Here is a 54,934-nt window from a genome sequence, read left to right on the forward strand (position 1 = left end):
CCGTCGATGATGGCCTGGCGCAGCCGCAGCATCACCCGCTGCGACAGCGATTTCGGCGTATCGAGCTTGAGCGATCGCATGGTGCGTTCAGATCACCTTGCCGGGATTGAGCAGGTGATCGGGGTCGAGCGCCGCCTTGAGCGTGCGCATCAGCGCGATCTCGGCCTCGCCCCTCGCATGGCCCAGCCATTGCTTCTTCAAGGTGCCGATGCCGTGCTCGGCGGAGACGCTGCCGCCGAGCTCGCGGACCAGACCGTAGATGATCGCGTCCATCTCCTCCTTCGGCTGCTGCGCGACGGAAAGGCCGGTGACCCAGGCGACGAGATGCAGATTGCCGTCGCCGATATGGCCGTAATAGACACTCTCGCAACCCTTGATGCCTGAAGTGAGCGCGGCCTTGCAGCGTGTGACGAACTCGTCCATCCGTGCCACCGCAAGGCCGATGTCGTAGGAGATGTGCGGCCCCAGCACCTGGCCGAACTCGGCGCAGATGTCGCGCACGCGCCAGAAGCTCTGCGTCTGCGCCAGCGATTGCGCCACCGCGGCATCCGCCAGCAGCCCGCGCTCCATCAGCTCCTCGAGCCAGTTCTGGAAGCGCGGCGCATCCACGCTCTCGTCGGTGCCCTGCGCTTCCACCAGCACGTAGAGACCGTGGCCTGGGGCGACCGGCGGCTCCACGCCGGCGCGATTCGTGATCACGTCCCAATAATCCGGCCACATCACCTCGAAGGCGGACAGCAGCGGGCCGAGCCCTGAGCGCGCGGCGTCGAGCAGCGCGATCACCGCGGCATAATCCTTCAGCGCGCACAGCGCGGCCATGGTCGAGCGCGGCTTCGGGAACAGTTTTAGCACCACGCGGGTGATGATGCCGAGGGTGCCTTCCGAGCCGATGAACAGATGCTTCAGATCATAGCCTGCATTGTTCTTCATCAGCTTGTTGAGGCTGGTGATGATGGTGCCGTCCGGCAGCACCACTTCGAGACCAAGCACCAGCTCGCGCGTCATGCCGTAACGGATCACGCGGTTGCCGCCGGCGTTGGTCGAGAGATTGCCGCCGATCGCGCAGGAGCCGCGCGAGCCGAGATCGAGCGGAAAGAAGAAGCCGGCTTCGTCGGCCGTCTTCTGGATCGTCTCCAGCGGCGTGCCGGCTTTCACCGTCATCGTCATCGAGGCGCGATCGATCTCCTCGATGCCGGTCATGCGCTCCAGCGAGATCGCGACCCAGCCCGCTTCGGGCGAAGCGCCGCGGCACAGTCCGGTCAGTCCGCCCTGCGGCACGAACGGCAAATGCGCCTGCCGGCAAGTCGTAATCGCGTCGGCAACGCCCTGCGCATCGACGGGGCGGATCACCGCGCGCGGCTTCTGCGGCAGGCTCGCGCTCCAGTCCTTGCAATTGCGCGCCGGCACATCTGTGCCAACAAGCACCGCCGCCGCGCCGAGCCTGTCGCGCAACGCGCCGAGCAATTGGTCGGGGCGTCCGGTGGGGGTCACCATGTCCATGCGAGACCTCCTCAAGATCTGGCCGCGCACATGGCGCGGAGGATTTGCATGAACGTTGTATGTAAGGTACAAGAGCAAAAGTAAAGTGAAAACAAGGTCTCGGCCAGCGCGAAAGATCGTTGGAGACCAGCGGCTTGGCCGGGTGCGGCAGCAAAGGGTGGTGTGATGGCCGAGGCAATTTGCGGGTTCTGGGTGGCGTCGGCGACGCCGCTGGCGACGGACGGCAGTGTCGACGCCGCCAAGCTCGCCTCTCACGCCAAGCACCTCTTCGGCAAGGGCGTCGACGGCGTCGTGCTGTTCGGCACCACCGGCGAGGGGACCTCATTCAACGCCGCCGAACGGATTGCGACGATCGAAGCGATGCTCAAGGCCGGGGTCGCGGCGGAGCGCATCGGAATCGGCGGCGGCTTTCCGGCCATCACCGACAGCATTGCGCTGACGCGCGCCGTGCTCGGCCTCGGCCTGCGCCACGTGTTGCTGCTGCCGCCCTATTTCGATCGGAGTGTCACGCATGAAGGCATCGAGGACGCCTTTGCCGCCATCATCGACGGTGTTGCCGACGATCGCCTGCGCGCCTCGCTCTACCACATTCCGCAAGTCTCGGGCGTTGCGATCCCGACGACAGTCGCCGCAAGCCTGCGCAAGCGCTACGGCCAAGTGGTTGCCGGTCTGAAGGACTCCAGCGGCGACTTCAAGCAGTTCCAGGCATTCCGTGCCGCCGCGCCCGAGCTCGCCATCACCGTCGGCAACGAAGCCGATATCACTCGCGCGATCGCCGCCGGCGGCGCCGGCACCATCTGCGGCATGGCCAACATTGCGCCGGAGCTGGTCAAGGCGATGGTTGACGGCAAGAACGTCGAAGCGCGCATGCAGGCGGCGGTCGACGTCGTGCTGAAGACGCCCTCCCTTGTCGCAACGCTGAAGGCGATCCTCGCGGCGCAGACCGGCGATGCAGGTTGGCTGCGCGTGCGTCCGCCGCTCCGCGCTTTGTCGGACGGCAGTGCGTTCAAGCGGAAGCTTGATGAGTTGATCGCTCCCGCCATCGCGTGATCGTGAAATCTCGGGCCGCGATTTCGCGTGCAGCGTGTCATGCGCGGTGGACCGGCAATTCATGATTGCTGTCCAGCATCCGCCTCCTCTTAGAACAATTCAACACTAGAGCGATTCAAGCCCGGCTACGGTTCTCCTTGATCGCGGCGGCTGTTACAGGCGCACACTTCAATGCTCCTGACTTGAAGTGGAATGAAAGTGCATGCCTTCGTGGATGGCCAACGTGACAACGGCCATCGAACTCGTGCCGGCAAGAGCCGTGCAGGTCTTCTCATGGGAGCAGCGGTGCTGCTCATCGAATATCCCTCCATCACGACGAGCGCACAGGCGCAATCGGCTCTGCCGCCGGTGACGGTGGAGGCGCCGGCGCCACGACCGAAGCCGGCACGTGCATCGGAGCAGTCGTCACGCCGCGCGCAAACGGCGGCGCGCCGCCAGCCCAGCCGCAATCCCGCACCCGCGGCGCCGACGCTGTCGGAGCGCGCCGCTGCCGTAGCCGCCGCACAGCAAGCCGCAAAGCTCGGCTACCGCGCGATGCCGAGCGCGACCACGCTGCGCAGCGGCGCCTCGCCGCTCGACACCTCGCAGGCCGTCAACGTCGTGCCCGCGCAGGTGCTGAAGGACCAGCTCCCGCGCAACATCGACGACGCGCTGAGCAACGTCTCCGGCGTCACCCAGACCAACACGCTCGCCGGCAGCCAGGACGCGGTGATCCGCCGTGGCTTCGGCGACAACCGCGACGGCTCGATCATGCGCAACGGCATGCCGCTGGTGCAGGGCCGCAGTCTCAATCCTGCGGTCGAAAGCGTCGAGGTGCTGAAAGGTCCGGCTTCGCTGCTCTACGGCATCATGGATCCCGGCGGCATCGTCAACACCATCAGCAAGCGGCCCGAGCTCTATCAGCACGGCTCGGTCACGCTGCTCGGCTCGGCCTTCAGTGCCTCCAAGACCGGTGCCGACGGCCTGCTCGACGTCACCGGTCCGATCGGCGACCAGGGGCTCGCCTATCGTTTCATCGGCTACGGCGTCAGCGAGGATTATTGGCGGAATTTCGGTCGTCACCGCGAGATGCTGGTTGCGCCCTCGCTCGCGTGGTACGGCCAGGACACCACGGTGCAGCTGAACTACGAGCACCGCGAGTTCATCTATCCGTTCGACCGCGGCACCGCGTTCAATCCGGTGACGAAGGCGCCGCTGGCCGTGCCCGCTACGCGCCGACTGGATGAGCCTTTCAACAACACCTGGGGCACGTCCGATCTGATCCAGGCTTCGGTCGAGCACCGCTTCAACCAGGATTGGAAGCTCTACGCAGGCTACAGCTACAACACCGAAACCTTCAGCGCCAACCAGCTCCGCATCACCGGCATCAATTTCACGACCGGCGTCGAGACGCGCAGCAACGACGGCACGGGAAGCTCGCTGAGCAATGTCAGCTATGGGACATCCTATGTCTCGGGCGGCTTCTGGCTCGGCGACATGCGCAACGAGATGCTATTCGGCGGCGACGGTCAGTATCGCACGATCTACCGCGACGTCTTGATCCGGCAGACAACTCCCGCCTTCAACGTCTACGATCCTGTCTATGGGCTGATCGGGCCTGGAACCAGGGTGTCGAACCCCGACAGCGCCCAGACCGACAAGCTTGGCCAGTGGTCGCTGTTCTTCCAGGACACGCTGCATCTGACCGAGCGGTTCGCACTGGTCGGTGGTGTGCGCTATATGGACTACGATCAGATCGCCGGACGCGGAAAGCCGTTCAACACCAACACAAACGTGTCGCAAGACAAGGTGCTCCCGCTTGGCGGCGCGATTTTCAAGCTGACCGACCAGATCTCGCTTTATGCGAGCTACACCGAATCGCTGAAGCCGAATTCGACGATTGCGCCGATCGGCGTGGTGATCGACTCCAGGGTCGCGCCCGAGGAGGGTGTGTCGTACGAGACCGGCGTGAAGTTCGACATCAACCAGCGCATCTCCGGGACCGTCGCATTCTACGACCTCGACAAGAAGAATGTGCAAACGACGAAGACGAACAGCGCGGGCGTGGTGGAGCTTCACACCGTCGGCCGCGCTCATTCGCGCGGCCTCGAAATCGACGTCACCGGCAGGCTGACCGACAGTTGGGCATTGATTGGGAGCTATGGCTATACCGACGCCCGCGTGACGGCCTCCGAGGATCTGACGTTGCTCGGCAAGAAGCTGCAAAACGTCGCCTTGAACACCGCTTCGCTCTATCTGGTCTACGACTTCGGCACCGCATTGCCCGGCCAGCTCCGTCTCGGCGGCGGGGCGCGCTATGTCGGCGACCGTCCCGGCGATTCGATCAACAGCTTCTTCCTGCCGTCCTATGTCGTCGCAGACCTCTTTGCGACTTACGAGACGAAACACGAGCAGTTTCCGGTGGTGTACCAGGTGAACGTCAAGAACCTGTTCGACACGGTCTACTATCCCTCAGCCGTGAATAATTTAAACGTCGCTATCGGCGACGCGCGCCGGGTGTCTCTCTCGGCGACGGTGAAGTTCTAGCCATGGCCGCGCGGCCCGGGCACATGATCAAAACTGTCCTGCTCCAGGTCCATTCCATCGCAGGCCTGGTGCTCGCGCTGCTGCTAGCCTTGATCGCGCTGACCGGCGCGATCATGAGTTTCGAGGACGAGATCGTCGATCATCTCAACGCCGGCATCATGCATGTCGTGCCACGCGAGATGCCGGCGCTGATGCCGGACGAGCTGGTCGCGCGGCTGGGGGCGGGGCAAAATTTCGGTCAGGTCTCGGCCGTCATGTTGTCGAGCGATCCGACTGCGGCCGTGCGGGTCCGCTTCGCGCGCGACGAGCAGGGCGAGCGGCCGAATTCGCTCTATGTCGACCCCTATGATGCGCGCGTGCTGGGTGCGCCGCGCGGCGAGGCGTTCTTCGCGACGGTTCGGAAGCTGCATCGCTGGCTGCTGATCCCTGGCGATGCCAAGGGCTGGGGACGCCAGATCACCGGTGTGGCCGCGCTCGGCCTGATCGTCATGCTGGTCTCGGGCCTCGTGCTGCGCTGGCCCCGCCGCGTGCGCAGCGTGAAGATGTGGCTCAAGCCCAATCTCGGTCTCGGCGGACGCGGGCTGCATCGCTCGCTGCATGCGGTGATCGGCACCTGGGTTCTTCCGGTCTATCTGGTGATGACGCTCACGGGCCTGTGGTACTCGTTCGACTGGTACAAGGACGGCGTCGTCTGGCTGCTGTCGCGTCCAGAAGTCTCTGCCGCGAAGATGCAGCCAAGAATGTCCGCGAAGGCGCCGCGTGCGGCGGCTCGTTCCGAGCCGGCCCAGCCGATCGGGTTCGACCCGGCATGGACGACGTTCCGGCGTGAGGAGGGCGACCGCTTCGCCAGGGCTTTGCTGACGCTGCCGCCCAGCCCCGGCACGGTGATACGGATCCGGTCGTGGGGGAAGGATTCGACGCTCGACACCACGCGCGATGAATTCCGCATCGATGCCGTCACCGGTCAGGTCGCCTCCACGGAACGTTACGCCGACAAGACGTTCGGCGAGAAGATCATCGCCAACGTGCTCGATATCCATCGCGGCGCGGTCCTGGGCTGGCCCGGCAAGCTCGCCTTCATGATTGCCGCGGCACTGATGCCGCTGTTCTCGGTCACCGGCATTTTGCTCTATCTGTCGCGCCGCAAGCTGCGGCGCCCGGCGCAGCCGCCGCTTGGGCGGCTCGTTCCGGGCGAGTGAGTTGCAGCCGAAGAGCTAGCCAACACCTCGACAATCGTTCAAAAGCCCGTGGCACGTCCTTGTTAGGTTTTCGCCATGAAGCTTCCGACCGTCACCCCCGCCGATATCCGCCGCGCCCTGCTCCTGCGCGAAGAGATCGCGCTGCTCGATCTCAGATACGAGGCTGCCTTTGCCACCGGCCATCCGCTGTTCGCCGCCAACATGGCCGCCGACCGGATCGCGATCGAGGCCGAGGTGCGGCTGCCGCGCAAGGACGTTGCGATCGTGCTTTATGATGACGGCGAGGGGCTGGTTGCGACCGGCGCCGAGCGTCTGGCTGCACTCGGCTATAGCAATGTCAGCGCACTCGAGGGCGGGCTGAAGGCGTGGCGCGATGCGGGCTTCGAGGTTTTCGAGGACGTCAATTCCTATTCCAAGGCCTTCGGTGAGCTGGTCGAGTCGCGTCGCCACACGCCCTCGCTGAGTGCCGATGAGGTGGCAAAGCTGATCGCCGACAAGGCCAACATCGCCATCCTTGACGTCCGCCGCTTCGACGAATACGCGACCATGAACATCCCGGGCTCGGTCAGCGTGCCCGGCGCGGAGCTGGTGCTGCGGGCAGGCCAGGCCGCGCCCGATCCTGAAACCACCATCATCGTCAATTGCGCCGGCCGCACCCGCTCTATCATCGGCACGCAATCGCTGATCAATGCCGGCGTGCCCAACAAGGTGCGGGCGCTGCGCAACGGCACCATCGGCTGGACCCTGGCGCGGCACGGGCTCAATCACGGCGCCGACAGGCGCGGCGCGATCGGCCCGTTCGAGGGCGGTCCAGCCAATGCCCGCGACGTCGCCTATCGCGCCGGTGTTCGCCATATCGGAGCGAACGAGATGGCTGCGCTGGTCGCAGAGACCGATCGCACGCTGTATCGCTTCGACGTGCGCGATGCCGAGGACTATGCGGCCGGCCATCTCCCCGGCTTCCGCCATTATCCCGGCGGCCAGCTCGTGCAGGAAACCGACATGGCCGCGCCCGTGCGCGGCGCGCGCATCGTCCTGACCGATGACAGATGCGTCCGCGCCGACATGACGGCGTCCTGGCTGGCGCAGATGGGTTGGGAAGTCTATGTGCTCGAGGGCGGCTACGATTGCGCGCTGGAAATCGGTCCACCGCAGGTCTTGCCGAAGCCCAACCCGGCCCATCGCTATCGCCGGCCCTATGAAGGCACCGATGTGGCCGAATCCGCGATGCAGGCCTATCTCGATTGGGAATACGGCCTCGTCGAGCAGCTCCGCCGCGACGGCACGCACGGGTTCTATGTGATTTGACCGAGCTCTGGGATGCCAAGCGCATCCTCGGCTCCGGCCGTCTTCTCCCCGTATCCGTTCCCTATTGTGCTGCGCACCGCCCGCGGTCTATGTGCGAAGGCAAAGCTGCCATCTACGGAGATGCCATGTCCGCCCCAGGCCAAAGCCCTGAGCGAAGCGCTAAGGCGCTGCTGCTCGAAGGCGTCAATGATAGCGCTGTCGACCTGTTCGCGAGCGCCGGCTTCACCAATGTCGAACGGCTGACCAAGGCGCTGGACGGCGCGGATCTGCGGCACGCGCTCGAGGGCGTGTCGCTGCTCGGCATCCGTTCGCGCACGCAGATCACGGATGAGGTTCTGGCGGCGGCCGGCCAGCTGCTCGCGGTCGGCTGCTTCAGCGTCGGCACCAACCAGGTCGATCTTTCGGCGGCGCGCAAGCGCGGTATTCCCGTCTTCAACGCCCCGTTCTCCAACACGCGCAGCGTCGCCGAGCTCGTCATCGGCGAGATCGTGATGCTGCTGCGGCGGATCTTTCCGCGCTCGGTGTCGGCCCATGCCGGGGGCTGGGACAAATCGGCGGCGGGCAGCCGCGAGGTGCGCGGCCGCACGCTTGGCATCGTCGGCTACGGCAATATCGGCTCGCAGCTTTCGACGTTGGCCGAAGCCATGGGCATGCGCGTGATCTATTTCGACCGCACCGACAAGCTTCGCCACGGCAACACCGAGCCGGTCGAGAAGCTGGAAGATCTGCTGGCGCAGAGCGACGTCGTCAGCCTGCACGTGCCGGAGACGCCGGAGACTGCGGGCATGATCGGCGAGAGGGAGCTGCGGGCGATGAAGCCGGGCTCGTTTCTGATCAACAACAGCCGCGGCACCGTGGTCGATCTCGATGCGCTGGCGCGTGCCTTGCGCGACGGTCATCTCGCCGGTGCGGCCGTCGACGTCTTTCCCGTCGAGCCTTCGTCGAATGCCGATCGTTTCAATAGTCCCATTCAGGGCATCGAGAACGTCATCCTCACCCCCCATATCGGTGGGTCGACTGAGGAGGCGCAGGAGCGCATCGGCGGCGAGGTCGCGCGAAAACTGGTCGACTATTTCATTACCGGCTCGACGATGGGCGCGGTCAACTTCCCGGAGGTGCAGCTGCATCTTCGTCCCTCCGGTGCACGCTTCAGCCATGTCCATCGCAACGTGCCCGGCATGTTGCGGCGGCTGAACGAGGTCTTCCTTCAGCGCGACATCAACATCGCCGCGCAATATCTGGAGACCGCCGGCGACCTCGGCTACGTCGTGCTCGACGCCGATCTCGGCGGTCAGGATTCCGGCGAGCTGCTGCGGCAGATCCGCGGCCTCGAGGGAACGGTCGGGGCGCGGCTGGTATTTGAGCACTAAACCGCCCACGTTCCGGTTGCATCTTGCGGCCGGTGCTCCCACACTGCGGTCGAATTCGACGTGTTCCAATCACGTCGAATTTGAGCTTCAGTTGCGTGAGTGTCCGCCATGGAACGGGACGCCGTACTGATTGATCTCGCGCTGCAGGGCGGCGGTTCGCATGGCGCCTTCTCCTGGGGTGTGCTCGACCGTCTTCTGGAAGAGAAATGGCTGGAGATCGCCGCGATCTCCGGAACCTCCGCAGGCGCGATGAATGCGGCGGTCCTGGCGGACGGGTGGACGGCCGGCGGCGCCGAGGGGGCGCGTGAGGCGCTCGACCGATACTGGCGTCGTATCTCGAAGGCCGCGGCCTTCAGCCCGCTACAGCGCTCTCCGCTCGACCGCTTGATGGGGCGCTGGACCCTCGATACGTCGCCGTTCTACATCCTCACCGATTTGATGTCGCGTGTGCTCTCGCCCTACGACCTCAATCCTACCGGTTACAATCCGCTGCGCGCGGTGCTGGCCGAGAGCATCGATTTCGAACGGCTCGTGCGCTCGCCGATCCAGCTATTCATCACCGCGACCCGGGTACGCACCGGGCGCGGACGTATCTTCCGCAACGCGGAGATCACGGCCGACGTGCTGCTGGCATCGGCCTGTCTTCCAACCATGTTCCGCGCGATCGAGATCGACGGCGAGCCCTATTGGGACGGCGGCTATGCTGGCAACCCGACCATCACGCCGCTGGTCCGCGAAAGCGACGCGCATGACACCATTCTCGTCCAGATCAATCCGACCGAGCGGCCGGAGCAACCGCGGACGGCTGCGGAGATCCTCAACCGTCTCAACGAAATCTCCTTCAACTCGCCGCTGATGAAGGAGCTGCGCATGATCGCGCTGCTGCGCCAGGCGGCCGATCCGGGCAGCGGCGAGGGCGCGCGCTGGGCGAAGATGCGCACGCACCGGATCAAGAGCGACATGCTGGCGAAGTTCGGGGCCTCCTCGAAGCTCAACGCGGAGTGGGAGTTCGTCTCGATGCTGCGCGCCGAGGGACGCATGGCCGCGGACAACTTCCTCGCCGAGCACGGCGCGGAGATCGGCCGCCGCTCGACCGCCGATCTCGATGTCCTGCTGTCGGAGTGCTGAGGCATGGGTCTCCTCGGCCTCCTCGTCGGACTCGGTCTGCTCGTCCTATTCGCCTTCCGCGGTTGGAGCGTCCTGCTGCTCGCGCCGTTCGCCGCACTCATTGCTGCGTTGTTCGGCGGTGAGCCGCTGCTCGCGAACCTGACCCAGGTGTTCATGGTGAACGCGGCGGGATTTATGGCGCAGTTCTTTCCGATCTTTCTGCTTGGTGCCGTCTTTGGCAAGTTGATGGACGACAGTGGCGCGGTGACGTCGGTCGCCGGCTTCATGGCGGAGCGCCTCGGCGAACGCCGCGTGATCCTGGCGGTCGTGCTCGCCGGCGCGCTGGTCACCTATGGTGGTGTCAGCCTGTTCGTTGCGTTCTTCGTCATCGTTCCAATGGCCCGCTCGCTGTTTCGTGCCGCTTCGATTCCGCGTCGTCTGATCCCGGCCGCGATCGTGCTGGGAACGTCGACCTTCACCATGTCGGCCCTACCGGGCACGCCGTCGATCCAGAATGCGATTCCGATGCCGTTCTTCGGTACGACGCCGTTTGCCGCGCCGGGCCTCGGCATCGTCGGCTCGCTCATCATGCTCGGCGCGGGATTGTGGTGGCTGCATCGCGCCGAAGTTGCGGCGCGCCGCGCCGGGGAAGGCTATGGCGACGACGCCGAGGGCGCGATCGAGCAGGCCGCTGCTGACGAGCTCGTGCGCGAGCGCGCGACGACTGCCCGCGAGTTCGATCCGGCGGAGCTACAGCACGGTCATCGCAGCGAGCGGCCGTCGCCCGTGCTGAACGCCATGGCGCCGATCGTCGTTGTCGTGACCGTCAACCTGTTGATGTCGCTGGTGGTGCTGCCGCGGCTCGATGTCAGCTATCTCGCCGAGCCGCGCTTTGGCGACACGACGCTTGCGGCGGTCGCAGGCGTGTGGTCGGTCGCGGTGGCGCTGGCTGCCGCCATCGTCACGACCATCGCGCTGAACTGGGCGCGCCTGCCGGTGCTGCGCCGGACCATGGACGCCGGGGCCAATGCGTCGGTCCTGCCTGCGTTCAGCGTCGCCAGCCTCGTCGGCTTCGGCGCCGTCGTGGCCTCGCTGCCGGCGTTCACGATCGTGCGCGACTGGGTGCTGGCGATCGAAGGGGGACCGCTGGTCTCGCTCGCCGTCGCGACCAACATCCTGGCCGCGCTGACCGGGTCGGCGTCGGGCGGCCTGACCATCGCCCTCGATGCTCTCGGCCCGACCTATGTCGAACTTGCCGCGCGCCACGGCATCGACCTTGCGCTGATGCATCGCGTGGCGGTGATCGGCGCGGGAACGCTGGACATCCTGCCGCATAACGGTGCGGTGGTCAGCCTGCTCGCGATCTGCGGCCTGACCCATCGCGACAGCTATTTCGATATCGTCATGGTCGGTATCGTGACCTCGCTCCTGGCGCTGCTGGCGGTGATCGCCCTGGGCACTGCGCTGGGCTCGTTCTGACGGAAAGCCGGCGTCAGCGATTGACGGACGGGCGAAGGTTGCATTGAATGCGGCCAAGTGCCGAACGCAACAGGACAAGCCGGGTGGAAACGATGAAGCGCAACAGAGCGAAGCTGTGTGCATGGCTGGTGGGCACTGCGGCCGCAATGAGCGCGAGTGGTGCCTCAGCGGCAACGCTGGCCGAAGACGCCGAGACCGTCTGCAAAGGCCTCGTCGGCGGCGCTGACGCCGTCAAGATCGATTCCGCGACCTTGCAGGCGCCATCCCAATTGGCCGTCGCCGAGCGTGGGCCGACGCCGTCAGCACGCATCACGCCGGCCAATCCGCGCTTCTGCAAGGTGCTCGGCCATATCGATCCCACCGATCCCAAGGCGCCCCCGATCAAATTCCAGGTCAACCTCCCCGTCGAATGGAACGGGCGCTCGCTGCAATATGGCGGCGGCGGCTTCAACGGTGTGCTGATCACGGGCCTTGCCCTGCCGCCGGCCTATCCCTTCGACAGGCCCTCGCCGCTGGCGCGCGGCTTCGTCACCTACGGCACCGACTCTGGCCACGAGACCAAGCAGGGCGAGCCGCCGCAGGTCTTTGCGCTGAACGACGAAGCGTTCGAGAATTTCGCCCATCGCGCCTACAAGAAGGTGCGCGACGCTGCGGTCGGGCTGATGCAGCGTGCCTACGGCAGGACGCCGGAGAAGCTGTACTTCATGGGCTCGTCGGAGGGCGGCCGCGAAGGCCTCGCCATGGCGCAGCGCTATCCCGACGATTTCGACGGCATCTTCGCCCGTGTGCCCGTGATCAACTGGGTCGGGCTGCAGCATGCCGGCACGCGCTCGGGTCTCGTCACCATGGGCGAGGGCTGGATCAACCCGGCGCAGGTCAAGCTCGTAGGCGAGGCCGTGCGCGCGGCTTGCGACAAGGCCGACGGCTCCGACGATGCGCTGGTGCAGGATCCCGTCGGCTGCAAGGCGGCGTTCAAGGTCGAGACGCTGCGCTGCGCGGCCGGGCAGAGCGGCGACCAGTGTCTCACCGATGCACAGATCAAGGCGGTGAACACGCTGCACGCCACCTACAAATTCCCCTTCGCGCTCGCCAATGGTCTCGACGATTATCCGGGCTGGGGCGTCTCCGGCGAGGACATCCCCGCGGTCGGGCCGACCGGCGGCTGGGTCTCCTGGTGGCTCGGCACCGCGCCGCCGGCGCAGCCGCCCGCGCCGAACAACGGCATCGCCTGGATCTACGGCGCCGGCGGCATCCAATATGTCTTCGCGCGCGATCCGAAGCTCGACGTCACCACCTACAAGGTGGAAGAGCACAAGGCGCGGCTGCTCGAGGTGTCCAGCCTGATGGATTCCACCGATCCCGATCTCAGTCGGTTCCGGGCGCGGGGCGGCCGGCTGATCGTGCTCGAGCACATGGCCGACTACGCCCAGAGCCCCTATGCCGGCATCCGCTACTTCGAGAGCGTCGAGCGCAAGATGGGCAAGGCCGAGACCGCGGAGTTCGCGCGCCTCTACACCGCGCCCGGCGTCGACCATGTCGGCTCCGGCGCGCCCGCCAATGTCGATATGCTGAGCGTTCTGGTCGACTGGGTCGAGAATGGCAAAGCGCCCGGCGACTTAGAGGTCAGGGAGCAGAAGGTCGAGGCGCCGTCGTTTGCCGCGACGCGCGCGCTGCCGCTGTGCCGCTGGCCGGCCTGGCCGCACTACAAGAGCGGCCCGGTGACGGAAGCGGCGAGCTTCACCTGCGCGCCGTAACCAAGAGGGCCCGTTTGACAACGCGCCTGCGTTTCACTATCTATTTCGCATGCGAAATAACGGCGCCGGCGCGCAGCACCATCGGCTGATCTACTTGCTGAGTGTCGCCCAGCGCCGGCTGCAGCGCTGGATGGCGGCGCGGCCCGAGAGCGCGGTGACGCCGGCGCAGGCGGGGTTGCTGTTCATTCTCGGCAAGCAGGATGGCGCGCTGATGGGCGAGGCTGGGGCGGCGCTCGACATGGGACCGGCCGGCATTTCGGGTCTCGTCGACCGGACGGTGGCTGCGAAGCTGGTCGAGCGGCGGGCCGATCGCGAGGACGGCCGCGCCTTTCGCATCTGGTTGACGCCGAAGGGGCGCACCGCGCTGGCGCAGGCCAAGACCAGCGCGGCGGAGGTCAATGCGGCGCTGACGGAAGGTTTCACGGCCGCGGAAATCGACATCGTCGCACGCTGGCTGACGAGCATTCAGGACAAGTTTCCAAGACGTTCAGACGAATAACACGGAGCAGACCAATGACCGAGCAGGTCCGGATCGAGAATAGCGGCGGAATCCTCACCCTCACGCTGGCACGTCCCGACAAGAAGAACGCGCTGACGGATGCGATGTACGGCAAGCTCGCCGATGCGATCGAATCCGCCGAGTTCGACCCATCCGCCCGCGTGATCCTGATCCGCGGCGAGGGCGACATGTTCACCGCCGGCAACGACGTCGGCGAGTTCGCGGCCGTCGCGGCCGGCAAGTCCGAAGGCAGCCGCAACGTGGTGCGCTTCATCCAGTCGCTGGCGCGCTGCACCCGGCCGCTGGTCGCGGCCGTGCAGGGCCGTGCCGTCGGCGTCGGCACCACGATGCTGCTGCATTGCGATCTCGTCGTGCTCGCCGACAACGCGCAATTATCGACGCCGTTCGTCAGCCTCGCGTTGGTGCCTGAAGCCGCCTCCAGCCTGTTGATGCCGGCGCGCATCGGCTACGCCCGCGCCTACGAGATGTTCGCGCTTGGCGAAACCGTGCCGGCCAGGTCGGCGCTGGAATGGGGCCTCGCCAACCGTGTGGTGCCGCTCGACAAGCTGGATGCGGAAGCGCTTGCGCTGGCGCAGCGTCTCGCCCGCCAGCCGGCCGGGGCCCTCGTCGCGACCAAGCGGCTGATGCGCAACGGCGAGGCGCTGGTCGCGCAGATGCAGGCCGAAGGCGAGCAGTTTGCGCAGCGCCTGCGCACCGCCGAAGCGCGCGAGGCGTTTACGGCGTTTGCGGAGCGCCGCCCGCCGGATTTCACCAGAATAGGATAGTATTCCGAATGCGTGCAGGCTGGATCGTTTCGATTCAACTCAAACCTTAACGAAACATTGGCACGTGGCGCTGCAAGGTGGGCCCTCTCCTGAGAGTTAGGTCCCTCGACCCATGTCCATTTTTAAGAAATCGGTAAGCACGCTTCTCCTGGTCCTGATGACGCTGCTGGCGGCCGGCGCGCTGACCAGCACGGCCATCCAGATGGTCGGGGCTTTCGGCCGCTACAGCGACAGTCTGGAGACCGAGCGGCTCGCGAATGCCGACAAGTCGATCTTCCATGGCGTGGTTGCCCTGCGCAGCAATCGTGGCGATGCCCAGAGCGCCCTGCTCGGTGAGGACGATCCGCGCGCCAAGCTCGGCGTTGCCGAGAAGGCGGAACAGGCCGGCTTCGATGCCATCAGCGCGGCGCTCTCTACCGTCGAATTCGCCCGCCGCGACGAGCTCGCCAGCACGCTGAAGCAGCGCTGGAGCGAGGCCGCGCCAAAATTCCAGTTGTTCTACGACGAGGCCAAGCTGCCGCGCGCCGAGCGCAAGCTGGAGCGGACTGCGGCCTGGTACGATGCGGTCACCAAGGTGATCGAGACCGCCAATCTCGCATCCACCGCCGTGTCGAACCGCGCCTGGATGAACGATCCTTACATCGCCCGCATGATCCAGGCCCGCCGCCTCGCCTGGCAGGTGCGCGACCGCTACGGCATCCAGTGCTCGACCCTGCGGCCGAACGTCAACGCCAGCAAGCCGCTCGACGAGACCCAGAAGCAGACGGTCGCGGGCTGGAACGGCATCGTCACCGCCGGCTGGACCGGCATGGAGGAGCTGCTGGCTGCGCCTGACGTGCCGGCCGACCTCGTCAACACGGCCAAGGAGGCGAAGGCCAAGACCGACGGCGCTCTCAAGCAGATCGGCGAGCTCACCAAAGGCTTGGATGGCAGCGGCCGTCCCGCGATGCCCGCTTCGGAATGGAACGCGTTGTGCCAGGCTCCGTTCGCCTCCATCGTCGCGGTCGCGAGCAAGGCGCTCGACCTGTCGATCGCGCACGCGGAGGCAGTTCAGGCCAAGGCCCTCACCAATCTCATCGTGCAATCCTTCGGCTTCCTGCTTGCACTGGCCGTGACTGTCGCGGGCGTGTTTGTGGTGCGCAACCGGCTGATGCGCCCGGTGCGCGCCATCCTCGACGCCATCGCCCGCATCAGCGCCCGCGACTATGCGACGCCGGTGCCGCAATCGCGGCATCCCGACGAGTTCGGCACCATGGCGGCTGCGCTCGAAAGCCTGCGCGAGAGCGCGGCGACCGCGGAGCGGCTCGGTAAGGAACGCGAATCGCAGCAGGCGCTTCAGCTCGCCCGCTCCGGCACCGTCGACGCCGCCTGCCGCAGCTTCGACGACACGGTGCAGGCGGTCATCCAGAGCGTTGCGGCCTCGACGCGGGAGCTCGACGCCACCGCGAGCGGCGTGCGCTCGCTGGTCTCGGAATCGAGCAGCCAGACCGCGGCGGTCTCCTCGGCAGCCGAGCAGGCCACCAATAATCTCGAGACCATCGCCGCCGCGACCGAGGAGCTCTCCGCATCCGTGGGTGAGATCTCCGCGCAGGTGCAGTCGAGCGCGCGCGAGGCCCGCGAGGCCGTGGCCCAGGCTGAGCAGACCAATGCGACGGTCGAGATCCTCGATCAGACGGCCAGTCGCATCGGCGAGGTCGTGAAGATGATCAACGCGATCGCCGCCCAGACCAATCTGCTGGCATTGAACGCCACCATCGAAGCCGCGCGCGCCGGCGAGGCCGGCCGCGGCTTCGCGGTGGTTGCGGGCGAGGTCAAGAGCCTTGCGGCGCAGACCGCGACGGCGACAGAAGAGATCTCGCGCCAGGTGGAGGAGATCCAGGGCGCCACCGGCCAGGCGGTCGCCGCGATCCGGTTGATCGGCGGCGCCATCGGCGGCATCGACGAGAAGATGACGGCGATTGCCGCCGCGGTCGAACAGCAGCGCGCGGCGACGACGGAAATCTCGCGCAACTTCCAGCAGGCGGCTCAGGGCACCCGCGAGGTCACCGATACCATCGGCAGCGTCGCCAGGCTCAACCAGGAGACCGGCAATGCCGGCACGGTGCTGTCGGAGTCCGTCAAGAAGATGTCGGCGGATGCCGATCGTCTTCGCGTCGCGGTCGAGGGTTTCCTGGGCGCCGTGAAGAGCGCCTGATTTTCGTACTCTTTCCATCGGACGTCGCGCGGGCATTGCCGCAGCTCGGCACTGCGGGTACATCTGTGCCGCCTCGCTCCCACGGGCGCGGCGGCAGACGCAAGACACATCAGGGATGGAGAGTTCGATGCCGGTCACCCCACACAAGGCCCAACGCCCCTATCGCGGCGTGTTCCCGGTCGCGCCCACCATCTTCGACGAGCGCGGCGAGCTCGACCTCGAGGGTCAGCGCCGCTGCATCGATTTCATGATCGATGCCGGCTCGCACGGCATTTGCATCCTCGCCAATTTCTCCGAGCAGTTCGTGCTCACCGATGCCGAGCGCGACACGGTGATGCATGCGGTGCTGGACCATGTGGCCGGCCGGGTTCCCGTGATCGTCACCACCACCCATTTCAGCTCGGCCGTATGCGCCGCGCGCAGCAAGCAGGCCGAGGCGGCCGGCGCCGCCATGGTGATGGTGATGCCGCCCTATCACGGCGCGACCTTCCGCGTCCCCGAGAAAGGCATCGTCGAATTCTTCAAGGTGCTCTCCGGCGCGATCAACATCCCGATCATGATCCAGGACGCGCCGGTTGCCGGCACGCCGCTGTCGGTCGAGTTGCTCGCGCGGCTGTCGCGCGAGTTTTCCAACATCCGCTATTTCAAGATCGAGGTGCCGGGCGCGGCCTCGAAGCTCCGCAGCCTGATCGAGGCGGGCGGCAAGGACATCGAGGGCCCCTGGGACGGCGAGGAGGCGATCACGCTGCTCGCCGATCTCGACGCCGGCGCCACCGGCGCCATGACCGGCGGCGGCTATCCCGACGGCATCCGCCAGATCATCGATCCCTATTTCGCGGGCGATCGCGAAAAGGCGAAGGCCGCCTACGAGCGCTGGCTGCCGCTGATCAACTACGAGAACCGCCAATGCGGCCTGATCGCCTGCAAGGTGATGATGCAGGCCGGCGGCGTGATCAAGTCGGAGGCGGTGCGCCATCCGCTGCAGCCGCTGCATCCGGCGACGCGCGCCGGGCTATTGGAGCTCGCCAAGGAGCGCGACGCGTTGGCGCTCAGGTGGGGGAAGTAATTCTCTCCCCCGTCATTGCGTGAAGCTGTCGTAGGGTGGGCAAAGCGAAGCGTGCCCACCAACTTGCGCGCCCGCGGGAAGAGCGGTGGGCACGGCGCTTTGCGCCTTTGCCCACCCTACGAAGGCTGCGAGGAGCGACTTGTGCGCCCTCGCTCGAAATGAACGAGGGATGCCCATTTCGCCTGAAGGCGTCGAATTAGCGCGTTCCGGGCCGTTCCCCATAGCCCCGCGATGGCATAATGTACGCGCGCCAACCGGCGCCTTGCGGAGATTCCCAGGACATCGCGCAACAGCTCTTCTTTTGCCACTATCCCGAGCCAGGTTGGTGCAAACCGACAGAACAGGGAGGCAGTGCCATGACGATGAGGCCGGATCCTACCTTTCACGCATCGCCCAAGCTTGCGATGGAAGCGCCTGCGGAGAATTTTGCTTACACCTTGCTGCTCAGTCCGGATTTCTCAAAGCCGGATGCTCTCGCGGTCATCGACGTCAAGCCGGGATCGCCGACCTATAGCCAGATCGTCCATACCGTAGCGATGCCCAACAAGGGTGATGAGTTTCATCATTTCGGCTGGAATGCTTGCTCCTCCGCCCTGTCGCCGCTCTCCGGACACGCCTTCATCGAGCGGCGCTATCTCATTATCCCCGGGCTGCGCTCGTCGCGGATCTACGTGATCGATACCAAGCCCGATCCGACGAAGGCCAAGATCCACAAGATCATCGAGCCAGAGGAGGTCTTCAAGAAGACCGGCTACTCGCGACCGCACACGATCCATTGCGGGCCGGACGGCATTTACGTGAGCACGCTGGGTGGCGGCGGCAAGGACGGCACCAACGGACCTCCGGGCGTCTTCATCATGGATTGCGAGACGTTCGAAGTTCTTGGACGATGGGAGATCGACCGTGGCCCGCAAACGCTGCATTATGATTTCTGGTGGAATCTGCCGCGCGATTACATGGTGACGAGCGAATGGGCGTTACCGCCGCAGTTCGAGAACGGGATCGTCCCGGAAGATCTGCTTGCGAACAAATATGGCCATCGCCTCCACTTCTGGGACCTTCGCGCCCGTCGCAACGTCCAGACCATCGACCTCGGCGCCAATCATCAGATGGCGCTGGAGGTGCGCCCCGCGCACGATCCGGTTCGCGAGTACGGCTTCGTCGGTGTCGTGGTCGACACCACCAACCTCGAAGCGTCGATCTGGACCTGGTGGCGCGAGGGCGGAAAATTCCATGCCGAGAAAACGGCGACGATCCCTCCCGAACCCGCGCCCAAGGAGAAGCTGCCGCCGCTGCTGCAGGGATTTGGCGCCGTGCCGCCGCTGGTGACGGACATCGACCTGTCGATGGACGACCGGTTTCTCTATGTCTCGTGCTGGGGCACGGGTGAGATGCGCCAGTACGACGTCAGCGATCCCAGAAAGCCGAAGCTTGCGGGCTCGGTCCACATCGGCGGCATCGCGCGCCGCACGCCCCATCCGAACGGCAAGCCCTTTGCGGCGGGTCCGCAGATGGTCGAGATCAGCCGCGACGGCCGGCGCGTGTACTGGACCAATTCGCTCTATTCCACCTGGGACGACCAGTTCTATCCCGACGGGGTTCCGGGTGTGGAAGTCATGGCCAATGTCGGTCGGAACGGCGGCCTCGAACTCGACAAGGACTATTTCGTGAGCTTCCCCGACGGATATCGTGCGCACCAGATCAGGCTCGAGGGCGGCGATTGTTCGACGGACTCATTTTGCTACCCGTCGGTCTAGATGGGACGCAGGCGAGCCCGGCCCTTGGCTGGCTGTGGCTCGCGCTTGTTGCGAGCGGTCTCTACCACGGGGTCAATCCGGGAATGGGATGGCCGCTCGCCGTTTCGGCCGGGCTCATGGACAAGAGCCCCCTCGCGCTCTTCCGTGCATTGTGGGCTCTGGCGGCCGGGCACCTCCTGGCAACACTTCTCGTGCTGCTGCCGTTCGCCTTCCTGCTCGTACTGGCCGAATGGCAGCGTCCAATCCAGATCGGTGCGAGTCTTCTCGTCATCGGCTTTGGCGTCTACCGGCTGATCGACCGGCGTCATCCGCGCGCGCTGGCACGAATTCCGCCGACGCAATTGGTGCTCTGGTCATTTGCCGTCGCCATCGCTCACGGCGCTGCCCTGATGCTCGTGCCGATCTATCTCGGGCTCTGCCAGGCCTTCGAGCTCGATGCCGGCCATCAGGCGGCGGGCGCGCTGATGACGGCAAATCTCGGGATGGCGGTGCTGGTGTCGCTGGTGCACGTTGCCGCCATGGTCGGCGCCGGCGGATGTCTGGCGTGGCTGGTCTACCGCCATCTGGGACTGAGGTTCGTCTCGCGAAGCTGGTTCAACCTGGATGCAGTCTGGGCGACCAGCCTCGTTCTGGTTGGCGCAGTGGCGCTCGCTTTCAATCTTGCGGCCTCGCGCTGAGGTCTACCGCACCAAAGCCCACTCGCCGATGATGCGAAACCGCGCCTTGGCATCATCCTGCTTGAACAGGGCAATGCGATCGATCGCGAGCGTCTCGATCCCCAGCGCCGCAAACCGTGTTCGCAGCATCTGAAGGATCGGCCCGCGCCGCTCCGCATCCAGCCGCCCCGTCAGCGTCATGTGGAAGCGGAATTCTTCCATCACGTAAGGATAGCCCCAGCGGTCGAGATAATCGCGCTGCCGCTCGCTGAGCTTCTCCGGCTTGCGCCGAGCGCGATCTTCCGCCGTCAGCGCGGCGCGAAACGGGTCGAACTCGCGAACGCAATCAGCGGCAAGTTGCTGGAGCGTTTCCATCGGCTCGGCCGGAATAACGGCAATGAAGCCGCTGATGGCATCGACCATCGGTCGGATTGCCGGGATAGGCCGTGTCTTGCCCGCGAACGCCTCGCAGGCGGCCAGCAGCTCGGCTTCGGTCTTGCCGGGCGCCAGCGCCATCGGCGCCTTCAGCGTGGCGTGAAAGCCGTACTTGCGGGGATCGGCGCTGAGCTCGCGCCAGTCGGGCGCGGCGTGCAGCGCCTGCTCTGGAAACGAAATCTCGCCGCCGCTGTAGGCGTCATAGCCGAGCAGCTCGGCGCCGAAGCGGGAGAGGGCGCTGTTGCGGCCTGCGGCAAAATAGATCGCGTAGCGGGGGAAACCTGTCATTGCCTCAGCATAACCAATTTACGCCGCGACGACAGTCTCGCGCGGGGCCGCCACTGCGGTGAGCAGCCGCGTCGCGTCGGTGAGATGCACGAGCCTGCCGCCTGAGATCACCGCGATCAGCCGCGGCCGCAGCTTCACGTTGTCGTCGACGAGGAGAATGTCTGCGCGGCGTCCCTCCGCGAGCAGGCCGCGATCGGTGAGGCCGGTCGCGCGCGCCGGGCCGGCGGAGACCAGATCCCAGGCCTGAGCCAGAGGCACCACGCCATCGGCGGCCAGGCGGAACGCGGCGAGCAGCTGCGCGGGATAATAATAGTCAGACGCCAGCACCGAGCAGAGCCCCTTGGCGATCATGTCGGAGGCCCTGGTCCAGCCGGTGTGGCTGCCGCCGCGCACGACGTTCGGCGCGCCATAGACGATGGCATCGCCGTGGCTGGCCGCAGCCTGCGCCGTCTCCTCGTTGATCGGAAACTCCGCGATCAAGGCGCCGAGCTCGCGAAAGTCCCGGCGCATCGCCGGGCTCGAATCGTCGTGCGAGAGCATCCGCACCTCGGCCCCGCGGGCCGCAGCGGCCAGGCGTGACACCGAGGCGGGCACCTCGTCGGCGCGCGAGACCACGCGCTCGACCAGCCGGTCGAATTCTTCACTCGACAGACCGGTGCGCTCCACCATGCGGTTGCGCTTGCGTGGGTTGGAGATGTCGGCAACGACGCCGTCCATATGATCGTTGAAGGCGAACAGGTCGACGCGGCCCTCGCTGAGCCACTGTGCGATCTCCGCTTCGGCATCGAGATTGAAGGTCTCGTGCCGCAGGTGGAAGCGGGTGTCGGCAGCGAACTGCGGACGCTGCCGCTCGATCGCCTCCATCAGGCCGCGCGCATTGTCGGCGCTTCGCAGGCCCGGCTCCCACGAGCAGGTCGTGGCGTGAAACACGGTGGTGATGCCGTTGCTGATCGCCTGGCGGTCGCTGTCGGCGAGCGCGACGTCGATCGGAAAGTCGACGCCGGCGCGCGGCATCATCTGCCGCTCGAAGGCATCGCCATGCAGATCGACGATGCCGGGCAGCACCAGCAGGTCACGGGCATCCAGTGCCAGCCGCGCCCGGCCGCGAGAAGCATCGACCTCTGCAATGTCTGTTCCGGAGACGAGAAGAGAGGTTTCGACGAGCTCGGCGCCGATCAGGGCCCGGCCGCCTTCGATGAATATGTCTGTCACGCGACCGCGCTTCGTTTGCTGGCAGGAGAATTGGCGAGTGAGCTCGCTTTTGCTTCGTATGCCGAGAGGAAATCTTCAATCCCGAGCTTGCGGAAATTGGGCAGCGCCTCGCGCAACTTGTCGTGATCCCAGTCCCACCAAGCAAGCCTTGCGAGCCGTCCGGCGATCTCCTCCGAGAATCGCCGCCGCACGATGCGGGCCGGATTGCCGGCGACGATGCTGTAGGCCGGCACGTCCTTGGTGACGATCGCGCCGGCGGCGATCACCGCGCCGGTGCCGATGTTGCGGCCCGGCAGCACGATCGCGCCATGGCCGATCCAGACGTCATGGCCGATATGAACGTGATGCCGGCGGCGCCAGTCGAAGAACTCGAGATCGTCGCTCTCACCTTCGAAATAGGCGCTGGATCGGTAAGTGAAATGCGCCTGAGTGGCGCGATGCATCGGATGGTTGCCGGGATTGATGCGGGTCATCGCCGCGATCGAGCAGAACTTTCCGATGGTGGCGTAGGTGATCTGCGCATCGTTCACGACATAGGAATAATCGCCCATCGCGACTTCATGCAGGATCGTGCGCGCGCCGACTTCGGTGTAGGCGCCAAGCCTGGTCTCATGCAGCTTGGCCGAGGGATCGACGGTCGGCTGAACCGAAAGAGCTTTGGCGGCCATGTTGCATCCGAAGTGCGAGGGCGGGAGTCTTTCTTCGAGCGGCCGGATGACGGTGTCGTGACAATGAGATGACAGGGGATGACGTGCGTAGGATGGCCGCACTGCAGCAGCCTTGTCACACAAGTGTTAACCAAGGGCGTTAGCGGTTGGCTCCAGCTACTCTGGAGCCCCTCGATGCTGGTGGTTGAAGGCCTGACGTGTCGCTTCGGCGCGAAGGCCGCTGTGGACGATGCTTCGTTTCAAGTTTCCCCTGGCGGCTTCGTCGGGGTGATCGGGCGATCCGGCGCCGGCAAGTCGACATTGCTGCGGTCCATCAACCGCCTCATCGAGCCCTCCGAAGGCCGCATCCTGTTCGAAGGCGTCGACGTCACCGCGCTGCGCGGCAAGGAGCTGCGGCAGTGGCGTGCGCGGTCGGCGATGATTTTTCAGCAGTTCAACCTCGTCGGCCGGCTCGACGTCCTCACCAATGTGCTGATGGGGCGGCTGTCGACGGTGCCGACATGGCGGTCGCTGCTGCAGCTTTGGCCCGAAGAAGACAAGGCCATCGCGATGTCGGCGCTCGAGCAGTTCGACATGGCTGCCATCGCGGCCCAGCGCGCCGACCAGCTCTCGGGCGGTCAGCAGCAGCGCGTGGCGATCGCGCGGGCGCTGGTTCAGCAGCCCGACATTATCCTTGCCGACGAGCCGATCGCCTCGCTCGATCCCCGCAACACCAAGATCGTGATGGATGCGCTTCTGCGCATCAACAAGCATTTCGGTATCACCGTGCTCTGCAACCTGCATTCGCTCGATCTCGCCCGCAGCTATTGCGACCGCCTGATCGGCATGGCGGCCGGACGCGTGGTGTTCGACGGCGCGCCGGCGGCCTTGACCGATCATATCGCGCGCGAGCTGTACGATCTCGAGGCGAATGAAGTCATGGATGTTGCGCCCGCGGATGCATCGGTCGGCACAGCAGTTCCTGCCCTCCGCACGGTTGCCGTGGCCTGATCGCTGCTTCTTTAAATCGAGCCTAGCGCAGAGCCGGAACTCGACAGTTTCATAACCTTGAAATGGGAGACGTCATGATAGACCGTCGTACGATCGTTGCCGCTGCGGCGGCCCTGGCATTTTCAGTTTCAGCCGCTGCGGCGCAGGACTGGAAGGCGAAATATCCTGAGTTGATCTTCGCAAAAGTCCCCGACGAGAATGCCTCCGGCACCACCAACCGCTGGACGCCTCTGACGGAGTACCTGTCCCGCGAGCTTGGAACCAAGGTCACGCTGCGCATCGCCAACGACTACGCCGCGGTGATCGAAGGTCAGCGTGCAGGAAACATTCACATTGCGATGTACGGCCCGGCGTCCTACGCGCGTGCCTACATCATTGGCGCGAAGGTCGAACCGTTCGCGATCGAGGTGAACGGCGACGGCACCAAAGGCTATTACTCGGTTCTCTATGTCAAAAGCGATTCGAGCTACAAGGACATCAAGGACCTGCAAGGCAAGAACCTCTGCCTCGTCGATCCCAACTCGACTTCCGGCAACAACGTGCCGCGTTTCGCGATGAACAAGATGGGCATAGACCCGGAGAAGTTCTTCGCCAAGGTGGTCTACTCGGGGAGCCATGAAAACGCGGTGATCGGGCTTTCCCAGGGCACCTGCGACGCGGCGTTCAACTGGTGGAACGACGAGAAGGAATCGAACCTGCTCCGGATGGAACGGAAGGGCATGGCGAAGGCCGCGGATTTCAAGATCATCATGAAGTCCGAGCAGATCGTGAACTCGCCGATGGCCTATCTCAGCAGCCTGCCTGACGACCTCAAGGCGGCGATCAAGAAAGCCGTGCTGGAAATTGCGGTGAAGGACAAGGCGGCTTTCGACAAGATCTACGAGGGGAAGCAATTGCCCTACGTCGAGGTCGACCACAAGGCGTATGAGGCCGTGATCGAACTGACCAAGTTTGTCGACAGCATTCGTAAGCAGAAATCCTGAGGGAAACCAAGGGTTGGACAAGGCGGGCAGATTGCAAGATCTGCCCGTCGGCTCTTCCGAACATCCCATGCGAACAGCAGTTCCCGAATTTCCGGAAGCCAGGCTGCGTGAGCTTGCCGATCGCTATGCGGCTGCAATTGCCGCCAAGCGCCGGCGCGTATGGCTCGGTGCCGCCGTCCTGATCGCCGTTGCCATTGCCGCGGGCTGGATGGGCGAGGTCAGTCTCGGAGATTTTGTCGAGAACTTCTGGCGCTTCCCGGCCTATTTCGTCAGCATCGCACCCAAATTTTCGTTCGCGACCGCATGGAGCGATTTGGCGGACTGGCTGTGGGGATTGCCGCGCTGGGCACGGCTTCTCGGGGATACGTTGCTGATCGCCTATATGGGCACCCTCTCGGGTGCGCTGTGCGGTTTCGCACTTTGCTTCCTCGCCTCGGCCAATCTCGTGAAATCAGGAACGACTGTTTTCGTCACCCGGCGCGCTCTGGAGTTTTTCAGGACCGTGCCGGAGATCGTGTTTGCCCTGATCTTCGTGCTAGCCTTTGGTCTCGGGCCGCTGCCGGGCGTTCTGGCGATTGCAATCCATACCGCCGGAGCGTTGGGCAAGCAATTCGCCGAGGTTGTCGAGAACATCGACAGCAAGCCGGTCGAAGGGGTGGCGGCAAGCGGGGGCAGCTGGGTTCAGGTCGTTCGGTTCGGCGCGTTGCCTCAGGTCCTCTCGAACTTCGTGAGCTATGCCTTGCTCAGGTTCGAGATCAACGTGCGGGGCGCCGCCGTGATGGGCTTCGTCGGCGCCGGCGGGATCGGTCAGGATCTGATCGAGGCGGTTCGCAAGTTCTACTTCACCGACGTCAGCGCCATCCTGCTGCTCATCGTCCTTACCGTCATGTTGATCGACTTCCTGACGGAACGGTTGCGACACCGCCTGCTCGGGCTGGAGGGAAGCACCCGATGAGCTCCTTCAGTTTTGAAAACCGGGCCGGCATTGCCCATCGGTATCCCGACGTCTTCCGGACCGATTGGTGGCAGCGGGGAAGGATCGCAATACTCGTCGGCGGGACGGTCGGGCTGTTCCTGTTCGGGATCGTCCAGCTCGATATTCCCTTTAATCGGCTCTCCCTGGGCATGGTCAGGCTGGGCGAATTCGTCCAGCTCATGTTGCCGCCCAACCCGGGTTCTTGGGCGGAGGTTCTGAAATATCTGCATGCGCTCGGAGAGACGGTGTCGATCGCGTTTCTCGGCACCCTGGGCGGCGCGCTGCTCGCGCTGCCGGTATCCCTGCTGGCGGCGCGCAACGTGGTTGCAAACCGGATCATCCGCCTATTGACCCGTCGTGGCCTCGATACCATCCGTGGAGTCGATACCTTGATCTGGGCACTGATCTGGGTCGGCGTCGTGGGGCTGGGGCCGTTTGCCGGCATCCTGGCCGTGATCTGCAGCGATTTCGGAACGTTCGGCAAGCTGTTCTCGGAAGCGATCGAGGTCGCCGACAAGAACCCCGCGGAAGGCGTTCGGTCATCGGGCGGCAGCCATCTCCACAGCGTCCGGTTCGGATTGCTGCCGCAGGTATTCCCGGTCTTGCTGAGCCAGGTGCTCTACTATTTCGAGTCGAACACGCGATCGGCGACGATCATCGGAATCGTTGGCGCTGGCGGCATTGGCCTTCAGCTTGCCGAACAGATCCGGGTGCTGGAATGGCAGAAGGTATCGTTTCTGATCCTCCTAATCCTGATAACGGTATCGTCGATCGACTGGATTTCCGGCAAGCTGCGCTTCGCGATCATCGGCAAGCGGACGGTCGCCTAACGTCGTGCTGCAGTCTTATCCGTTCCGATTGGATCGGAACGGAGCTCTGATTTTTGTTTTGACGCGTTTTCTCGACGCAAATCGTTTCCACCCCGGATCAAGTCCGAGGGCAGGCTTCGCTGGAAAACGCTCTGATCTAAGCGTTCTCCACCAGAAACTCCACACGTTCTGCCGCAAAGCGCGAGTGCTTCGTCACCAGCGGCTTGCCCGTGAGATCGTGGTCGGTGGCGTCCACCACCAGGATCGGCCGCCCGAGCGCCAGGTCGAGTCGTGCGGCGTCGGTCGCATCGACGATGCCGGCGGTGATTCGCGTCGCACCGCGGCGATAGTCGCGCACGCTAAAATGCTCCAGCAGTTTCGTCATCGAGCGCGTTGCCGCGAACACGGCGCCCGCCTCCGGAAACCGCTCCGCCGAGAGCCAGGTGGTGGAAACACAGATCGGCGTGCGGTCGGCGAGGCGAATCGCCTCGATCCGCACCAGGGGCGCGCCGGTCTTAAGGCCCAGCTCCCGTGCGAGCTCGCGCGTCGCGACGTCATCGGTCGCCTCGATCAGCCGGCCATGCGGCTCGCGGCCATCGGCGCCGACGATCTCGGAGAAGCGCGTGCGCGAGCGCAGGGGATAAGCGAGCTTTTGCGCCTCGACATAGGTTCCGCTGCCGCGCTCGGCGCGCACCAGGCCGCGCTCGGCGAGGGCTGCCAACGCGCGCCGCACGGTGTGGCGGTTGACGCGATAGGTTTCGGCGATCTCCATCTCGCCCGGCAATTTGTCGCCGGCCGCAAAGCGGCCGTCGGCGATGCCGCGCTCGATGCCATCGGCCACGAGGCGCCATAGCGCGACGCCCGAGGAGGCTGTGTCCTGCATGCTCATGTCGCGGGAAACCTACTCCAGAAATCACAGCATTGTCACGAAACAGTCATGGCGCGTCCGTATGAAGTTGTCTATTATAATAGACAACTTCGACGCGGCAAGTTCTGTCAAAAAGCTCGGTGGACCAGGTGACCCAGCACAACGACCAGCAAGCCCAGCGCAAGGCCGCAATGGCGGTGCTGGCGCACGCGGAGGCGGGCGAGATCGCCGCTCGCCTCCGCAACTTGTCTCTCCCGGATCACCACGATCTGCGCACGCCGGAGAACGGCCTCGTCATGCTGCGCGGCCGGGTCGGCGGCGACGGCGCGCCGTTCAATCTCGGCGAAGCCACGGTGTCGCGCGCCGCGGTGCGGCTTGCGAGCGGCGAGGTCGGGTTCGGCTACACGCTCGGCCGCGACGGTGAGAAGGCGCGGCTGATCGCGCTGTGCGATGCGCTGGTGCAGTCCCGCGATTTCGGCGGCGCGGTGGAGCGCGACGTTATCGCGCCGTTGCGCGAGCAGCTTATGGTCAGGCGCAAGCAGGCGGCGGCAGCGGCCGCCGCAACGAAGGTTGATTTCTACACCATGGTGCGCGGTGAGGGGTGAGATCATGACCACGATTGCGGAACTGCCGCCGGGTTTCGCCGACAAGGTGCTGTCGGCGCAATCGACGTTTCGCTCGGTCATGGACGCCATGGCGCGGCCCGGCTCGGTCCAGCGCATCGTGCCGATGGCGGGGGCGCCAGGGCCGATGATGCGCGGCACCGCCGCGATCGCGCTGACGCTGTTCGATCACGACACGCCGCTCTGGCTCGATGCGCGGATGGCGGAAAGCTCGGACGTGACGAAGTGGCTGAAGTTCCACACCGGCGCGCCGGTCGTGCAGGATTCGTCGATCGCTTCCTTCGCGCTCATCAGTGACGGCGGCGCCTTGCCTGCGCTCGAGCGCTTCGCGTTCGGCACCAGCGAGTATCCGGACCGTTCGACCACGGTGGTCATCCAGGTCGACAGCCTCGCCGCCGGGCGCAGCTTCGAACTGCGCGGCCCCGGCATTGACGGTGTCGCCACGCTGCAGGCGTCGATCAAGCCTTTCGACCTGTTCGAGCGCCTGCATATCAACGAGGCGCTGTTTCCGCGCGGCATCGATGTGGTGCTGGTCGCCGATGACGCTGTGGTCGCGATCCCCCGCACCACGCGCGTCGTGAGCAAGGGAAGCTAGAAGCATGTATGTCGCAGTCAAAGGCGGCGAACGCGCCATCGAGAACGCCCATCGCCTGCTCGCGCATAAGCGGCGCGGCGACCAGAGCGTTGCGGAAATCACGCTCGACCAGATCTCGGAGCAGCTCGGCCTGGCCGTCGATCGCGTCATGAGCGAAGGCTCGCTCTATGACCGCGAGCTCGCGTCGCTTGCGATCAAGCAGGCGCGCGGCGATTTGATCGAGGCGATCTTCCTGGTCCGCGCCTTCCGCGCCACGCTGCCGCGCTTCGGTGCCAGCGAGCCGGTCGACACCGGCATCATGCGGGTGCAGCGGCGGGTGTCGGCGACCTTCAAGGACATTCCCGGCGGCCAGATCCTGGGTCCGACCTTCGACTACACGCACCGCCTGCTCGATCCATCGCTCGCCCAAGGTTTTGTGCCGGAGAGGCCGGCTGCGGCCGAAGCCTCCACCGCGCCGACGCCGCGCGTGACAGACATTCTCGGCCGCGACGGGCTGATCGAAGCATCGCCGGAAGCCGAGGACGGCGCCAGCGTCGGCGATCTCACCCGCGAGCCGCTGAATTTCCCCGCGGACCGTGATTTGCGCCTGCAAAACCTCGCGCGTGGTGACGAAGGCTTTCTGCTCGCGATGGGCTATTCCACCCAGCGCGGCTACGGCCGCAACCATCCCTTCGTCGGCGAGATCCGTTTCGGCGAGGTCGAGGTCGAATTCGTCGCGGAAGACGTCGGCTTTGCCGTGCCGCTCGGGGCGATCGAGCTGACCGAGTGCCAGATGGTCAACCAGTTCAAGGGCTCCGCGACCGAGGCGCCGTGCTTCACCCGCGGCTATGGCCTCGCCTTCGGCCAGAGCGAGCGCAAAACCATGTCGATGGCGCTGGTCGATCGCGCGCTGCGCGCCCGTGAGCTCGGCGAGGAGGCGCTGGCCCCGGCGCAGGACGAGGAGTTCGTGATGTCGCATTCGGACAATGTGCAGGCGACCGGCTTCGTCGAGCACCTAAAGCTGCCGCACTATGTCGACTTCCAGTCCGAGCTCGGCCTGCTCCGAAAGTTGCGGCAAGAGTTTGCCGATGCCAATGCGCCCGATGCCATGAAGGAGGCCGCGGAATGAACGCGCCCGCCTACAACTTCGCCTATCTCGACGAGCAGACCAAGCGGATGATCCGCCGCGCGATCCTCAAGGCGATCGCCATCCCCGGCTATCAGGTGCCGTTCGCCAGTCGCGAAATGCCGATGCCGTATGGCTGGGGCACCGGCGGCGTGCAGGTCACCGCCGCGATCCTGGGGCCGCAGGACGTGCTGAAGGTGATCGACCAGGGCTCCGACGACACCACCAACGCGATCTCGATCCGCAAATTCTTCGCCAAGACCGCGGGCGTTGCGACCACGACGGCGACGGACGAGGCAACCGTGATCCAGACCCGTCACCGCATCCCCGAGACGGCGCTGAACGAGAACCAGGTGCTGGTCTATCAGGTGCCGATCCCCGAGCCGTTGCGCTTCCTCGAGCCGCGCGAGACCGAGACGCGGCGCATGCACGCGCTCGCCGAATACGGCCTGATGCATGTGAAGCTCTACGAGGACATCGCACGCTTCGGCCACATCGCCACGGCCTATGCCTACCCGGTGAAGGTCAACGCGCGCTATGTGATGGACCCGTCGCCGACGCCGAAATTCGACAATCCCAAGATGGACAATTCCCCGGCGCTGCAATTGTTCGGCGCCGGCCGCGAGAAGCGCATCTACGCCATCCCGCCCTACACCCAGGTGGTGTCGCTCGATTTCGAGGATCACCCGTTCGAGCCCTACCGCTTCAACGCGCCCTGCGCGCTCTGTGGCGCGGAGAATTCCTATCTCGACGAGATCGTGACCGACGACAAGGGCGGGCGCATGTTCGTGTGCTCGGATACGGATTATTGCGAGGGCCGCCAGGCCGCCGGCCATCACGGCAGCCTCAGTGCCGCGCCGTACAAGGATAAGGCGCAGGAGGCCGCGAATGGCTGATCAGAATCTGGTCGAGAACGACGAGCCGCTGCTGGTCGCAAAATCCCTCAGCAAGTCGTTCGGCCGCATCAATGCCTGTCGCGACGTGTCGTTCTCGCTCTATCCCGGCGAGGTGTTGGCGATCGTCGGCGAATCCGGCTCGGGCAAGTCGACGCTGCTGCAAATGCTGTCGGGCCAGCTCGCGCCGAGTGCAGGCCATGTGTCCTATCGGATGCGTGATGGCGTCACCCGCGATCTCACGACGCTCGGCGAGGCCGAGCGCCGCTTCCTGTTCCGCACCGATTGGGGCTTTGTGCATCAAGACCCCGCGCAGGGCCTGCGCATGGCAGTCTCGGCCGGCGCCAATGTCGGCGAGCGGCTGATGGCGGTGGGGTGGAATCACTACGGCCGCATCCGTGAGACCGCGTCGGATTGGCTGACGCGCGTCGAGATCGACGTCGCGCGCATCGACGATGCGCCGCGCACCTATTCCGGCGGCATGCGCCAGCGCCTCCAGATCGCCCGCAACCTCGTTACCGAGCCGCGGCTCGTGTTCATGGACGAGCCGACCGGCGGCCTTGACGTATCGGTGCAGGCGCGCCTGCTCGATCTCTTGCGCAGCCTCGTCGCCGAGCTGAACCTCGCCGTCATCATCGTCACCCACGATCTCGCGGTGGCGCGCCTCTTGTCGCACCGCGTGATGGTGATGAAAGGCGGCCGCGTCATCGAGACCGGTCTCACGGACCAGGTGCTCGACGACCCGCGCGAGCCCTATACCCAGCTCCTCGTCTCCTCGATCCTGCCGCCATGAACTTCACGATATGAGCTTTCCAATGACCGCCATGATCGACATCACTGACGCCGGCAAGACCTTTACGATGCACCTGCAGGGCGGCATCGAGCTGCCTGTCGTGCGCGGCGTGACCTTCCAGGTCAATCCAGGCGAGTGCGTCGTGCTGTCGGGGCCGTCGGGCGCCGGCAAGTCGTCCATCCTGAAGATGATCTTCGGCAATTATCGCTGCGATAGCGGCTGCATCGGCATCCGCCATCGCGGCAAAGTGGTCGATCTTGCCACCGCCGAGCCACGCCAGGTGCTCAACATCCGCCGCTCCACCATCGGCTATGTCAGCCAGTTCCTGCGCGCGGTGCCGCGCGTCGCCACCATCGACGTCGTCGCGGAGCCGCTGATCGCGAATGGCATGAGCCGGACTGAGGCACAGGCGCGCGCCGGCGAGCTGCTGCATCGTCTCAACATCCCCGAGCGGCTCTGGCAGCTTCCCCCCGCGACCTTCTCCGGCGGCGAGCAGCAGCGCGTGAACATCGCCCGTGGCTTCATCTCGGAGCTGCCGATCCTGCTGCTGGACGAGCCGACCGCCTCGCTCGATGCGGTCAATCGCGCCGTGGTGGTCGAGCTGGTCGCTGAAAAGAAACGTCAGGGCGTCGCCATGGTTGCCATTGTCCATGACGACGAAATCCGTCATTTGATTGCCGACCGCATCGTCGACGTCACCGGCTTTGCCGCCGCGGCCTGAAGGAATGGGGAAATGAAGAAGGAATCCGTGATCGCCAACGCCAGGATCGTGCTGGCTGACCGGGTGATCGAACAGGGCTGGCTCGCGCTTGCCGACGGCCGCATTGCGGAGATCGGCGAGGGGACTGCGCCCGCGGGTGCCGAGGATGCCGGCGGCGATCTGATCATGCCCGGCCTGATCGAACTCCACACCGACCATCTCGAGGCGCATTACGTGCCGCGGCCAAAGGTGTTCTGGAATCCTGTCGCCGCCGTCATCTCCTATGACGGCCAGCTCGCGACCTCGGGCATCACCACCGTGTTCGATTCGCTCCGGGTCTGGCGCGAGGACGGCGCCGAGGAGGTCGATGGCCGCGCCGGCGTGCTCGCCGCCGCGATCACCACCGCGCGCGAGGCCAACCTGCTGCGCGCCGATCACTTCCTGCATCTGCGCTGCGAGATCCCGATGCCGAGCGTGGTCGAGGAGGCCAAGGAGCTGATCGACCGTCCCGACGTCAAGCTGATGTCGCTGATGGACCACACGCCGGGCCAACGCCAGTTTCGCGACGAGGTCAAGCTGCGCGACTATTACCGCGGCAAGGGCGGCGGCAAGACCGATGCCGAGCTCGACGAATTATTCGCAAAGCGCTTCGAGTATCAGAGGCTCTACGCCGCGGCCAACATGCGCGAGATCGTAGCGCTGGCGCATCAGTACAACATTCCGCTAGCGAGCCACGACGACACCACCGAGGAGAACGTCGCGGACGCCGTGCGCGACCGCGTCTCCGTCGCGGAATTCCCGACCACGCTTGAGGCCGCGCGCGGCCTGCACCAGGCCGGCATCGACATCCTGATGGGCGCGCCGAACGTGGTGCGCGGCGGCTCGCACTCCGGCAACATCGCCGCGGTCGATCTCGCCCGCGAGGGCCTGCTCGACATCCTGTCGTCGGATTACATTCCGTCGAGCCTTTTGATGGCCGCGTTGCAATTGCCCGAGCATGTGCCCGCGATCAGCCTTCCGGCCGCGGTCCGCACCGTGACGAAAGCGCCCGCCGAAGCGGTCGGCCTCACCGACCGCGGCGAGGTCGCGACCGGCAAGCGCGCCGATCTGATCCGCGTCCATGTCGCAGGCCACGTTCCCGTGGTCCGCAGCGTCTGGCGCGAAGGACACCGCGTCGCATGAGCGAGATGGCGGCCACGGGCGAAGGCGAGACGGGTGCGATCGGCCCCGGCCGGCTCGTGCTCGTGGTCGGCCCCAGCGGCGCCGGCAAGGATACCTTGCTGCGGCTGGCCCAGGCGGCTTGCAGCGACGATCCCGACATCGTCTTCCCGCGCCGCATCGTGACGCGTGCGTCCTCGGCCGATGAAGACAATATCGCGGTCAGTCCCGACGAATTCCGCCGCGCGTGCGAGCACGGCGACTTTGCCGTGCACTGGGAGGCGCATGGGCATTCCTATGCACTGCCGCTCGAGATCAACGACGACGTCCGCGCGGGCCGCACCATCGTTGCCAACGTCTCACGCACCGTGATCGCTGCCTTGCGCCGCGCCTATGCCAACGTCGTGGTGGTCTCGATCACGGCGCCGCCGGACGTATTGGCGCAGCGGCTTGCCGCGCGCGCCCGGAAAAGCGATGGCAACATCGCCGAGCGGCTGTCGCGCAGCGTCGATGACGCCTCGGCACACGCCGATGTCACCATCCTCAATGCCGGCAGCGCCGACTATCACAGCCGCCAGCTCGTGCGCGTGATCAGGAATCAAGGCTGGCAAGATTAGTTGCGGGCAATAACACGGAGAGAGTGGAATGACGGTGATTGAAACGGTCGAGCAGCTGGAGGCCATCTACGGCGTCACGAACGATGCCTCGACCGTCAAAGTTGCCGACCACGTCACCCCGCTCTACCGCATCTTCATCGAGAAGGCGCCGTTCGCCGCGCTCGCCACCATCGGGCCCGAAGGCATCGACTGCTCGCCGCGCGGCGATCTGCCCGGCTTTGTCCGCATCCACGACCCCAAGACGCTGATGCTGCCCGACCGCCGCGGCAACAACCGAGTCGATTCCTTGCGCAATATCGTGCGCGACCCGCGCGTGTCGCTGATGTTCCTGATCCCCGGCTCGGGCAATGCGGTGCGGGCCAACGGCCGCGCGCATCTGTCGATCGATCCGGAGCTGCTGGCCTCGTTCAAGGTCGAGGGTAAGGCGCCGCGTAGCGTCATGGTGATGAACGTGGACGAGATCTACTTCCAGTGCGCCCGCGCCATCGTCCGCGCCGATCTCTGGAATCCCGACAAGCGCGTCGATCCGAAGACGCTGCCGACACCGGGGCAGATTCTTGCGGAGATGAGCGACAACAAAGTCGGCGGCGCGGAATACGACCGCATCTGGCCGGAGCGCGCCGCCGCGACGATGTGGTGAGTGAGCCGTCTCTTTCCACGATCGACGGAATCGTAGGGTGGGCAAAGGCGCATTTGCGCCGTGCCCACGACCTGCCCAACGCGGCGAAGAAATCGTGGGCACGCCTCGCTTTGCCCACCCCACAGACGCCCGCGATGTGGTGCCGACCACTTCTGACCGCGCCAGATGAATACGCCTGACGCCGCCTGAGCTGATCAGCTCTGGCGGCGCGCCCTGGTGCGCGCCGCCTTCTTCGCGGCGGCGGAGCGCACCTTGGCACCCTTGGTGTGGCTTGCCTTGCGCGCGGCGGCTGAACGGGACGCTGCGGTTCGGCGGCTTGCGGCTCGCTTGGCCTGTTTCGACAGCGCACTGCGCGATGCGGTCGATCGCGGTTCCTTCTTCAGAGCGTTCGTGGCGGCGCGCGATACTTTTGGCCTCCGCTTCGGCGTGCGTTTGCCCTGGCCGACCTCGTAAGCGTACTTGGCACTACGGCGCGTCGACTTCTTAGTGCTTCCCTTGCGCGGTGGCGGCAGATCGACACCGGCGCGACGCGCTTCGGAGAGGCCGATCGCGATGGCCTGCTTGGTCGAGCGTGCGCCGTGCTTGCCTTTCCGGATCCTGTCGATCTCGTCCTTGACGAATTCGCCGGCCTGCGTGCTGGCCGACTTGCCGGCGCGCTTGTCTTGCCTGGCTTTGCGAATGACTTCCTGTCTCGGCATGGTCCAGTTCCCTTCTTGAGTGAGAGGGATGTCTGACCGCAACGCGCAAGACGGAAGATTGATCCGCCTAAAGCATGATCCGGAAAAGTGCGAAGCGGTTTTCCGGAAAGATCATGCGTAGACAACTTTAGTTCCTCAGCGCCGCCAGCAGCTCGTCCGGCCGCTCGGCCATGATCATGTGGCCGGCGCCGGGCACCACGACGGTCTTTGCATGCGGGATCGCCGCGGCGAGCGCCTTGCCGGCCTTCGCCGGCGTCATCATGTCCCGCTCGCCGAGGATGAGCGTCGTCGGCACCTTCACGGTCGCCGCAGCGGCAAGCGCATTCGTATAGGAGTTGCAGGCCGACAGATCCCTGAACAGCACGCCCGGCTCGCATGCCCTGAGCACCGCCTGCGCGCCGCCATGCATCCACAGGCCCGGCGCCAGGCTGCCGCCGAGCTCCGCGTTGAAGCCGAGGCCCCAGATCGAGACCATGTCGTTGGCATCCTGCGAGTTGGCTTCGGCGGCTTTCAACAGATCCGGACCCACCGTCATGGTCGCGGCGGTGCCGATCAGGCTCAGCGCTGACACCTTGTTGGGATGTCGCGCGGCGGTCTCCAGCGAGATCAGCGAGCCCATGGAGTGACCGATCAGATGCGCCTTTGCGGCGCCCGCCGCATCGAGCAGCGCCGCCGTCCAGTCGGCCATCTCGGCGATGCTGCCGAGCGAAGGCCCAGTAGAGCGGCCGTGGCCGGGCAGGTCGGGCGCCAGCACGGCAAAGCCGTGATGGGCGAACCAGCGCGTATGCAACGCCCAGGTCGAATGGTCGAAGCCGGCGCCGTGGATGAAGACGACCGCGGGCAGGGACTTGTCGAAGTCGCGGCCACCGGTTGCGACAAACACATCGGTGCCGTTGACGGAGAGCTTCATGGTGTCAGGCCTTTTGCGAGATGCGCAGCGCTTGGTTGAGGTCGTCGATGATGTCGCTTGCGGTCTCGATGCCGACCGAGAGCCGCACCAGCTCTTCGCCGATGCCGGCCGCCTTGAGCTGCTCGGCATCCATCTGCTGATGCGTGGTCGAGGCCGGATGGATCACCAGCGTCTTGGCGTCGCCGACATTGGCGAGATGGCTGATCATGCGTAAGCTCTCGATGAACTTGCGTCCGGCAGGCCGGCCGCCCTTGATGCCGAAGGAGACGATCGAGCCGGCACCGCGCGGCAGCAGCGTCTTGGCAAGCTGGTAGTCCGTATGGTCCTCGAGCGACGGGTGCAGCACCCAGTCCACGGCCTTGTTGGACTTCAGCGCCTCCAGCACCAGATGCGTGTTCTGCATATGCCGGTCCATGCGCACGCCGAGCGTCTCGACGCCCTGGAGCAGCTGGAACGCGTTGGTCGGCGACAGGCAGGCGCCGAAATCGCGCAGGCCTTCTGTGCGGGCGCGCATGATGAAAGCGGCGGTGCCGAACTGCTCGTCGAAGACGATGCCGTGATAGCCGCCATAGGGCTCGGTCAGCACGCCGAACTTGCCGGAGGAGCGCCAGTCGAAGCGGCCGCCGTCCACGATAGCGCCGCCGATCGCAATGCCGTGGCCGCCGATCCATTTGGTTGCCGAATGCATCACGATGTCGGCACCGAGCTCGATCGGGCGGCTGAGATAGGGCGTGGCGAAGGTGTTGTCGATCAGAAGTGGAATCTTGGCCTCATGCGCGATCGCCGCAACCTTCGGGATGTCGAGCACCTCGAGGCCAGGGTTGCCGATGGTCTCGCCGATCACGAGCTTCGTGTTCGGCTTGATCGCTGTGCGGAACGCGTCGAGATCGCGCGGCTTGACGAAGGTGGTGGTGATGCCGAAGCGGGGCAGCGTGTGCGCCAAGAGGTTGATGGTGCCGCCGTAGAGCGAGCTCGACGCCACGATGTGGTCGCCGGCATTGAGCAGCGTGGCGATGGCGAGGTGCAGCGCCGCCTGGCCGCTCGCCGTGCAGATCGCGCCGACGCCGCCTTCCAGCGCCGCAAGCCGCTCCTCCAGCACGCCGGTGGTCGGATTGGAGATGCGCGTATAGATGTGGCCGGCGCGCTCCAGATTGAACAGCGCGGCGGCGTGATCGGAATCCTGGAACACGTAGGACGTGGTCTGGTAGATCGGCACCGCCCGGGCGCCGGTCGTGGGATCCGGATGCTGGCCCGCATGCAGGCTCAGGGTCTCGAAGGCAGGCGGTTTCGGCGCGGGCATGCGTGGCCTCGTTGATCGGTCGGCGATGGCGGCCGTTGTGCCACAAAACGGAGCGGTACGTCAGCCCATTGACAGCGCTGGGTTTGAAGCGAGCTCCAGCCGCGCCGGCGGTGCGCTCCCTCGCCCCGTTCTTACGGGGAGAGGGTTGGGGTGAGGGGCTCTCTCCACGAAGATGGTGGCAGCTGCACTCGCGGAGGCTCCCCCTCACCCGGAATTTGCTGCGCAAATTCCGGCCTCTCCCCGCAAGCGGGGAGAGGCGAAGAGGCGCCGTCCGCGCTTCACCCCCCGATCGCCTGCTCGATGATCCGCGCCTCCCGCAGCAGGATCTCCGCGACCTCCTGCTCGCGCCTTGGCCCGAGCCTCGTGCGAACGGCGGAGACGGTCATCGCTGCAGCCGGTTGCCCGTCCGGCGTCTTGATCCAGGTCGAGATCGATTTCGTCCCCTGCACCAGTCCGATCTCTCTCATGCCATATCCCAGCCGCCTGGCGGCGGTGACCTCGCCGAGCACGGTCGCGACGTCGGTCCGGTAGGCCACGAACCGCTTCTCGTTCGCCGCGACGATCTTTCGCGCCTCCTGCGCCGGCATTGCGGCGAGAATGGCAACGCCGGCGCTTGAGACGCCGAGCGGCCGGCGCGCGCCGACCTCGATCGACAGCACCTGGATCGGGTAGACGCCGATCCGGCGATCGACGCAGAGCGTGTCGTTGCCGGTGCGCACCGTCAGGAACAGCGTGTCGCCGATCGCGGCGGAGGCGCGCTGCAGCGACGGATTTGCGGCGACCAAGAGCCGCGATGGCCGCGGACGCGCCAGCGCCAGTTCCGGTACCTGGTTGCCGATCGCGTAGCGGCCGCTCCGGCCGTGCCGCTCGACGATGCCTTCCTCGATCAGCACGTGGACGATGCGATGCACGGTGGGGCGGGTGAGCCCGGTCGTGCGGACCACCTCGGCCAATGGCACACCGTCCTCGCGCCCTGCGGCCAGGATGCGCAGCACCGCGAGCGCGCGCCGGATCGCCTGCGCGCCATGTCGCGGCTCCACGGCGCTGCGGGTGGATTTCGTTGCGCGTCGTTTGTCCATAATATGGACAAGAACGCCACAATTCGCTCGACAGGGCAAGCGCGCATCTGGAGATTGCGCTCCGATCGGGATGCCATGCACGAAAGTCTGCGCCCGATATGGAATTGGAAGCGCCGCCGGGAGGTTAACATGAGATTAATCTGGATTGCCATCGCTGCAGCAGCCGCAATGTTGGCGGGACCCGCCTCCGGCCAGCAATGGCCGGCGCGCAACGTCAAGCTGATCGTGCCCTATCCCGCCGGCGGCAATGTCGACAGCGCCGCGCGCATCGTCGCCGACAAGCTCCAGGAAAAGCTCGGCCAACCCTTCGTCATCGAGAACAAGGCCGGCGCCGGCGGCATGATCGCGGGCGAAGCCTTCGCGAAATCGGCGCCCGACGGCTACACGCTGTTCGTCGGCGCCAACGGCCCGGTGCTGTTCGCGACCGAGATCAACAAGCGCGACGCCTACAATTGGAAGAAGGACTTTCTCCCGATCTCGACGATCTCGATGACGCCGCTGGTGCTCGAGGTTCATCCCTCGGTGCAGGCGACCACGCTCAAGGAGTTTCTCGACCTCGCCAAGCGCGAGCCCGGCAAGCTGACCATGGCCTCGCCCGGTCCCGGCACCACCAACCATCTGCTCAGCGAGCTGATGCAGTCGAATCTCGGCCTGCAATGGGTCACGGCGCATTATCGCGGCAATGCGCCGGCCATCAACGATCTCCTGGGCGGTCAGGTGCAGTTCGCCTTCGACCAGCTCACGGTCAGCCTCCAGCACATCAAGGCCGGCCTGTTCCGCGCGCTCGCCGTCACCTCACCGCATCGATTGAAATCGCTGCCCGACGTGCCGACCTTCGCCGAGCTCGGCTACAAGGACTTCGACGGCCAGACCTTCACCGGCCTGTTCGCGCCCGCTGGCACGCCTGCGCCCATCGTCGAGAAGCTGCACGAGACGCTGGTCGCGATTCTCAAAGACCCCGCCGTGGTCGACAAGTTCGAAAAGCTCGGCGGCGAAGCCACGCCGATGACGCCGGCCGAATTCAGGGCCTATCTCGAGCGCGAGGACGCCAAGTGGATTCCGGTGGTGCGCAAGGCCAATATCAGGGCGGACTGATCGATGCGGATCGATCCGACCGAGCTCGGCGCCGAGCGCATCTACCGCCTGATGACCGGCATCGTGGTGCCGCGCCCGATCGCCTGGGTGACGAGCTTGTCAGCTACGGGCGTGCTCAATCTCGCTCCGTTCAGCGCCTTCACCTTCGTCTCGCAGAAGCCGCCGATGCTCGCCATCAGCGTCGGCCGCAAGGGCGCCGACTACAAGGACACCGCGCACAACATCCTCGATACCGAGGAATATGTGATCCACATCGCGGATACGCCGCTGATGAATGCCGTGCACGACTCATCGGTCGAGCATCCGCCCGAGATCAGCGAGGTGGAGCATCTCGGCCTGGAGACGCTCGTGAGCGAGCGCATCAAGGTGCCGCGGCTTGCCGCCGCGCCGGTCGCGATGGAGTGCCGATTCCGGCAGTGCCTCGAATTCGGTGACGCCAAGAGCCGGCTCATCGTCGGCGAGGTCGTGCTGTTCCATTTGCGCGACGGTCTCGTCAACGACGGCAAGGTCGAGACCAGGGCGCTCGACCCGATCGCGCGCATCGGCGGGCCGCGCTACGCCCGCCTCGGCGAGATCGTGACGCTGGGCAGCGTGTTCCAGACTCCCAAGTCGAAAGACTGAGCGTGCGGGCCTCATCGCCGGCCGCCGCCCCAAGATCATCGGAGGACATACAATGCGACTGCTGAGCTATCTGCTGGACGGCGAGGCGCGCTACGGCGCGGCCGTGGACGGCGGCGTGGTCGATCTGACCAGGCGCATCGGCCGCGACTATTCGGACGTGAAGGCGCTGATCGCGGCCAATGCGCTCGCTGAAGCGCAGGAAGCCGTCGCGGGCCAGAAGCCGGACCATGCGTTGGACCAGCTCGTTCTGCTGCCGCCGGTGCTGGCACCGGAGAAGCTCTGGTGCATCGGCGTCAATTACGCCGAGCGCAACGCTGAGTATAAAGACAATTCGGACCTGCCCAAATATCCCAGCCTGTTCGTGCGCAGCATGTCCTCGATGACGGGCTCCGGCCAGCCGATCGAGAAGCCGAAGGTTTCGGACCAGCTCGACTATGAAGGCGAGCTCGTCATCGTGGTCGGGCGGGGCGGCCGCCACATTCCGCGCGAAAAAGCGTGGTCGCACATCTTCGGCATGACACTGTGCAATGAGGGCACGATCCGCGACTGGCTGCGCCACGGCAAGTTCAACGTCACGCAGGGCAAGAATTTTGATCGCTCCGGCAGCATCGGCCCGTGGATCGTGACGTCTGACGAGCTCGACCCGCGCGGGCCTCACGACATCACTACGCGCGTCAACGGCGAGGTGCGGCAGCAGGACACGACGGAACGGCTGATGTTCCCGTTCGATTTCCTGATTTCCTATCTCTCGACCTTCGCGACCCTCAAGCCTGGCGACATGATCGTGACAGGCACGCCGACCGGCGCGGGTGCGCGGTTCGATCCGCCACGCTGGCTGAGGGACGGCGACGTCGTCGAGGTCGAGTCCAGCCGCATCGGCGTGCTGCGCAACACCGTGGCGGCGGAGCAGTAAACGATGTTGGATTCCGCCACGATCGAACGCCTCGCCGCGCGCCTCGACGAAGCCGAGCGCACCAAGACGCTGATCCCGATGTTCACGAAAGAATATCGGGATTTCAGCATCGAGGACGCCTACGCGGTCCAGCGCGCCTGGACGAAACTCCAGCTCGGCCGCGGCCGAATCATCAAGGGCCACAAAATCGGCTTGACCTCGAAGGCGATGCAGAACGCGGTCGGCATCAACGAGCCCGATTACGGCGTGCTGTTCGCCGACATGTTTTACGCCGATGCCACGCCTGTTCCGTTCGACCGCTTCCACGCGCCGCGCATCGAGGTCGAGCTCGCCTTCGTGCTGAAGGCGCCGCTGCGCGGGCCCGATTGCACCATTTTCGACGTGCTCAACGCCACCGACTACGTCACGCCTGCGCTGGAGATCCTGGAGACGCGCATGCACCGCGTCGACCCCGAGACGGGCAGGACCCGCAAGGTGATGGACACGATCTCGGACAACGCGGCCAATGCCGCGCTGGTGCTCGGCGGCCGGCCGATCCGCCCGATGGATGCGGATCTGCGCTGGATCGGCGCCTTGCTGTTCCGCAACGGCGAGGTCGAGGAGACCGGGCTTGCCGCTGGCGTGCTCAATCACCCCGCCAACGGCATCGCCTGGCTCGCCAACCGCCTCTCACCGCATGACGAGCATCTCAAAGCCGGCGAGGTCGTGCTGGCGGGATCGTTCACGCGGCCCGTCGACATCCGCCGCGGAGACACTTTCCATGCCGACTACGGCGCCTTCGGCTCGGTGTCGTGCCAATTCGTCTGAAGCAATAACGAGCAGGGAGCGAACCATGAGTGGTCAAACGCGGCGCAGGAGCGTCCACATCGGCGGCTTCAAGCACGTCAACCCGATTCCGAACGCCTGCCGCATCGGTAATCTCGTGATGTCGGGCGTCATCCTCGGCCGCGATCCCGCGACCAATGCGATGCCCGAAAGCCTGGATGCCCAATGCGCCAACATGTTCGCGCATATGAAGGCGACGGTGGAGGCAGCTGGCGGCTCGACCTCCGACATCATCAAGATGACGGTGTGGCTGAAGGACCGCGGCAACCGCGGCCCTCTCAATGTCGAGTGGCTGAAGATGTTTCCGGACGAGCATTCGCGCCCCGCGCGCCACGCGCTGCCGATGGACAACATGGATGGCGGCGCGCTGGTGCAGTGCGACTTCACCGCCGTGATCGACTGAAGGAGCGCTCGCATGCCGACCTATCTGCCGTTCGACCCCAACCCGCGCCGCCCAAGCAAGGCGCCGCCGCCGAAGACCATCGACAGCCAGTTTCACGTGCTGGGTCCGATCGAGAAATATCCTGAGCGTCCCGGCGCCGCCTATCGGATGCCGACCGCGACCTGGGAAGCGGCGCTGCGCATGCACAAGACGCTCGGCATCGAGCGCGGCATCATCGTGCAGACCACGACCTACGGCGCCGACCACGCCGTCGTGCTCGACGGCCTTGCCGCGATGGGCCCGAATTATCGCGGCTGCGCCAATGCGCTGGTGTTCGCGGAAGCGAACGATGCCTATCTCGCCAAGCTGCACGACGCAGGGGTGCGCGGCGCGCGCTTCAGCTTCCGCCAGGAGCTCGGCGCCGTGTTGTCGGATGCCGATTTCGCCCGTGCCATCGCCCGCATCCGCGAGCTCGGCTGGTACGTCAAGATCCAGCCGGAGAAGGACGGCATCGTCTCGAGCGTCGCCAAATACGAGAACCTCGACGTGCCCGTGCTGATCGACCACATGGCGCGCCCCGACCCCGAGGCCGGCAAGAACGATCCGAACCTGCGCAAGATGCTGGAGCTGCTCGCCAGGGGCAATTTCTGGGTCATGCTCTCACTCGGCGAGAAGACTTCGAAAGCCGGTCCTCCTTACGACGACGTGATCCCGATCGCGCGCGCCTATATCGAGGCGGCTCCCGATCGCTGCGTCTGGGCCAGCGACTGGCCGCATCCGGTCTCGGTGAAGCAGCCGCCGAACGACGCCGATCTGCTCGAGCTGATGTACCGCTACGCGTCCGACCAGGCGGAGCTGGAGAAGATTTTGGTGCACAATCCGGCCAAGCTGTTCGGCTTTCCGGATTAGCCCGAACTTCCTCTGTCGTCATTGCGAGGAGCTCTTGCGACGAAGCAATCCAGAGTCTTGCTGCGGTGGCAATCTGGATTGCTTCGCTGCGCTCGCAATGACGGCGTGGTCACCCGCCCTTACACCGCCGGCTGCTTCGCCAGCCTATCTCGCACCTCTGCTGCGATCTCGAACGAGCGCAGCCGTGCGGCGTGGTCGTAGATCTGCCCCGTCGTCATCAATTCGTCCGCGCCGGTCTCGGCGATCAGCGCCTTCAGCTTCGCTTCGACTGTAGCGGGCGAGCCGACCGCCGTGCATGACAGCGCCTGCGCAACACCGGCCTTCTCCGCCGGCGACCACAGCGCGTCCATGTCGTCCACCGGCGGCGGCAACGGGCCGGGCGTGCCGCGGCGGAGGTTGATGAACGCCTGCTGCAGCGAGGAGAACATCCGCTGCGCTTCTTCATCGCTGTCGGCTGCGAACACGTTGACGCCGATCATCGCATAGGGCTTGTCGAGCTGTGCCGAGGGCTCGAAGCGGGCGCGATATTCGCGCAGCGCCGGCATCATCATCTGCGGCGCGAAATGCGAGGCGAACGCGAACGGCAGGCCGAGCATCGCGGCAAGCTGCGCGCCGAAGGTGCTCGATCCCAAAATCCACAGCGGGACCTTGGTCCCCATGCCGGGCACGGCGCGGATCGCCTGGTTCGGCTGCACATCGCCGAGCAGCGCCTGCAGCTCCAGCACGTCGTGCGGGAAGTTTTCGGACGTGGTGGCAAGGTCGCGCCGCAGCGCCCGCGCGGTGAACTGGTCGGTGCCCGGCGCGCGGCCGAGCCCGAGATCGATCCGTCCGGGATAGAGCGATTCCAGCGTGCCGAACTGCTCGGCGATGACCAGCGGCGAGTGGTTCGGCAGCATGATCCCGCCGGAGCCGACCCGGATCGTCTTGGTGCCCCCCGCGACATGTCCGATCACCACGGACGTCGCAGCACTCGCGATGCCCGTCATGTTGTGATGCTCGGCCAGCCAGAACCGCTTGAAGCCCCAGCTCTCCGCATGCCGGGCCAGATCGAGCGAGTTGCGAAAAGCCTGCGCCGCATCGCCGCCCTGGCAGATGGGGGCGAGGTCGAGCACGGAGAAGGGGATCATGAGAGGGAGTCCGGAAGAGGAGGATATGGACATGACATGTAATGTCGGCGCGTCGGATGGGTAGAGCGCAGCGAAACCCATCATGTAACCTCATCGAAAGCTCTCGATGGGTTTCGCTGCGCTCTACCCATCCTAGGCTGCTCAAGCGTTCCGCCCCCGTTCACAACACTGTTATTGCAGCCGCTGACGCCCCTCGCGCCAACTGGGCGTTTTGCACCTGGTATTGTAGCTTGCCGACAGCGCCGCCAGGAGGAACCGATATGACCACGGCCGTCTTCAACCGCCGCACTCTCCTCGTCGCCGGCGGCACTCTCCTCGCAACCGGTGCTTCCGGCGTCCTGCTGCCCGCCCGCGCCAACGGCCTCGCGCCGACCGAGTCGATGTCGGGCGGCGCAAACAATTACCGCAAGGGCGCGGCGATCGTGGAGCGGATCGGCAAGGGCGGTTTCTGGATGAGCGGCACCGTGCGCCGCGCCGGCGACGGGGCTCCGCTGGCCGGGCAGCGCATCCAGATCTGGGCCCACACGGTCGAAGGGCGGGAGCACGAGCCGCAGAGCCACGGCGCAACGCTCACCGACAAGGACGGCAGGTTCCGGCTGGAGATGCCGCAGATCATTCCGATCTTCGGCCAGCCGCACGGCCACCTCGCCTATGACAGCGGCGAGTTCAAGACCGTCTTCCTGCGGCCGGTGATGCGGAGCGCCAAGGAGACCAGCCTCGAGGCGCACTTCGTGCTGCAGCCGGCTTGAACCCGACTTGCAGATGACGCGATGGAGATCGGCCCGGGCGCCCCTGATCTGGGTCGCCCTTGGCTTGGCGATCGGCGTGCCGGTTGCGCTTGCTGCAGCCAGCGAGCAGCTGGCATGGCGCGATCCTGTCTACATTATCGCCGGCTTCGCCGGGATCATCGCCCTCGGTCTCGTGCTCGTGCAGCCCTTGCTGATCGGCGGCTACCTGCCGCGATTGTCGGCCTATCGCGGCAGGCGCGCCCATCACTGGATCGGCGGCGCGCTTGCTGTCGCGATTCTGATCCACGTCGCCGGCCTCTGGATCACCAGCCCGCCCGACATGGTGGACGCACTGACCTTCTCATCGCCGACGCCGTTCTCTCCCTTCGGCGTGATCGCGATGTGGGCCATTTTCGCGGTTGCGTTCCTGGCTCTGCTGCGAAGGCGGTTGGGATTGCGGCCGCGAACCTGGCGCATCATCCATATTCCCCTCGCCATCGTCATCGTCGCAGGCAGCGTGGTCCATTGCCTGCTGATCGAGGGGACGATGGAGACGATCTCCAAGGTGGCACTCTGTGCGCTCGTCCTCGCGGCGGCCGTGAAAGTCATGATTGACCTGCAGGTGTGGCGGAAGCGAAGGACGCCGCGCGGGGAGAATGTCGCGCGGCAATAATCCGCGGATCAGGTCACTCCGGCACTTCCCCAGTCCCATCTCTTGTGCGCAGAATGGCGCGCGCCAAGCATCGTCATCGGGCCGGGAGGATCTCGACATGGCAGAGCAGACCATTCGCTTCGACGACGGTGCCGCCTACGAGCAGATGATGGGAATCTGGAGCCGGTTCGCAGGCGAGATATTCCTTGATTGGCTGGCACCTCCTGCAGGCTTGCGGTGGATCGACATCGGTTGCGGCAACGGCGCCTTCACTGAACTCCTGGTCGAGCGCTGCAACCCCGCCGAGGTCCAGGGCATTGACCCCTCGGCCGAGCAGCTTGCTTTTGCGCGCACACGACCTGCGGCGCGCGTGGCAAAGTTTCACCAGGGCGATGCGATGGCACTTCCTTTCGCCGACGCCAGCTTCGACGCGGCCGTGATGGCGTTGGTTCTCGTATTCGTTCCGGATCCCGCCAGGGGCGTCAGCGAAATGGTGCGGGTCGTTGTCCCCGGCGGTGCGGTCATGACGTATATGTGGGACATGTTGGGCGGCGGCTTTCCGCTCGACCCGATCTACGACGAGATGAAGGCGATGGGCATTCCGGCAACGCGCCCGCCGCGGATGGACGCCTCTCGCATGGAAGCGTTGCGAGACCTGTGGCGAGGAGCAGGTCTCGAGGACGTGCAAACGCGAGAGATTACGGTGCAACGGACGTTTTCAGGTTTCGATGACTTCTGGGCAATCAGTCTGAAGTCCCCCGCGCTCCGGCCTTCCGTTGCCGCCATGAGGCCCGCGGACGTCGAGACCCTCATCGCGCGGGTGCGTGCGGGCCTGCCGGCGCATGCGGACGGCCGCATCACCTGCACTGCGCGCGCGCACGCGATCACGGGGCGCCGGCCCAAATAGCTCGCACTGTGCGGCCCGTAGGATGGATAGAGCACTTGCGAAACCCATCATCTTCGCCACCGCACGAGTCTGATGGGTTTCGCTGCGCGCGGCAGTGGTCCAGAGTCGAGAGGTGAAATCTCTCGCCGCGTCATTGCGAGGAGCCCTTGCAACGAAGCAATCCAGACTGTTTCCGCGGACACATTCCTGGATTGCTTCGCTACGCTCGCAATGACGGAACCTGGCTGCACCGCTTAGCTTGCCGCAGCCTTCGACCGGGCGTAACCTCGCGCAATGCTCGTCACGTCCCCCGATCTGAAAGCGTTCCTGCTGGCGACGCCGTTCTTCGGCGGGCTTTCGGAGGCAGGCCTCGACCTCTTGATCTCGATGCTGGTCGAGCGCCGCTTCGAGGCCGACGCGACCGTTGTGGCCGAGGGCGAGCCGGGACGTTCGATGTTCATCGTCAAGTCCGGCCGGCTGGCGGTGAGCAAACGCACGCATGCGGGCAGGGTCATCCCGATATCGCGTTTGGAGCCTGGCGATTTCTTCGGCGAGATGACGCTGATCGAAATGCAGAACCGCTCCGCCACTGTTATCGCGGAGGCGCCGACCGTGCTGTACGAGCTGACGGCCCAAAAGCTCTATGCCTGCTACAAGGCCGACATCCACGCCTACGTGATCGTTCTGCAGAACATCAATCGCGAGCTATGCCGGCGGTTGCGCCGTTCGGACGACCGCTTCGCAGCACTGCAAATGAATGGCGACCATTGATGGTGCGCAGTGCGTAGGATGGGTAGAGCCCTTGCGAAACCCATCATGTTTCGTGCTCGACAAGGAGCAGATGGGTTTCGCTTCGCTCTACCCATCCTACGGGCTACTGAGATCCTCGACGCGCATCACGACTTGTCGTGCGCGTACTTCTCCAGGACCAGCCGATTATACTCGTCCCTGACGGCTCTGCGGGAAACATGTCCCTTCCGGTCCTTGGCGATTTTCAAAAGATCAGGATCGGTCGGTGCTTTTGATTTCCGCCGAAATCTCGCAAGAAGAGGAATCGTCGGCTCCGACATCCTTCCAAACAGGCGGTCGAACCATCCCATCGTGTCCTCCCGGACAGGTCGCGAGCGAAAAGACTAGCACCATGAAATGAGGGGTCAACGTGCCGTGTGGCCGCAACCTTTCGAAGAGGCGCAACCGGAAGGACACCGATCGCAACGCTTCTGGCCCGTCGGGCAAAACACCGCCTCTCCCGCGCAGCCCCCGTCAATCCCTTCCCGCAAATATATTCCACTTTACCGAAATTCGGAATTGCAGTATCCATCGCTCATCCCGGCCCAGGGAGAGGGGCGATCGTACGTCGTCACGAACGAGGGCCAGGGTGCGGTGGACGCGGCTGCGTCGGGCACGCGGGGCGGGACCAGGGCGAGATGAACCTCGTGAGGTCTCACAGCGTGCGGAACGGACGGCGCCAACATCCGGCGAAGCCTCTTGGCGGAGCCGGAAGCTGCGTACGGCAAAACCGTGTGGTCCTGACCGTCGTTGCTACGGTCAAGCCTTGCGGAGATGCATCTGGGCTCAACCGGGCCTTGAGGCATCGTCAATTCGCGAGGTGACGGAGGCCAGAAGGAACTCGGCTCCGGGGAGAGCAGGCATAAGCCGTCAAACCACTGCGCAGGGAAGGCCGTGTGTTGGGCTTCACCTGTATGCCGCTGTGCAGTTTTCTGCGTGTGCTGTCGCACAGCGGACCGTGGGTGCCAGCCGGCACCCGGCCTTCCCTGCGCCCTCTTCATAGAAGAGGGACAAGGAAACGAGCAAAACTCGGGCGTTTCGGGCCGCGAGAATGCCAAGCCATGTGTGGAAGACTGACGAAACGACCGAACTTGCTCTTCTCGCCCGTGAGGATCAGCGGCGCGCGGCGATCGCCGTCAGCTCCAGCTTGACGTCCGGGCCGAGATCCGCAACGCCGATCGCGGCACGCGCCGGCAGATGCTCCGCGGTGAAATAGCGCTTCCACACCTGGTTGAACGCGGCCTTCTCAGTGAGGTCGGCCACGAAGATCGTCACCTGCAGAACGCAGGACAGATCGGAGCCGGCCCCCTCGAGCAGGGTCTTCAACTGGCGCAGCACATCCTCGGCCTGGCCGGCCATGTCGAGCCCGGCATCTTCAGGGACGATGCCGCCGAGATAGAGCACGCCATTATGCTCGACGATCTCGTGGAGCAGTCCTTCATAGGGCAGGGAGCGTGTGATCACGATCGCATCCATGGGTGTTGCGGGCGCGCTGGCCAGGCACAAGGCTTGGTTCAACAAGGCTTGGTTCAACACGGCTCGCGTCGGTGAGGAAAGCTGGTGCTGCCAGACAGGATTGAACTGTCGACCTCTCCATTACCAATGGAGTGCTCTACCACTGAGCTACGGCAGCATGTGCTGGGACAAGAATCGGCCGCCCGAGGGGCCTACCAAGCGGGCCGATATCTGCCACAAGCCCCCCTCCTGCGCAAGCTTGCTAGCCCCGCCAAAACGAGAAAATCGGGCCGATATCGGCGCCAAAATGCCCGTTTTCGTCCGGACTGACCGCCTTCATGCCGATTCGGGGTCTGATATCCCTGCCCAACTGGTCAGTTGGCCGGGGAGCCGGATTCGATCCATCTCGCGTTTCGCTTGGGGTCCTATCGCCTCACCCTCTTGAGCTGCCACACTTCGATGGCATCCTGTGGCCGGTTGCTGTGATGGAGCCGCGATGGGCGACGAGACTGACAAGAGCGCGAGGCAGCCGAGGGCGTCCCGGGACGACCGGCTGAAATCGGCGCTGCGCGAAAACCTGAAGCGGCGGAAGTTGCAGGCGCGCGAACGCGCCGCAAGCACCGACCCCTCGCAGAACGACGATGGTTCCCTAAATGAGGGGGCCGCCGGCAAGACCTCTCGTTGAACGCCGGCGGCTGGAAATTTTGGAGTGCATGCAGTGGCCATGGGGCAGGACGAAACACAACGAACCGACCGTGATGCGCAGCTGTTGCGGTTCACCCGCCCCGAGCAGACCTTTCCGGCGCTGACGCCCGCCGAGATCGAACGGATCAGGCACTTCGGCGAAATCCGCACCTATGCGGACGGCGAGTTGCTGTTCGAGACCGGCAAGCCCGGGCCCGGCATGTTCGTGGTGCTGGCGGGCCACGTCGCCATCACCCAGCGCGACGGTCTCGGTCACGTCACTCCGGTGATCGATCAGGGGCCGGGTCAATTTCTGGCCGAGCTTGGCCAGCTCTCGGGCAGGCCGGCGCTGGTCGACGGTCGCGCCGAAGGCAATGTCGAGGTGCTGCTCGTCCCGCCGGACCGGCTGCGCGCGCTGCTGGTGGCCGAAGCCGAGCTTGGCGAGCGCATCATGCGCGCGCTAATCCTGCGCCGGGTCAATCTGATCCAGGGCGGCATCGGCGGCCCCGTGCTGATCGGGCCCTCGAACTCCGCGGGCGTGGTGCGCCTGCAGGGCTTTCTCACCCGCAATGGCCAGCCGCATCATCTGCTTGATCCCGAGAGCGAGCACGACGCCGCCGAACTGATCGCGCGCTATTCGCCGAAGCCGGAGGATTGGCCGCTCGTCGTCACGGCCGGCGGCACGGTGCTGCGCAATCCCAGCGAGACCGAGCTCGGCCGCGCCATCGGCATGATCGGCGGGGCCAAGGACAACCGCATCTACGATGTCGCCATCGTCGGCTGCGGGCCGGCGGGGCTCGCGACCGCGGTCTATGCGGCGTCCGAAGGTCTCTCGGTCGCGGTCGTCGACACCCGCGCCTTTGGCGGCCAAGCCGGCGCCAGCGCGCGCATCGAGAACTATCTGGGCTTCCCGACCGGCATCTCCGGCCAGGCGCTGGCGGGCCGCGCCTTCACCCAGGCGCAGAAGTTCGGCGCCGACATCATGATTCCGATGTCGGTGAGCTCGCTGGATTGCTCGCGCGCCAACGGCACCTTCGCGCTGGCGCTGGATTGCGGCGAGACCTTGCGCTCCCGTTCGGTGGTGGTCGCCAGCGGCGCGCGCTACCGCCGTCCCCATATCGCCAACCTCGACAAGTTCGAGGGCCGCGGCGTCTGGTACTGGGCATCGCCCGTGGAGGCGCGACTCTGCGCCGGCGAGGAGGTGGCTCTGGTCGGCGCCGGTAATTCGGCTGGCCAGGCGGCCGTGTTCCTGTCGGGCCATGCCAAACGCGTGTTGATGATCATCCGCGGCGGCGGCCTTGGCGCCAGCATGTCGCGCTATCTCATCGAGCGCATCGAAGCGACCCCGAACATCGAACTGATGTTCAACACCGAGATCACCGCGCTCGAGGGCGACGAGGCCTCGCTGCTGCGGCGCATCCGCTGGAAGAGCCGGCTCTCGGATGACGAGGATTCCGCCGACATCCGCAATCTCTTCCTGTTCGTCGGCGCCGATCCCGCCACGTCCTGGCTCGACGGTTGCGGCGTGACGCTCGATCGCGGCGGCTTCGTGGTCACGGGCGCGCAGTCGGAGCAGAACCAGGGCAAGCTGGTGGCGCCGCTGGAGACCTCCGTGCCCGGCGTCTACGCCGTCGGCGACGTCCGCTCCGGCTCGGTCAAGCGCGTCGGCGGCGCCATCGGCGAGGGCGCGCAGGTCGTTGCCTCCCTGCATGGCTATCTCGGCGACGCCGCAAAACCGGCGCTTTAGTCAAGGACAAGGCAAGGCAATGGCAAGCCAAATCCGGCTTGTCATCTTGCTGCGCAATGCGTGACTATCCCCTCGTCGCGAGGCAAATCGCACGCGGAAAAAACAACGATTCAACGGGAGGACCAAATGGCTGAAGTCGTCGTGCTCTACAAGACACCCAAGGATGCTGCCGCCTTCGACAAGTACTATGCCGAGACGCACATTCCACTCGCCAAGAAACTTCCCGGCCTGAAGAACTACGCCGTCAGCAAAGGGCCGGTCGCATCTCCCGCAGGCCCTTCCGGAATCCATCTCGTCGCCATCCTCACCTTCGACAGCGTGGCCGACGTTCAGGCCGCCTTTGCCAGCCCGGAGGGCAAGGCGACCGGCGCCGACGTGCCGAAATTCGCCAGCGGCGGTGCCGACATCCTGATCTTCGATACCAAGAACGTGTGAGTTCGATTCAACTTTCGTCGAAAGCCTGCCGTCGTTTGTGACAGCGCTGCAAAAAGTTCAGCCATGCGTTTTTCGATTTCGCACGATGACGCATGGCTGCGCTCATGCATGTGACGACAACGCAGGTGGTAATCCGATGAGGACCGTAATACTATTCTCGTCACCTCAACGCCGAGAGTAGGAGAGATGTCATGGTGCTTGGCCTAAGCCTGCCCGCCCTTACGCTGATCCATGTCATCATCAGCCTGATTGCCATCGTCGCCGGGCTTGTCGTGATGTTCGGCCTGCTTGGCTCGAAGTCGATGCCGGGCCTGACTGCGATCTTCCTGCTGTTCACCATTCTCACCAGCGCGACTGGTTTCCTGTTTCCATTCAAGGAGCTGCTGCCCTCGCACATCATCGGCATCATCTCGCTGGTGCTGCTCGCGATTGCCTGTTTCGCGCTCTACGGCATGAAGCTCGGCGGCGTCTGGCGGCCGGTCTACATCGTCACCGCGATGATCTCGCTCTATTTCAACGTCTTCGTGCTGGTGATCCAGTCGTTCCTCAAGGTGCCCGCACTTGCCGCGCTCGCGCCCGCCGTGCCCCCGGCGCCGCCATCGGGGCCGGTCTTCGCCGTGGTGCAGGGCATCGTGCTGGTGTTCTTCGTCGTGCTGACCATCGGCGCCTGGCGCCGCTACAAGCCCCTGGCGTTTGCCTGATTGGCCCCTCTCGTCATTCCGGCCATCGCACAGCGATAAACTCTGGTGCGCAATCGCGCACCTGAGAATCCCGATTTAACAATCTCCAGATTCCGGGTTCGCGCTGACGCGCGTCCCGGAATGACGTCTCTCATTGAAAGGAGCCCCACCATGCCCACCATCACCACCAAAGACGGCGTCGAGATCTTCTACAAGGACTGGGGCTCGGGCCAGCCGATCGTGTTCAGCCATGGCTGGCCGCTGTCCTCGGACGATTGGGACGCGCAGATGATGTACTTCGTCACGCGCGGCTATCGCGTCATCGCCCATGACCGCCGCGGCCACGGCCGCTCGGCGCAGGTCGCCGACGGCCACGACATGGATCATTATGCCGACGATCTCGCCGCGCTCACCGCGCATCTCGACCTCAAGAACGCCCTCCATGTCGGCCATTCCACCGGCGGCGGCGAGGTCGTGCACTACATCGCCCGTCACGGCGAGAGCCGCGTCGCGAAGGCCGCGATCCTCTCCGCGGTGCCGCCGCTGATGGTGCAGACCGCAGCCAATCCCGGAGGCCTGCCGAAGAGCGTGTTCGACGATTTCCAGGCCCAGCTTGCCGCCGGCCGCTCGGCCTTCTACCGCGACATCGCCGCCGGCCCGTTCTACGGCTACAACCGCCCCGGCGCAAAACCGCTGGAAGCGGTGATCGAGAACTGGTGGCGCCAGGGCATGATGGGTGGCGCGAAAGCGCATTACGATGGCATCGTCGCGTTCTCGCAAACCGATTTCACTGAGGATCTGAAGAAGATCAACGTCCCGGTGCTGGTGATGCATGGCGACGACGACCAGATCGTGCCATACGCGGACTCGGCGCCGCTCTCGGCCAAGCTGCTCAAGAAAGGCATCCTGAAGACCTACAAGGGATTCCCCCACGGCATGCCGACCACGCATGCCGAGACGATCAACGCGGATCTCCTGGCGTTCTTCAGGGAGTGAGGTTTCACGACTCTCACCCTCCCTTGTTGTGGGAATGGGTGGCTCGCCGCGTAGCGGCGAGCCGGACGAGGGCTTAACTTGTGTGTGGAAATTTCGGGGCTCGTGCGCGTTGAGCCCCGTCCACTCCAGGAGAGGCGCGGCGATGTCGCCCCAGCTCAAACTGATCGCTCTCGACGCCGACGACCTCGCCGTGATCTCGACCCATGTCCAGGACGCCCGCGTCCAGGCTTCCGATATCATTTGGCGGCAGGGCGAGAAACGGCTTGTGGTCGGAATGAGCCGGCTGGACTGGGAGCAGACCTTGGAGGGCGAGACCGAGCCGCGCCGGCTGGTCGCAGCGCTCCGTTTCGACCGTGTGCTCGCCTGCAAGTCGCGCAACATTGACCTCGCCGCGCCGGACAAGATCCTGGATCTCGTCGGCATTGAATTTCACCCCCGGGACGGCCGCGCCGAGGAGCCCGGCGGCAGCGCCCTGCTTTTGTTCGCCCAGGGCGGCGCCATCCGCCTGGACGTCGAGTGTCTGGAATGCGAGCTGACCGATCTCGGGGCCGACACGCTGGGCACTGGAGTCCAGGGGGAGGGCTGAAGAGGCCGTATACCAGCCGAATGGGCCCTGGCTGGGATGGCATCTGCCGAGGGTTGACGCAGCTTTCCCGCCGCGCCATTGAGCAGGGGACCTGGTGCGCCGACCCGCCCCTCAAGACCAGCCGGAAGCCAAGCGAAACATGCCCGTTCGCCTCGACCGCAGCAGCGCCGATTTCGACCAGCGATTCGCAGCCTTCCTCGCCGCCAAGCGCGAGGCTTCGGCCGATGTCGAGGCCGCCGCGCGCGCGATCGTCGACGACGTGGCCAAGCGTGGCGATGCCGCCCTGCTCGAGGCGACGGCCAAGTTCGACCGCCTGAAGCTGGACGCATCCTCCTTGCGCGTCTCCGCCGCCGAGATCGAGGCCGCCGTGAAGGCCTGCGAGCCTGCGACGCTGGATGCACTCAAGCTCGCGCGCGACCGCATCGAGACCTATCACCGCCGCCAACTGCCGAAAGACGAGCGCTTCACCGACCCGCTCGGCGTCGAGCTTGGTTGGCGCTACACCGCGATCGAATCCGCCGGCCTCTACGTCCCCGGCGGCACGGCGGCCTATCCGTCATCGGTGCTGATGAATGCCGTGCCGGCGAAAGTCGCCGGCGTGTCGCGCCTCGTGATGGTGGTGCCCTCGCCGGACGGCAAGCTCAATCCGCTGGTCCTGGCGGCCGCCCATCTCGGCGGCGTCACCGAGATCTACCGTGTCGGCGGTGCGCAGGCGGTGGCCGCGCTGGCGCATGGCACCGCGACCATCGCGCCGGTCGCCAAGATTGTCGGCCCGGGCAATGCCTATGTCGCTGCCGCGAAACGGCTGGTGTTCGGCAAGGTCGGCATCGACAT

The 54,934-nt window shown here is 65.4% G+C and carries 57 protein-coding genes and 1 tRNA gene (2 of these 58 cut by a window edge); 44 read left to right on the plus strand and 14 right to left on the minus strand.

What is annotated here, in order from left to right:
• Nucleotides 1-80 carry the 5' end (the start) of a GntR family transcriptional regulator gene (locus tag I6F12_RS23250; RefSeq protein WP_225157293.1) on the minus strand. It extends 586 nt beyond the left edge of the window, so only the first 80 of its 666 coding nucleotides appear in the window; the start codon lies at nt 78-80; its stop codon lies off the left edge, out of view.
• Between the two features lie 7 nt (nt 81-87).
• Nucleotides 88-1,500: an FAD-binding oxidoreductase gene (locus I6F12_RS23255; RefSeq protein ID WP_225157294.1), complete on the minus strand. Its 1,413-nt coding sequence runs from the start codon at nt 1,498-1,500 to the stop codon at nt 88-90.
• A gap of 165 nt (nt 1,501-1,665) precedes the next feature.
• Between I6F12_RS23255 and I6F12_RS23260 the strand changes: the two genes are divergently transcribed.
• The 14 genes from I6F12_RS23260 (at nt 1,666) to I6F12_RS23325 (ending at nt 20,271) form a co-directional block, all read left to right on the plus strand.
• Nucleotides 1,666-2,550: a dihydrodipicolinate synthase family protein gene (locus tag I6F12_RS23260; protein ID WP_225144953.1), complete on the plus strand. Its 885-nt coding sequence runs from the start codon at nt 1,666-1,668 to the stop codon at nt 2,548-2,550.
• A 192-nt stretch (nt 2,551-2,742) separates the two neighbouring features.
• Nucleotides 2,743-5,076 carry a TonB-dependent siderophore receptor gene (locus tag I6F12_RS23265; RefSeq protein WP_225157295.1) on the plus strand — a complete coding sequence of 778 codons (2,334 nt, stop codon included), beginning with the start codon at nt 2,743-2,745 and terminating at the stop codon, nt 5,074-5,076.
• A gap of 2 nt (nt 5,077-5,078) precedes the next feature.
• The gene (locus I6F12_RS23270; RefSeq protein WP_225157296.1) at nt 5,079-6,275 is read left to right on the plus strand and encodes a PepSY-associated TM helix domain-containing protein; all 1,197 of its coding nucleotides are present in this window, start codon (nt 5,079-5,081) and stop codon (nt 6,273-6,275) included.
• A gap of 75 nt (nt 6,276-6,350) precedes the next feature.
• Nucleotides 6,351-7,583, plus strand: a complete 1,233-nt coding sequence (locus tag I6F12_RS23275) for a rhodanese-like domain-containing protein (RefSeq protein WP_225157297.1) — start codon at nt 6,351-6,353, stop codon at nt 7,581-7,583.
• 125 nt (nt 7,584-7,708) lie between these two features.
• Nucleotides 7,709-8,953, plus strand: a complete 1,245-nt coding sequence (gene serA, locus I6F12_RS23280; protein ID WP_036014487.1) for a phosphoglycerate dehydrogenase — start codon at nt 7,709-7,711, stop codon at nt 8,951-8,953.
• Between the two features lie 108 nt (nt 8,954-9,061).
• Nucleotides 9,062-10,081 carry a patatin-like phospholipase family protein gene (locus tag I6F12_RS23285; RefSeq protein WP_036026863.1) on the plus strand — a complete coding sequence of 340 codons (1,020 nt, stop codon included), beginning with the start codon at nt 9,062-9,064 and terminating at the stop codon, nt 10,079-10,081.
• 3 nt (nt 10,082-10,084) lie between these two features.
• Entirely contained in the window at nt 10,085-11,539 is a 1,455-nt protein-coding gene (locus I6F12_RS23290) for an SLC13 family permease (protein ID WP_225157298.1), read from the plus strand.
• A gap of 92 nt (nt 11,540-11,631) precedes the next feature.
• The gene (locus I6F12_RS23295) at nt 11,632-13,293 is read left to right on the plus strand and encodes a tannase/feruloyl esterase family alpha/beta hydrolase (protein ID WP_225157299.1); all 1,662 of its coding nucleotides are present in this window, start codon (nt 11,632-11,634) and stop codon (nt 13,291-13,293) included.
• 49 nt (nt 13,294-13,342) lie between these two features.
• Nucleotides 13,343-13,792 carry a MarR family winged helix-turn-helix transcriptional regulator gene (locus I6F12_RS23300; RefSeq protein ID WP_036026867.1) on the plus strand — a complete coding sequence of 150 codons (450 nt, stop codon included), beginning with the start codon at nt 13,343-13,345 and terminating at the stop codon, nt 13,790-13,792.
• A 14-nt stretch (nt 13,793-13,806) separates the two neighbouring features.
• Nucleotides 13,807-14,577: an enoyl-CoA hydratase gene (locus I6F12_RS23305; RefSeq protein ID WP_225157300.1), complete on the plus strand. Its 771-nt coding sequence runs from the start codon at nt 13,807-13,809 to the stop codon at nt 14,575-14,577.
• Between the two features lie 112 nt (nt 14,578-14,689).
• Nucleotides 14,690-16,771, plus strand: a complete 2,082-nt coding sequence (locus I6F12_RS23310; protein WP_225157301.1) for a methyl-accepting chemotaxis protein — start codon at nt 14,690-14,692, stop codon at nt 16,769-16,771.
• A gap of 127 nt (nt 16,772-16,898) precedes the next feature.
• A complete protein-coding gene (locus tag I6F12_RS23315; RefSeq protein WP_036026912.1) occupies nt 16,899-17,837 on the plus strand; it encodes a dihydrodipicolinate synthase family protein in 939 nt (312 codons plus the stop codon).
• A 356-nt stretch (nt 17,838-18,193) separates the two neighbouring features.
• A complete protein-coding gene (locus I6F12_RS23320) occupies nt 18,194-19,594 on the plus strand; it encodes a selenium-binding family protein (RefSeq protein WP_225157302.1) in 1,401 nt (466 codons plus the stop codon).
• A gap of 83 nt (nt 19,595-19,677) precedes the next feature.
• Entirely contained in the window at nt 19,678-20,271 is a 594-nt protein-coding gene (locus I6F12_RS23325; protein ID WP_085972252.1) for a hypothetical protein, read from the plus strand.
• A 3-nt stretch (nt 20,272-20,274) separates the two neighbouring features.
• Here the strand turns inward: I6F12_RS23325 and I6F12_RS23330 are convergent, their stop codons facing one another.
• Genes I6F12_RS23330 through I6F12_RS23340 form a run of 3 tightly spaced genes read right to left on the minus strand, consistent with a single transcriptional unit; the run spans nt 20,275 to nt 22,853 of the window.
• Complete coding sequence (locus I6F12_RS23330; RefSeq protein ID WP_225157303.1) at nt 20,275-20,973, minus strand: DUF1045 domain-containing protein; 699 nt, start codon at nt 20,971-20,973, stop codon at nt 20,275-20,277.
• A gap of 18 nt (nt 20,974-20,991) precedes the next feature.
• Entirely contained in the window at nt 20,992-22,185 is a 1,194-nt protein-coding gene (locus I6F12_RS23335; RefSeq protein ID WP_225140553.1) for an alpha-D-ribose 1-methylphosphonate 5-triphosphate diphosphatase, read from the minus strand.
• Nucleotides 22,182-22,853, minus strand: a complete 672-nt coding sequence (locus tag I6F12_RS23340; RefSeq protein ID WP_036014415.1) for a chloramphenicol acetyltransferase — start codon at nt 22,851-22,853, stop codon at nt 22,182-22,184. The genes I6F12_RS23335 and I6F12_RS23340 overlap by 4 nt, the downstream gene beginning before the upstream one ends.
• 174 nt (nt 22,854-23,027) lie before the next feature.
• Here I6F12_RS23340 and phnC point away from each other — a divergent pair, with 174 nt between their 5' ends.
• The 4 genes from phnC to phnE (I6F12_RS23360) all read left to right on the plus strand — a co-directional run bounded on the left by phnC (nt 23,028) and on the right by phnE (I6F12_RS23360) (nt 26,632).
• Nucleotides 23,028-23,843: a phosphonate ABC transporter ATP-binding protein gene (gene phnC / locus I6F12_RS23345; RefSeq protein ID WP_225144940.1), complete on the plus strand. Its 816-nt coding sequence runs from the start codon at nt 23,028-23,030 to the stop codon at nt 23,841-23,843.
• A gap of 74 nt (nt 23,844-23,917) precedes the next feature.
• On the plus strand, nt 23,918-24,826 hold the full coding sequence (gene phnD, locus I6F12_RS23350) for a phosphonate ABC transporter substrate-binding protein (protein ID WP_225157304.1): 909 nt from the start codon (nt 23,918-23,920) through the stop codon (nt 24,824-24,826).
• Nucleotides 24,827-24,893: 67 nt separating this feature from the next.
• Nucleotides 24,894-25,781, plus strand: a complete 888-nt coding sequence (phnE, locus tag I6F12_RS23355; RefSeq protein ID WP_225157374.1) for a phosphonate ABC transporter, permease protein PhnE — start codon at nt 24,894-24,896, stop codon at nt 25,779-25,781.
• The gene (gene phnE / locus I6F12_RS23360) at nt 25,778-26,632 is read left to right on the plus strand and encodes a phosphonate ABC transporter, permease protein PhnE (RefSeq protein ID WP_225157305.1); all 855 of its coding nucleotides are present in this window, start codon (nt 25,778-25,780) and stop codon (nt 26,630-26,632) included. The genes phnE (I6F12_RS23355) and phnE (I6F12_RS23360) overlap by 4 nt, the downstream gene beginning before the upstream one ends.
• Before the next feature lie 136 nt (nt 26,633-26,768).
• On the opposite strand, the gene phnF is transcribed toward phnE (I6F12_RS23360), so the two are convergent.
• Nucleotides 26,769-27,500 carry a phosphonate metabolism transcriptional regulator PhnF gene (phnF, locus tag I6F12_RS23365; protein WP_225157306.1) on the minus strand — a complete coding sequence of 244 codons (732 nt, stop codon included), beginning with the start codon at nt 27,498-27,500 and terminating at the stop codon, nt 26,769-26,771.
• Between the two features lie 119 nt (nt 27,501-27,619).
• Between phnF and phnG the strand changes: the two genes are divergently transcribed.
• From phnG to I6F12_RS23410, 9 genes are read left to right on the plus strand one after another with little or no spacing between them, the layout of a single operon-like run.
• Nucleotides 27,620-28,084 (plus strand): phosphonate C-P lyase system protein PhnG, encoded by a 465-nt coding sequence (gene phnG, locus I6F12_RS23370; protein WP_109145401.1) that lies wholly within the window; start codon nt 27,620-27,622, stop codon nt 28,082-28,084.
• A 4-nt stretch (nt 28,085-28,088) separates the two neighbouring features.
• Entirely contained in the window at nt 28,089-28,697 is a 609-nt protein-coding gene (gene phnH, locus I6F12_RS23375) for a phosphonate C-P lyase system protein PhnH (RefSeq protein ID WP_036026934.1), read from the plus strand.
• A gap of 4 nt (nt 28,698-28,701) precedes the next feature.
• Nucleotides 28,702-29,805: a carbon-phosphorus lyase complex subunit PhnI gene (locus I6F12_RS23380; protein ID WP_225157307.1), complete on the plus strand. Its 1,104-nt coding sequence runs from the start codon at nt 28,702-28,704 to the stop codon at nt 29,803-29,805.
• Nucleotides 29,802-30,698, plus strand: a complete 897-nt coding sequence (locus I6F12_RS23385; protein ID WP_036014400.1) for an alpha-D-ribose 1-methylphosphonate 5-phosphate C-P-lyase PhnJ — start codon at nt 29,802-29,804, stop codon at nt 30,696-30,698. Before I6F12_RS23380 ends, I6F12_RS23385 begins: the two co-directional genes overlap by 4 nt.
• The gene (gene phnK, locus I6F12_RS23390) at nt 30,691-31,488 is read left to right on the plus strand and encodes a phosphonate C-P lyase system protein PhnK (protein WP_036014398.1); all 798 of its coding nucleotides are present in this window, start codon (nt 30,691-30,693) and stop codon (nt 31,486-31,488) included. The genes I6F12_RS23385 and phnK overlap by 8 nt, the downstream gene beginning before the upstream one ends.
• A 22-nt stretch (nt 31,489-31,510) precedes the next feature.
• On the plus strand, nt 31,511-32,209 hold the full coding sequence (phnL, locus tag I6F12_RS23395; RefSeq protein WP_036039779.1) for a phosphonate C-P lyase system protein PhnL: 699 nt from the start codon (nt 31,511-31,513) through the stop codon (nt 32,207-32,209).
• Nucleotides 32,210-32,221: 12 nt separating this feature from the next.
• Nucleotides 32,222-33,370, plus strand: coding sequence for an alpha-D-ribose 1-methylphosphonate 5-triphosphate diphosphatase (locus I6F12_RS23400; protein WP_036014396.1), 1,149 nt, complete (start codon nt 32,222-32,224; stop codon nt 33,368-33,370).
• Nucleotides 33,367-33,963 (plus strand): phosphonate metabolism protein/1,5-bisphosphokinase (PRPP-forming) PhnN, encoded by a 597-nt coding sequence (phnN, locus tag I6F12_RS23405; protein ID WP_225157308.1) that lies wholly within the window; start codon nt 33,367-33,369, stop codon nt 33,961-33,963. The genes I6F12_RS23400 and phnN overlap by 4 nt, the downstream gene beginning before the upstream one ends.
• 28 nt (nt 33,964-33,991) lie before the next feature.
• Nucleotides 33,992-34,603, plus strand: a complete 612-nt coding sequence (locus I6F12_RS23410) for a pyridoxamine 5'-phosphate oxidase family protein (RefSeq protein WP_036026947.1) — start codon at nt 33,992-33,994, stop codon at nt 34,601-34,603.
• Between the two features lie 194 nt (nt 34,604-34,797).
• On the opposite strand, the gene I6F12_RS23415 is transcribed toward I6F12_RS23410, so the two are convergent.
• The 4 genes from I6F12_RS23415 to I6F12_RS23430 form a co-directional block, all read right to left on the minus strand.
• Nucleotides 34,798-35,301, minus strand: coding sequence for a DUF6496 domain-containing protein (locus I6F12_RS23415; protein ID WP_036026948.1), 504 nt, complete (start codon nt 35,299-35,301; stop codon nt 34,798-34,800).
• A gap of 127 nt (nt 35,302-35,428) precedes the next feature.
• The gene (locus I6F12_RS23420) at nt 35,429-36,211 is read right to left on the minus strand and encodes an alpha/beta hydrolase (RefSeq protein WP_225144931.1); all 783 of its coding nucleotides are present in this window, start codon (nt 36,209-36,211) and stop codon (nt 35,429-35,431) included.
• 4 nt (nt 36,212-36,215) lie between these two features.
• Nucleotides 36,216-37,511 (minus strand): O-acetylhomoserine aminocarboxypropyltransferase, encoded by a 1,296-nt coding sequence (locus tag I6F12_RS23425; protein ID WP_128264909.1) that lies wholly within the window; start codon nt 37,509-37,511, stop codon nt 36,216-36,218.
• A 278-nt stretch (nt 37,512-37,789) separates the two neighbouring features.
• Nucleotides 37,790-38,590: an IclR family transcriptional regulator gene (locus tag I6F12_RS23430; RefSeq protein ID WP_225157309.1), complete on the minus strand. Its 801-nt coding sequence runs from the start codon at nt 38,588-38,590 to the stop codon at nt 37,790-37,792.
• 129 nt (nt 38,591-38,719) lie between these two features.
• Here I6F12_RS23430 and I6F12_RS23435 point away from each other — a divergent pair, with 129 nt between their 5' ends.
• The 6 genes from I6F12_RS23435 to I6F12_RS23460 are packed head-to-tail and all read left to right on the plus strand — an operon-like array spanning nt 38,720 to nt 43,335.
• Nucleotides 38,720-39,685, plus strand: coding sequence for a tripartite tricarboxylate transporter substrate binding protein (locus tag I6F12_RS23435; protein ID WP_036014388.1), 966 nt, complete (start codon nt 38,720-38,722; stop codon nt 39,683-39,685).
• A gap of 3 nt (nt 39,686-39,688) precedes the next feature.
• On the plus strand, nt 39,689-40,306 hold the full coding sequence (locus tag I6F12_RS23440; protein WP_225150933.1) for a flavin reductase family protein: 618 nt from the start codon (nt 39,689-39,691) through the stop codon (nt 40,304-40,306).
• A gap of 52 nt (nt 40,307-40,358) precedes the next feature.
• Complete coding sequence (locus I6F12_RS23445; protein WP_225157310.1) at nt 40,359-41,219, plus strand: fumarylacetoacetate hydrolase family protein; 861 nt, start codon at nt 40,359-40,361, stop codon at nt 41,217-41,219.
• Nucleotides 41,220-41,222: 3 nt separating this feature from the next.
• The gene (gene hpaH / locus I6F12_RS23450) at nt 41,223-42,026 is read left to right on the plus strand and encodes a 2-oxo-hept-4-ene-1,7-dioate hydratase (protein ID WP_225157311.1); all 804 of its coding nucleotides are present in this window, start codon (nt 41,223-41,225) and stop codon (nt 42,024-42,026) included.
• 25 nt (nt 42,027-42,051) lie between these two features.
• Nucleotides 42,052-42,447, plus strand: a complete 396-nt coding sequence (locus I6F12_RS23455; RefSeq protein WP_225140540.1) for a RidA family protein — start codon at nt 42,052-42,054, stop codon at nt 42,445-42,447.
• A gap of 12 nt (nt 42,448-42,459) precedes the next feature.
• A complete protein-coding gene (locus I6F12_RS23460; RefSeq protein WP_225157312.1) occupies nt 42,460-43,335 on the plus strand; it encodes an amidohydrolase family protein in 876 nt (291 codons plus the stop codon).
• A gap of 119 nt (nt 43,336-43,454) precedes the next feature.
• Here the strand turns inward: I6F12_RS23460 and I6F12_RS23465 are convergent, their stop codons facing one another.
• Entirely contained in the window at nt 43,455-44,462 is a 1,008-nt protein-coding gene (locus I6F12_RS23465) for an LLM class flavin-dependent oxidoreductase (RefSeq protein WP_225157313.1), read from the minus strand.
• Nucleotides 44,463-44,722: 260 nt separating this feature from the next.
• Between I6F12_RS23465 and I6F12_RS23470 the strand changes: the two genes are divergently transcribed.
• From I6F12_RS23470 to I6F12_RS23485, 4 genes are all read left to right on the plus strand, one after another.
• Nucleotides 44,723-45,211, plus strand: coding sequence for a Twin-arginine translocation pathway signal (locus tag I6F12_RS23470; protein ID WP_225157314.1), 489 nt, complete (start codon nt 44,723-44,725; stop codon nt 45,209-45,211).
• Nucleotides 45,212-45,224: 13 nt separating this feature from the next.
• The gene (locus tag I6F12_RS23475) at nt 45,225-45,863 is read left to right on the plus strand and encodes a ferric reductase-like transmembrane domain-containing protein (RefSeq protein ID WP_225157315.1); all 639 of its coding nucleotides are present in this window, start codon (nt 45,225-45,227) and stop codon (nt 45,861-45,863) included.
• A 97-nt stretch (nt 45,864-45,960) separates the two neighbouring features.
• Complete coding sequence (locus I6F12_RS23480) at nt 45,961-46,749, plus strand: class I SAM-dependent methyltransferase (protein ID WP_225157316.1); 789 nt, start codon at nt 45,961-45,963, stop codon at nt 46,747-46,749.
• Nucleotides 46,750-47,022: 273 nt separating this feature from the next.
• Nucleotides 47,023-47,499 carry a cyclic nucleotide-binding domain-containing protein gene (locus I6F12_RS23485; RefSeq protein WP_036014373.1) on the plus strand — a complete coding sequence of 159 codons (477 nt, stop codon included), beginning with the start codon at nt 47,023-47,025 and terminating at the stop codon, nt 47,497-47,499.
• Nucleotides 47,500-47,624: 125 nt separating this feature from the next.
• On the opposite strand, the gene I6F12_RS23490 is transcribed toward I6F12_RS23485, so the two are convergent.
• The 3 genes from I6F12_RS23490 to I6F12_RS23500 form a co-directional block, all read right to left on the minus strand.
• Entirely contained in the window at nt 47,625-47,828 is a 204-nt protein-coding gene (locus I6F12_RS23490) for a hypothetical protein (RefSeq protein WP_036026980.1), read from the minus strand.
• Between the two features lie 802 nt (nt 47,829-48,630).
• Nucleotides 48,631-48,981: a RidA family protein gene (locus tag I6F12_RS23495; protein WP_225157317.1), complete on the minus strand. Its 351-nt coding sequence runs from the start codon at nt 48,979-48,981 to the stop codon at nt 48,631-48,633.
• A gap of 94 nt (nt 48,982-49,075) precedes the next feature.
• Nucleotides 49,076-49,150 (minus strand) — tRNA-Thr (locus tag I6F12_RS23500).
• Between the two features lie 318 nt (nt 49,151-49,468).
• On the opposite strand from I6F12_RS23500, the gene I6F12_RS23505 reads away from it, so the two are divergent.
• The 7 genes from I6F12_RS23505 to hisD all read left to right on the plus strand — a co-directional run.
• Nucleotides 49,469-49,657 (plus strand): hypothetical protein, encoded by a 189-nt coding sequence (locus I6F12_RS23505; protein WP_036014369.1) that lies wholly within the window; start codon nt 49,469-49,471, stop codon nt 49,655-49,657.
• A 39-nt stretch (nt 49,658-49,696) separates the two neighbouring features.
• A complete protein-coding gene (locus I6F12_RS23510) occupies nt 49,697-51,403 on the plus strand; it encodes an FAD-dependent oxidoreductase (protein ID WP_225124446.1) in 1,707 nt (568 codons plus the stop codon).
• Nucleotides 51,404-51,529: 126 nt separating this feature from the next.
• Nucleotides 51,530-51,838 carry an EthD family reductase gene (locus tag I6F12_RS23515; protein WP_036014366.1) on the plus strand — a complete coding sequence of 103 codons (309 nt, stop codon included), beginning with the start codon at nt 51,530-51,532 and terminating at the stop codon, nt 51,836-51,838.
• A gap of 191 nt (nt 51,839-52,029) precedes the next feature.
• The gene (locus I6F12_RS23520; RefSeq protein WP_036014365.1) at nt 52,030-52,539 is read left to right on the plus strand and encodes a hypothetical protein; all 510 of its coding nucleotides are present in this window, start codon (nt 52,030-52,032) and stop codon (nt 52,537-52,539) included.
• Between the two features lie 150 nt (nt 52,540-52,689).
• Nucleotides 52,690-53,514, plus strand: a complete 825-nt coding sequence (locus tag I6F12_RS23525; RefSeq protein ID WP_128264893.1) for an alpha/beta hydrolase — start codon at nt 52,690-52,692, stop codon at nt 53,512-53,514.
• 142 nt (nt 53,515-53,656) lie between these two features.
• Nucleotides 53,657-54,100 (plus strand): DUF2948 family protein, encoded by a 444-nt coding sequence (locus tag I6F12_RS23530; protein ID WP_036014359.1) that lies wholly within the window; start codon nt 53,657-53,659, stop codon nt 54,098-54,100.
• A gap of 139 nt (nt 54,101-54,239) precedes the next feature.
• Nucleotides 54,240-54,934, plus strand: the 5' portion of a protein-coding gene (gene hisD, locus I6F12_RS23535; protein ID WP_225157318.1) for a histidinol dehydrogenase. It continues 601 nt past the right edge of the window; only the first 695 of its 1,296 coding nucleotides appear in the window; its start codon is at nt 54,240-54,242; its stop codon lies off the right edge, out of view.

It is taken from the genome of Bradyrhizobium sp. IC4059 (assembly GCF_020193615.1).
Lineage (GTDB): Bacteria > Pseudomonadota > Alphaproteobacteria > Rhizobiales > Xanthobacteraceae > Bradyrhizobium > Bradyrhizobium yuanmingense.

Coding starts and splice junctions, on each gene's coding strand:
- I6F12_RS23255 (WP_225157294.1), bottom strand. CDS start 1,500: ATGGACATGGTGACCCCCACCGGACGCCCCGACCAATTGCTCGGCGCG.
- I6F12_RS23260 (WP_225144953.1), top strand. CDS start 1,666: ATGGCCGAGGCAATTTGCGGGTTCTGGGTGGCGTCGGCGACGCCGCTG.
- I6F12_RS23265 (WP_225157295.1), top strand. CDS start 2,743: ATGAAAGTGCATGCCTTCGTGGATGGCCAACGTGACAACGGCCATCGA.
- I6F12_RS23270 (WP_225157296.1), top strand. CDS start 5,079: ATGGCCGCGCGGCCCGGGCACATGATCAAAACTGTCCTGCTCCAGGTC.
- I6F12_RS23275 (WP_225157297.1), top strand. CDS start 6,351: ATGAAGCTTCCGACCGTCACCCCCGCCGATATCCGCCGCGCCCTGCTC.
- serA (WP_036014487.1), top strand. CDS start 7,709: ATGTCCGCCCCAGGCCAAAGCCCTGAGCGAAGCGCTAAGGCGCTGCTG.
- I6F12_RS23285 (WP_036026863.1), top strand. CDS start 9,062: ATGGAACGGGACGCCGTACTGATTGATCTCGCGCTGCAGGGCGGCGGT.
- I6F12_RS23290 (WP_225157298.1), top strand. CDS start 10,085: ATGGGTCTCCTCGGCCTCCTCGTCGGACTCGGTCTGCTCGTCCTATTC.
- I6F12_RS23295 (WP_225157299.1), top strand. CDS start 11,632: ATGAAGCGCAACAGAGCGAAGCTGTGTGCATGGCTGGTGGGCACTGCG.
- I6F12_RS23300 (WP_036026867.1), top strand. CDS start 13,343: ATGCGAAATAACGGCGCCGGCGCGCAGCACCATCGGCTGATCTACTTG.
- I6F12_RS23305 (WP_225157300.1), top strand. CDS start 13,807: ATGACCGAGCAGGTCCGGATCGAGAATAGCGGCGGAATCCTCACCCTC.
- I6F12_RS23310 (WP_225157301.1), top strand. CDS start 14,690: ATGTCCATTTTTAAGAAATCGGTAAGCACGCTTCTCCTGGTCCTGATG.
- I6F12_RS23315 (WP_036026912.1), top strand. CDS start 16,899: ATGCCGGTCACCCCACACAAGGCCCAACGCCCCTATCGCGGCGTGTTC.
- I6F12_RS23320 (WP_225157302.1), top strand. CDS start 18,194: ATGACGATGAGGCCGGATCCTACCTTTCACGCATCGCCCAAGCTTGCG.
- I6F12_RS23325 (WP_085972252.1), top strand. CDS start 19,678: ATGGGATGGCCGCTCGCCGTTTCGGCCGGGCTCATGGACAAGAGCCCC.
- I6F12_RS23330 (WP_225157303.1), bottom strand. CDS start 20,973: ATGACAGGTTTCCCCCGCTACGCGATCTATTTTGCCGCAGGCCGCAAC.
- I6F12_RS23340 (WP_036014415.1), bottom strand. CDS start 22,853: ATGGCCGCCAAAGCTCTTTCGGTTCAGCCGACCGTCGATCCCTCGGCC.
- phnC (WP_225144940.1), top strand. CDS start 23,028: ATGCTGGTGGTTGAAGGCCTGACGTGTCGCTTCGGCGCGAAGGCCGCT.
- phnD (WP_225157304.1), top strand. CDS start 23,918: ATGATAGACCGTCGTACGATCGTTGCCGCTGCGGCGGCCCTGGCATTT.
- phnE (WP_225157374.1), top strand. CDS start 24,894: ATGCGAACAGCAGTTCCCGAATTTCCGGAAGCCAGGCTGCGTGAGCTT.
- phnE (WP_225157305.1), top strand. CDS start 25,778: ATGAGCTCCTTCAGTTTTGAAAACCGGGCCGGCATTGCCCATCGGTAT.
- phnF (WP_225157306.1), bottom strand. CDS start 27,500: ATGAGCATGCAGGACACAGCCTCCTCGGGCGTCGCGCTATGGCGCCTC.
- phnH (WP_036026934.1), top strand. CDS start 28,089: ATGACCACGATTGCGGAACTGCCGCCGGGTTTCGCCGACAAGGTGCTG.
- I6F12_RS23380 (WP_225157307.1), top strand. CDS start 28,702: ATGTATGTCGCAGTCAAAGGCGGCGAACGCGCCATCGAGAACGCCCAT.
- I6F12_RS23385 (WP_036014400.1), top strand. CDS start 29,802: ATGAACGCGCCCGCCTACAACTTCGCCTATCTCGACGAGCAGACCAAG.
- phnK (WP_036014398.1), top strand. CDS start 30,691: ATGGCTGATCAGAATCTGGTCGAGAACGACGAGCCGCTGCTGGTCGCA.
- phnL (WP_036039779.1), top strand. CDS start 31,511: ATGACCGCCATGATCGACATCACTGACGCCGGCAAGACCTTTACGATG.
- I6F12_RS23400 (WP_036014396.1), top strand. CDS start 32,222: ATGAAGAAGGAATCCGTGATCGCCAACGCCAGGATCGTGCTGGCTGAC.
- phnN (WP_225157308.1), top strand. CDS start 33,367: ATGAGCGAGATGGCGGCCACGGGCGAAGGCGAGACGGGTGCGATCGGC.
- I6F12_RS23410 (WP_036026947.1), top strand. CDS start 33,992: ATGACGGTGATTGAAACGGTCGAGCAGCTGGAGGCCATCTACGGCGTC.
- I6F12_RS23415 (WP_036026948.1), bottom strand. CDS start 35,301: ATGCCGAGACAGGAAGTCATTCGCAAAGCCAGGCAAGACAAGCGCGCC.
- I6F12_RS23420 (WP_225144931.1), bottom strand. CDS start 36,211: ATGAAGCTCTCCGTCAACGGCACCGATGTGTTTGTCGCAACCGGTGGC.
- I6F12_RS23425 (WP_128264909.1), bottom strand. CDS start 37,511: ATGCCCGCGCCGAAACCGCCTGCCTTCGAGACCCTGAGCCTGCATGCG.
- I6F12_RS23430 (WP_225157309.1), bottom strand. CDS start 38,590: ATGGACAAACGACGCGCAACGAAATCCACCCGCAGCGCCGTGGAGCCG.
- I6F12_RS23435 (WP_036014388.1), top strand. CDS start 38,720: ATGAGATTAATCTGGATTGCCATCGCTGCAGCAGCCGCAATGTTGGCG.
- I6F12_RS23440 (WP_225150933.1), top strand. CDS start 39,689: ATGCGGATCGATCCGACCGAGCTCGGCGCCGAGCGCATCTACCGCCTG.
- I6F12_RS23445 (WP_225157310.1), top strand. CDS start 40,359: ATGCGACTGCTGAGCTATCTGCTGGACGGCGAGGCGCGCTACGGCGCG.
- hpaH (WP_225157311.1), top strand. CDS start 41,223: ATGTTGGATTCCGCCACGATCGAACGCCTCGCCGCGCGCCTCGACGAA.
- I6F12_RS23455 (WP_225140540.1), top strand. CDS start 42,052: ATGAGTGGTCAAACGCGGCGCAGGAGCGTCCACATCGGCGGCTTCAAG.
- I6F12_RS23460 (WP_225157312.1), top strand. CDS start 42,460: ATGCCGACCTATCTGCCGTTCGACCCCAACCCGCGCCGCCCAAGCAAG.
- I6F12_RS23465 (WP_225157313.1), bottom strand. CDS start 44,462: ATGATCCCCTTCTCCGTGCTCGACCTCGCCCCCATCTGCCAGGGCGGC.
- I6F12_RS23470 (WP_225157314.1), top strand. CDS start 44,723: ATGACCACGGCCGTCTTCAACCGCCGCACTCTCCTCGTCGCCGGCGGC.
- I6F12_RS23475 (WP_225157315.1), top strand. CDS start 45,225: ATGACGCGATGGAGATCGGCCCGGGCGCCCCTGATCTGGGTCGCCCTT.
- I6F12_RS23480 (WP_225157316.1), top strand. CDS start 45,961: ATGGCAGAGCAGACCATTCGCTTCGACGACGGTGCCGCCTACGAGCAG.
- I6F12_RS23485 (WP_036014373.1), top strand. CDS start 47,023: ATGCTCGTCACGTCCCCCGATCTGAAAGCGTTCCTGCTGGCGACGCCG.
- I6F12_RS23490 (WP_036026980.1), bottom strand. CDS start 47,828: ATGGGATGGTTCGACCGCCTGTTTGGAAGGATGTCGGAGCCGACGATT.
- I6F12_RS23505 (WP_036014369.1), top strand. CDS start 49,469: ATGGGCGACGAGACTGACAAGAGCGCGAGGCAGCCGAGGGCGTCCCGG.
- I6F12_RS23510 (WP_225124446.1), top strand. CDS start 49,697: ATGGGGCAGGACGAAACACAACGAACCGACCGTGATGCGCAGCTGTTG.
- I6F12_RS23515 (WP_036014366.1), top strand. CDS start 51,530: ATGGCTGAAGTCGTCGTGCTCTACAAGACACCCAAGGATGCTGCCGCC.
- I6F12_RS23520 (WP_036014365.1), top strand. CDS start 52,030: ATGGTGCTTGGCCTAAGCCTGCCCGCCCTTACGCTGATCCATGTCATC.
- I6F12_RS23525 (WP_128264893.1), top strand. CDS start 52,690: ATGCCCACCATCACCACCAAAGACGGCGTCGAGATCTTCTACAAGGAC.
- I6F12_RS23530 (WP_036014359.1), top strand. CDS start 53,657: ATGTCGCCCCAGCTCAAACTGATCGCTCTCGACGCCGACGACCTCGCC.